Genomic DNA, 56033 nt, shown 5'->3' with positions numbered 1-56033 from the left:
TTTGCAATTCAACCCGGCACCCAAACAAAAGACCCCGCTATAAACTCTCCCGACATATCGAACTCTCGAAAAATGTTATGGAGAACACATTTGAACGCTCTGACCATGGATAAAATTATCCGCTACAGCAAAGTCATACTGATGGGCTATATCAGTTTTTTCGGCTTGCTGATGATATTCAGCAATCTCACCGACTACGGATCAAACTACCAATATGTCGCGCACGTACTCAGCATGGACACGACCGAACACAATGCCAACTTGCGCTATCGCACCATTACTTCGCCGATACTGCACCACCGCATCTACTGGCTGATCATCACACTGGAAGTCACCTTCAGCACATTTTGCCTGTTGGGCGCCTATCAACTTTTCAAGAACATCAATGCTTCCAGTGAAGAGTTTCATGAGGCCAAGAAGTTCTCCGTCATTGGCCTGCTGATTGCGATTTTTATCTATTACGTATGTTTTCAAGTTATCGGAGTCGAATGGTTCGACATGGACACTTCGGAACATTGGAACGCCAAGGACTGGGCTCGGCATATTGTCGATTTCATCTTGCCGCTGATGATTTACATCGTGATAAAAGTCGAGCGCTGAACATCAGCGCCCGAACAGTTTTGCGTTCAAGCCAACTTGCCCTGTCCCGGCAATACCGCTGCCCGAGGCTTGCGAAATACCAAGACGTTGCCGAACATCACCAGTACCAGCCCGACCAGCGCCGGCGCTGTCCACTGGTAGCCTTCAGCAAACGCCGACACGTTCAGTGCCACCACCGGGAACAGCACGGTGCAATAGGCTGCGCGCTCCGGGCCCATGCGCCCGACCAGCGTCAGGTAGGCGGTGAAGCCAATGACCGAACCGGGGATCACCAGATACAGCAACGCGCCGACATAACGTGGCGACCAGTCCATGTCGAACGGAATGCCTTTGATCAGACACCACACCGACAACATGGCCGCCCCGTAGGCCATGCCCCAGGCATTGGTGGTCAGCGGTTTCAGGCCGGCCTTCTGCTGCAGGCTCGAGAGCATGTTGCCCGCCGAGAAACACAGCGTGCCGCACAGCGCCAGACCAAGCCCGAGCAAGGTTTCCGGGCTGGCATGATGGCCGGCCAGTTCCGGCCAGAACAGCATCCCCAGACCGAACAGGCCGAGCGCCCCGCCCATCAGCACATTGCGGGCGATGCGCTGACCGAAGAACACTCGGGCATTGAGCGCGTTCCACAAGGTGGCTGTGGAAAACACCACCGCCACCAGTCCGCTGGGAATCCACTGGCTGGCGGTCAGAAAGCACATGAAGTTGACGCAAAACAGGCACAAACCCTGCGCCACGCAGATCAGGTGCCCGCGCCGATTCATCGGCTGCAACCGCCGGCTGAGCAGCAGCAAAACGAACAGCACCAGCGCGGCGAGACCGAAGCGATAGACGATCGACACCGGAATCGCCACCACACCGAGTTGCCATTTCAGGGCAATCCAGGTGGTGCCCCAGATCAGCACGGTCAGCAGATACAGCGAAAGGTTCATGACGAAACTCCTGAGAACACCGGGCACTCTGTGACGAGCGAGCTTGCTCGCGCTTGAGTGCGCAGCACTCACTGATGGGGCCGCTGCGCAGCCCGGCGGGAGCAAGCTCCCTCGCCACAGGGTTGTGTTGAATGGAGATTCAGGGTGCGGCAGCATGGATCGGCGCGCTTGCAGATTCTTGCGCTTTTGTCGCCCGACAGGCTGGCAGCGCGAAGGCTACGGAGTAGGATGCAAGGCGTTGGAGAGAACCGCACATGGCCGCTATCGATACCCTGCAAGTCTTTCAAGCCCTCAACCGCTCGCCGAACGCACGCCTGGTGCACAGCGCCGAGCTCGGTGACGGCTTGTCCGCGGCTCTGTGGACCAACCACCACGATGCCCAGGAATACGAAGCGCCGAGCCATCACACGCTGTCCTGCTACATCGCTGGCGGCACCGGCACGTTCCGTCGCGGTCAGCCGGGGCACAAGGGCGGGCCGGACAAGCTGTGCATCCTGCCGGCGGATCATGAATCGGGCTGGGTGATCAACGGTGATATTCGTCTGGCGCATTTGTATTTCAGCGCCGAACAATTTGCTCTGGGTTGCGTCACGCTGCTCGATCGCGAGCCGCGAGAGATGCAGCTGCGTGAACAGACCTTTCTGGAAGATCCGCAGCAGGCGCGACGCTTTCGCCAGTTACTGACGCTGAACTGGGACGAACCTGCCGAACGTCTGCTGACCAGCAGCATCGCCCATGAATTGATCAGCCATACCTTGCTCAGCCAGGTCGGCGCCCGTCAGGGTTTGCGCCTCAAGGGCGGACTGGCGCCGCATCAGCGGCGACAATTGGTCGAATTCATCGACAGTCAGTTGGCCGAGCCGATCAGCCTCGGGCAACTGGCCGGGTTGTGTGCGTTGTCGGAATATCACTTCGCCCGAATGTTTCGCGTGAGCTTCGGTTTGCCACCGCACCAGTACGTGCTGGCGCGCCGCTTGAGCCGGGCGCGGGAGTTGTTACGCGGGACGGGGTTGCCGCTGGGGGAGATTGCGCTGGCGTGCGGGTTTGCCAGTGCCAGTCATTTCACCAACCGGTTTCGGCAGGTGCTGGGTGGGACGCCTGGGGATTATCGGCAGGCGTTTTTGCGTTAGAGCCAGATCAAAAGATCGCAGCCTTCGGCAGCTCCTACAGTTGGAATGCGTTTCCCCTGTAGGAGCTGCCGAAGGCTGCGATCTTTTGCTGTTTTCCGATCAGAACTCCAAAGTACTGGAGAGCGAAATCTGCCGAGAATCGCCCATCGACACAAAGAACCGGCTCGCCGCCGAGGTGTAGTAGGTACGGTCGAACAGGTTCTTCACGTTGAGCTGGAACTTGACCTTCTGCCCCTCGAGTTTGGTGTCGTAAGTGGCGAATGCATCGGCCACGGTGTAGCTCGGCAGGTCGAAATCATTCACCGCATTGCCCGCGCGTTCGCCGACATACCGCGCCCCGGCACCGACCCGCAGTTGATCGCCACCGATCACGCTGCCGAAGTCATACACCGCCGACAACGAGCCGCTGTTCTTCGCCACGTTTTGCAGGCGATTGCCTTTGTAGTCCGGGTCTTCGGTGACCTCGGCATCGGTGTAAGCATAGGCGCCGATCAGGCTCCAACGGTCGGTCAACTGGCCGGTCAGGTCCAGTTCCAGACCACGGGAACGCACCTCGCCGGCGGCGCTGTAGATCGTGGTCGGGCCTTCGGCGTTGGCCACCAGCACGTTGCGCTTCTTGATGTCGAACAGCGCGATGTTGCCGGTGATGCGCCCCGGCATGTCCAGGCGCGCACCCAGCTCCCACGACTTGGCTTGTTCCGGCGCGATGCTGCCGTCGAGCACGGTGCTGCTGCCGCTGAGCGGGGCGATGGTCGAGTTGGGTTTGAACGATTCGGTGTAGCTGCCGTAGAACGACAGCTCATCGGTGTAGCGATACACCAGACCGGCGCGCGGTACGAATTTCTGCCCGTTGCTGTCGGTGTTGGCTTTGAACGGCACACCTTTGCCGGCGTACTGGTCGTACTCCTGGAAACGCCCGCCGGCGACCAGAATCCACTGCTCGTTAAGGTGGATGGAGTCCTGCATAAACACCGAATCGCTGCGCAGCAGATCGGTCTGCGCACTGTCGGCCGGGCTGACCGTGGTGCCCTCGACTTCACGGCCATACACCGGATTGACGTAGCTGAAGGTGCTCAGGCTTTTCTGGCGGATCAGGTCGGCGCGGTAGATCTTGCGGTACTCGTCGTCGACGCCGAACACCAGGTCATGTTGCATGCCCAGCAGGTTGACCTTGCCTTCGAGGCTGGCGGTGGTGAAACGGTCAGTGCTGATCGCGCCTTGCGTGCCGTCCATGCTGCGGGTCAGCGTGCCTTTTTTGGTGTCGATGGCGGTCACGCGCACTTGGCTGGCGTCGTAGGTTTCGCGGTTCCAGCTGTAACCGAAATGGGCTTTCCAGTCGTCGTTGAGTTCGTGATCGGCCTCGAAATGGTACAGGTCGGAGCGGCCTTCCATGTCGTTGAACGGCTCGTCCAGACGCTCGTTGCGCGAGATGTCCAGCGGATGGTTGGTGCGCGGGTCGATCACCGTGCCACGGTCAAACGGCGTAAGAAATTCACGATGTTCATAGCCGAACGAGAGCTTGGTGCGCTCGCCGAACCAGGCCAGCGACGGCGCGATCAGCGTCTCGCGGTGGGTGCCGTAGTTGCGCCAGTAATCTTCGTCTTCGTGGTCCAGCACCAACCGGTAGGCCAGCCCGGATTCACCCAGCGCACCGGTGCTGTCGAAGGTGCCGCCGCTGCCATTCTTGCCGTCGCCGTACGTCGAGCCGCGCAGGGTCAGCGCGTTGTATTGGGTCAGTTCCGGCTTTTTGCTGACCAGGTTGACCACGCCGCCCGGATCCTGAATGCCGTAGAGCAGCGAGGCCGGGCCCTTGAGCACTTCGACCCGATCGACCGTCGCGTTCATCCCGCGGCCCTGCACGATCGGCATGCCGTCGCGCATGATCGAGCCATTGCGGTTGTCGCCGAAACCGCGGGTCATCACCGAGTCCTGGGTGCTGCCCAAGGTGTTGCCCTGGGTGATGCCGCTGACGTTGGCCAGCGCATCGTCGAGATTGCGCGGGGCCTGATCGCGAATGACTTGAGCCGGGATCACGTTGACGGTCTGCGGGATTTCCTGCAGCGAAGCCGAGGAGCGCATCACCGAACTGGTCTGCGGCGGCTGGTAGCTCATCGACTCGTCGCGCATCGAGGTGATGGTGGTCGCGCCGAGATTGAGGGCGCCTGTGGCGGGTTGCGGTTCCAGCGCCAGGGTGTGGCTGTCGGTACGGCGGAAGGTCATGCCGGAGCCGCTGAGCAGGCGTTGCAGCGCCTGCTCAGCGCTCATCTGGCCACTGACCGCCGGGGCATTGAGGCCGTACGGCGCTTCGTCGGTGTAGACCACGCTTTGCCCGGTGACGCGGCTGAAGTCGCTCAGGGCTTGCGGCAACGGTTTGGCGCTCAGGGAAAAATTGAACTGCTTCTGCGCCGGGCTGCTGACGGTATCGGCGGCGAGCGCCACGCTCATTGGCAACAGCGCCAACGCGGAAAAACTCAATGCCGAAACACCCAACCACTGTTTGACCGAACCCGATTTTGCCCTGGACTTCATTGCTCAATGACCTGTGTAGAACCGCAACGGATGCGAATGACTCGCAGTTTCAGTCACTACACGGATGGGGCTGTGGTTTACCTCACCACAAATTTGAAAATATTTTTTGGTGTCTGAAAGAACGCTATCGCGAGCAGGCTCACTCCTACAGGGGGAACGCATTCCAAATGTAGGAGTGAGCCTGCTCGCGATGGCGCCGGCAGGCTCAGCGCAGAATTATCAGATGCCCCAACACCTGATGCTGCTCAAACCCCATCACCCCTTGCAGCGAACTCAACACAGCCTGCGGATCCCTGCTCGGAAAACTGCCGCTGACCTTGCGCGCACCCAATTCATCATTGAGCACAACAATCCGTCCCGGGTAATAGCGCCGCAAATCCTGCACCACCTCGGCCAACGACGCCTTGTAGTAATTCAGCCAGCCCTGACGCCAGGCCAGCAGCGCTTCGCTGTCCACCGCGTGCAGTTTTTCCGCAGTGCCCTGCCCGTAAGCCACTTGCTGGCCGGCCGTCAGAATCTGCTGCGGCGCGTCGCGATCCGCCGTCACGCCGACGCGCCCGGACAGCACCGTGACCTGCGCACCGTGAGGTTGCAGGCGCACTTCGAATTGCGTGCCGAGGACCCGCGCCTGACCCTGCTCGGCCTCGACCACGAACGGCTCGCCGGTGTGGGTGACAGTGAAAAACCCGGCGCCACGGCGTAGCTGCACATGCCGCTCGCCCTGGCTGAAATCCACGGCGATGGCGCTGTCAGCGTCCAGCGTGACTTGCGATTGATCGGCCAGCGTTACGGTGCGGATCTCGCCCGGCGCCGAAACGTAATCAGCACCAAGATCGTCGATCCAGCGCTGCGGTTGCCAGCCCGTGCCGAGGCTGATCATCAGCAACAGGCACGCGGCCATCGCCAGCGCGCCGGACCAGCGCACAAGTGCCGGGCGACGCGGGCGGTCCATCGCGTTGAGGTAGCCCTGCAACGCCAATGCGTCTTCAGCGGCCAAGGTACGCGCCGGGCTTTCGCTCAACTCCCACAGCACTTGCGCCTGCGCGTACGCCTCGGCGTGGGCCGGGTCGGCGCGCAGCCATTGGCTGAAGGTCAGTTGATCGCCGGTGCTTGGTCGGTCGTGCAGCAGACTCAGCCAGGCGAGCGCGGCCTGTTCCTGAGCGGGCGTTGGAGTGACGTGGTCGGTGGGCTTCACGGTGCTTTCCCTGGCAGGCGTGGCGCGGGTTCGCGCAGGCTGGCCTTGCAGGCCTCGAGGGCGCGCATCATATGTTTTTCCACGGCGCTTTGGGACAGGCCCATGGCCTTGGCGATGTCCGCGTATTTGCGGCCGTGGATGCGATTGAGCAGAAAGATCTGCCGGGTGCGCTCGGGCAGGGCGCGCAACGCTGCCTCAACATGGCGCAGATCATTGCCCGCTTCGAGCGCGGCTTGCGGTTCGCTGCCGTGGCTGTCCGGCTCATCCGGTTGCCAGCCCTCATTGACCCGCACCCGCGTGCCTTCGCTGCGCAAGTGATCAATGGCGATGTTGCCGGCGCAGCGCAAAAGATAGGTGCTGAGTTCTTCGACCTGTACCAGCGGCCGCCGCCAGAAACGCAGGAACAGATCCTGCACCAGATCCGCCGCCGTGGCCCGGCAGCCGACGCGCCGGTTCACCAGCGCTTCCATCTGCGAGCGCTGCGACAAAAACACCTGAAGAAAATGCGCACGCGCGCCATGGGGCTCGTCGTCGCGGGATTCCGGAGGATGACCGATCAGCATGTCAGCACTGCGCCCAGATGGCGACCGGGCTGGCCAACAGGCTCAGCGCGGCCAGTGCGAGGGCCAGCCGTGGGCGATACGGCAGCAACAGTACCAACGCCAAGGCGCTGAGCATGAGTACCGCGAACCAGTCGACCAGACCGAAACTCCAGCCGTTTGCAGCGACCGCCGCCCAGAGCGACAACCCGAGCAACAGCCAACCGGCGAGTTTCAGACCCCGTGCGCGTCGGGCCGAGGGTTTGTTGCCGAGCAGTTCATCGTGGTGTCGAGGCATCGACAGACACAACGCGCTGAACCCGGCGTAGCACAGCAACAACGCCAGCAGCATCAGCGGACCTCCTGCTCAAGCGCGATCGGCCGAGGCTTTTCCCGGGGTGTTTTTTTCACGCTGACGGTGCTGCCGGCATGCTGCATTTTCCATGCGGCCCAGCCGAGAAACAGGCCTGTGCCCAGGCAAGTCAGATCGAACCCCGCCAGCGTCCAGTCACCGTGCGCCAGCGTTTCGCCGAGATTCCATGGCGTGGTCAAATTGATCAGCGGCACCGCGATAAACAGCACGGCAGTCAGCCCCAGTTGTTCGACCCAGGCCTTTCGTCCTTTGCGCAGCAACGCATGCACCACGCTCAAGGCCCAGGCGATGAAAAACCCATTCACTTCTTGATCGGCGCGCCCGGCCAGGTCTGCCGGCAACAGGCGATTGGCCAAAAAGAACACCGCCACCGCCAACACCAGACCGGCCATGCTGGCGATGTTCAGCACTTCCACCAGGCGCAATTCGAACGGCATCACGCCGCTCTTGGCGTGCTTGAGCTGGCGCTTGCCGAGCCAGATCACCAGCCCGGTGCCGATCATCGCAGTACTCGCCAGACCGCAGATGAAATACAGCCAGCGCAATGTCGCCCCGGCGAAGTGGCCCATGTGCAAACCGTAGAACGTGCCGCCAACCGCCATCGCCACGGGCTGCTCCGGGGTGCCGCCGAGAAGTTCGCCGGTGACACCGTTGAACGTCACCGCGCGACCGAAATCATGGACGACGCGGTCGCCACTGCGCGACAGCACCACCGAGGCATTCGCATCCCCCGGGTTGTTCACCGTCAGCCGCGCGGTGCTGCCTCCCGCCCACTGCTCGCTGGCCTTGGCCAGCAGTGGCGCCATCGGGCTCAGCGGCGCCGCCCGATTGGCTCGCTCAGGGGTCTTCGATGCCGGGAAAACTTCGTCGTAAAAAGCGCGCACGTCGCCGTTATAGGACGCCAGAATGCTCGCCGGCATGACCATCGCCATGAAAATCACCAGGCTGCTGTAGGTGATCATCAGGTGAAACGGCAGCACCAGCACGCCGACCGCGTTATGCCCGTCGAGCCATGAACGCTGGCCCTTGCGCGGGCGAAAGGTGAAGAAGTCCTTGAAGATTTTCTTGTGAGTGATGATGCCGGTGATCAGCCCGACGAACATCACCATCGCCGCCATCGTCGCCAGCCAGCGGCCCCAGGGATAAGGCATTTGCAGCTGGAAATGGACGCGGTAGAAGAACTCGCCGCCCAGGCTTTCGCGGGCCTGGACTTCGCTGCCGGTCTGCGCATCGAGTGTTCTGGATTCGAACGTGCCACGCTCGCCCGGTGTGTTCGGCGCCTGCTGCCAGCGCACCGTCAGGCCGGGATCACGGGCGTCGGGCAAGTCGATCAGCCAGCGCGCGGCGCCGGCGGCGTGTTGTTGCAGGTAACTTTGCGCCAGGGTCAGGCTCGCTTCGGCATTGATTGGCCGCGCGGGAATTTCCGGCTGCATCCAGTGGCTGATCTCATCCTTGAAATAGGCCAGCGTCCCGGTCAGGAAAATTGCAAACAGCAGCCAGCCGAACACCAGCCCGGTCCAGGTGTGCAGCCAGGCCATCGACTGGCGAAAGCCCTCTTTCATGCGTAGCCCAAGCCCCGCGCGGCACCCGACAGCGTCGCCAGAATCACGCTCGGCACCAGCAACCCGACCCACGCCGACCATGCCGTGCGGCACGCGAAGCACCACAGCACCGCGACCAGATAGACCAGAAAGGAAATGGTCATGCCGGTCACCACCGCTTCGGCGCGGCCTAACGGCAGCCACGTCGTCAGCGCGACACTGGCCAGCGCCGCGACCAGATAGCCGCCGAACACCGCCGCCAGCACCCGCGAAGTGACAGCCAGACGATAGGACATGGGAAGTGAGGCGAGTTTGCCTTTCATGTTTCGACCCTGAAACGAAAAACGTCCGGCCGACAAGCCGAACCAACAGGCGAGCAATATTAATGATAAATATTCTCATACGCAAAAGCATCTGATTGCCGACCACCGCGCGCGCCCCTACAATGCGAACAGTTCTTGTTCTCTAACGCATCCAGCGTGCGCCCGGAGTAATACCCTTGCCGTCCGCCCATCCCGTCGAATCGCTCTACCACGACCACCACAGCTGGCTCACCGGCTGGTTGCGGCGCAGGCTCGGCTGCCCGGAGAGTGCGGCGGATCTGGCGCAAGACACGTTCATCCGCGTGCTCAGCGCCCGCGAACCCGCGGTGATCATCGAACCGCGCGCCTTCCTCACCACCCTCGCCAAACGCGTGCTGTTCAATCATTACCGTCGTCAGGACCTCGAACGCGCCTACCTCGAAACCCTGGCGCAGATGCCGGAAGTGACCGCGCCTTCGGAAGAAGACAAAGCGATCATCCTGCAAACCCTGATCGAACTGGATCAATTGCTCGATGGCTTGCCGCGACCGGTCAAACGCGCGTTTTTGCTGGCACAGGTCGATGGCCTGACTTATCCGCAGATTGCTGCCGAGCTGGGCATCTCGGTGGCCACGGTCAAGCGTCACCTGCAAAAAGCCGCCCTGCGCTGCTACTTCGCCCTATGAATCGCGCTCCGGATTTCTCTGCGCAAGTGGCCGAACAGGCCGTGCACTGGCTGATGGAAATGCAGCAAGGCACGCTCTCCCCACGCCAGCAACAGGCCTGGCAGCAATGGCTGGACGCCCACAGCGAACATCGTCGGGCGTGGGAGCACATGCAGCGGGTCAACCAGCGCTTGCGCGGCGTGGCGTCGCCATTGGCCCATGCCGCGTTGAACGGGCCGAAGTCTTCCAGCCGCCGACAGGCGCTCAAATTGCTGCTGCTTCTCGGTGCCGGTTCCGCCGTCACCTGGGGCATGCGCGAGCACAATCCACTGCCGACGCTGCTCGCCGACTACCGCAGCCCGGTGGGCCAACGTCGCAAGATTGCGTTGGGCGCCGGCAGCCAGTTGCAGCTCAACACCGCGAGTGCGGCGGATGTGGACGGTGCACAACGGCTGATCCGTTTGCTGGAAGGCGAGATCCTCCTGAGCAGCGCGCAGGCGTTCGAAGTGCGCACCGCACAGGGTGTGCTGAAAACCAGCGCGGCCCGGCTCAACGTGCGGCAATTTGCCAATCGCACGCAGGTGGCGTTGTTCGAAGGCCAGGTCGAATTGATCACCCACGGACGCGCCCCGATGTGGTTGCCGGTTGCCCGGCAGTTGAGTTTCAGCACCACCTCGATCAGCGCAGCCCAGCCACTGGATGCCAACAGCGGCGCCTGGGCCGACGGCATGCTGATCGCTGCGCACATGCGCTTGGGCGACTTTCTTGATGAGCTCGGCCGTTACCGTCGCGGGCAGTTGCATTGCGATGCGAAAGTTGCGGACTTGCTGATCTCCGGGACTTATCCACTGGACGACAGTGAGCGGATTCTTGATCTGCTGCAAATCAGTCTGCCGGTGACCGTGCGGCGCTTTACCCGCTATTGGGTCAGCGTCGAAGCGCGGGCTTAGACGCAAAATCAAAAGATCGCAGCCTGCGGCAGCTCCCACATTGGCTCGGTGTACATCCTGTAGGAGCTGCCGCAGGCTGCGATCTTTTGCTTCAGAAAATAAATGAGCCGTTTTTCAGATCTGGCGTGACAGAGAAGGAAAGCCCCCTTGATTCAACCTTCTCAGGATCAACCTTCATGCACCCCACCCGCCTCACGCCACTGGCCCGCAGCCTGCGCAACTTCGTACTGGGCGCCAGCCTGAGCTTCAGCGCCCTGCCGGCCATGGCCGCCGAAACCAAGGTTTACCATATTGCCCCGGCGTCGCTGGAAAACGCCCTCAACCAGTTTGGGCGTGAAGCCGGCGTGCTGATTTCCTTCAGCTCGCAAATCACCAGCGGCGTACAAAGCCGTGGCCTCGAAGGCAGCTACAGCGCTGCACAAGGTCTCGATGCGCTGCTCGCAGGCACTGGCCTGCAAGCTCGCGCCGAGGGCAATAATGCGTTCAGCCTGCAACCGGTCGGCGACACGGCGCTGGAGCTGGACACCTCGAAAGTCGTCGGTGACTGGCTCGGTGATGCAGCGCAGGTCAACGTCTTCGAACACCCGGGCGCCCGTGATGTGATCCGCCGCGAAGATTTCGAACGCCAAGGCGCGACTCAGGCGCGCGATGTGCTCAACCGCATTCCTGGGGTCAACGCTCCGGAAAACAACGGCACCGGCAGCCACGACATGGCGCTGAACTTCGGTATTCGCGGTCTCAATCCGCGCCTGGCTGCGCGCTCGACCGTACTGATGGACGGCATTCCCGTACCGTTCGCACCCTACGGCCAACCGCAGTTGTCGTTCGCGCCGATCAGCATGGGCAACATGGATGCCGTGGACGTGGTGCGTGGCGGCGGCGCCGTGCGTTACGGCCCGCAGAACGTCGGCGGCGTGGTCAACTTCGTGACCCGCGCCATTCCCGACGCGCCGACGGTAAAAGGTGGTTTTCAGACAGAGACCAGCCCGTCGTCAAGCCATGACGGCTTCAAGACCAGCGCCAACCTGCTGGCCGGCGGCACCAACGAAAATGGTCTGGGCGGCGCGCTGCTGTACTCCGGCACCCGTGGCGGCGACTGGCGCGAGCACAGCGACAGCGAAATCGACGACCTGATTCTCAAGGGCAAATACCAGCTCGACGAGGCCAACAGCTTCAACGCCATGGCCCAGTATTACGAGGGCAAGGCGGACATGCCCGGCGGCCTCAGCGTTGCCGATTACGATGCCGACCCGTACCAGTCGACGCGCCCCAAAGACCAGTTCTGGGGCCGTCGCACGATGTTCAACTTCGGCTATCGCTATCAGGAGGATCGCCGCGAATTCACCGCCAACACCTTCTTCACCAAAACCCTGCGCAGTGGTTATCTGGATCAGGGCAGCTTCCTCTCACTGTCACCGCGCGAATATTGGGTGCGCGGTTTCGAAACGCGTTTCGCCCAGGGCTTCGACCTCGGCCCGACCAGCCACGAAGTCGGCGTCGGCTACCGCTACATCAACGAGGCCGGCCACGAGTTGCGCTATCGCACGCCGATCAGCAGCAATCAATACCCGACCACCGACAGCCGTAACGACCGCGACACCCGCGGCGGCACCGAAGCCAATGCGTTGTTCGTCGACGACCGCATCGACATCGGCAAATGGACCATCACCCCGGGCGTGCGTTACGAGATGATCGAGTCGCAGCAGACCAACAACCTCACCGACGTCAAATACAAGGGCGACTACAACACCGCGCTGCCGGCGCTGAACGTGCTGTATCACCTGAGCGACAGCTGGAATCTGTACGCCAACACCGAAGGTTCGTTCGGCAGCGTGCAGTACAGTCAGATGCCCAATCGCGTGAGCAGCGGCGAAGTGAAACCGGAGAAAGCCCGCACCTGGGAACTCGGCACCCGTTATGACAACGGCGCCCTGCGCGCGGAGATCGGCGCATTCCTGATCAACTTCGACAACCAGTACGAAAGCAACCAGACCAACGATTCGGTGATCGCCCGTGGCGAGACCCGTCATCAGGGCATCGAGACCAGCGTCAACTACGCGCTGGATGACTTGAGCCCGGCACTGGCCGGTTTCGATGTGTACGCCACTTACGCCTATGTCGACGCGACCATCCGCGAAGACGGGCCGAACAAGGGCAATCGCGTGCCGTTCTCCTCAAAACACAAAGGCACGATTGGCGTCGGTTACACCGAAGGCCCGTGGAAACTCAACGTCGACAGCAGCTTCCAGAGCGACCAGTTCGCCGACAACGCCAACACCTCGAAAGAAAGCGCCGACGGCAGCACGGGCAAGATCCCGGGCTACATGCTGTTCAGCAGCCGCGCCGGTTACGACTTCGGCCCGCAGCTGTCGGATCTGAACGTGGCGGTGGGGGTGAAGAACATCTTCAACACCCAGTACTTCACCCGCTCGTTCGATGACAACAACAAGGGCAAGTACGTGGGTGAACCGCGCACGGTGTATGTACAAACGTCTGTGGCTTTCTAAGAAAACTGTGGCGAGGGAGCTTGCTCCCGCTCGACTGCGGCGCAGCCGTAAATCCTGCTGATGCGTTCTGGCTGTTGAACGACTTTGCAGGTTTTGGGGCCGCTTCGCAGCCCGGCGGGAGCAAGCTCCCTCGCCACAATGTTGACCACAAGACACAAAAAAAACGGGCCTGCTTGCGCAGGCCCGTTCTCATTGGGTGGTTTGAAAAATCAGCGCATCAACTGTTGATCGCTGCCTGTTCGTTCTCCAGAAACTCTTCTTCCAGCAGTGCGTCATTCGCCTTGCTGAATGGCACGATGGCGGCGCGGGGTTTGCCTCGCAGTTTGCCAAACAGGTGCTCCAGCGCGTGTTCGAGTTTTTCGGCGGCACCGTCGATCGCCTGTTCCAGCGAATCGGCCTTATGGGTGACGGAAATCGGTTGATGGCCTTTTGGCCGCGCTTCCAGTTGGCAGCGCAAGTCATGGGGACCTGGTTTGTCACCGTTCTCGTCGCTCAGGTGGACTTCGACACGGGTCAGGTCTTCTTCATAACGGTCGAGCGTGCTCTCAATGGTTGTACGTACCCACTCCTCCAGTCGTTTACTGCTTTGAATATGGTTATCGCTGTTGACTTGGATTTGCATAGTTCATCCCTTATTTCAGCTAGCTCGCGAGAGGCCTTGAATTGAATTTCCTGACCTCTTGGTTATAACAATCGGCCCGACTGACGAACATTTCAACCCCTGAAAAAAGATAAATATTCATTCGCAAAAAAAGCCGGACAACCGGGCAAGTCACTGGTAAGGTCGGGAGTTGGGTCGCCTGGCAACCCTGCAAAATCTGCTCACAATTGCCCGTCGTTCAACGGGTGCAAGCTGCGAAAAATCCCCGCCTCCTCCACCAGCCAGTCATGCACCGCGCGCACGCCCGGATGGCTCAACGCCCCCGGCGCATACAGCAGCACGTAGCGTTTGTGGTTGGGCACCGACAGGCCGAACGGCACAATCAACGTCCCGCGCTCCAGCTCATCGTTGAGCAACGTGCGCCGGGCAATCGCCACGCCCATACCGGCGATCGCCGCTTCGATGGTCAGGTGATTGCGATTGAACGTGTGCCCACGCCGTACGTCGGCACCTTCGAAACCGATCGCATTCAGATAAAACTCCCATTCCGCATATTCATAACTGCCGCGCCAGGCGGTGATGTCGTGCAACAACGGGAAATGCACCAGATCCGCCGGCCCATGCAACGGCGGGCGGCCACGCAACAGGTTCGGTGCGCAGACCGGGAAAATCTGTTCGTCGAGCAAGGCTGTGGATAACAGCCCCGGATAGCTGCCGTCATTCAGGTCAATCGCCAGATCAAAGTCGCCCTCGTGCAACGGCACGCTGCTGTCCTCGGCCACCAGGCGCAACTGGATGTCCGGATAACGCTGTTGCAGACGCGGCAACCGCGGCGTCAGCCATTTGCTGAGGAACGACGGAATCGAGCGCACTCGTAAAATCCCGCTGATCATCCCCGCATCCAGTCGACGCAATTCCGCATCAATGCTGCCGTAGGCCTCGTTGACGGTAATCGCCAACCGCTGCCCCTCCGCACTCAGCTCCACGCCCCGCGCCCGTCGGTGGAACAGGCGAAAACCCAGACGCTCTTCCAACTGACGAATCTGTTGGCTGACCGCCCCCGGGGTGATGTGCAGCTCTTCTGCGCAACGGGTGAACGACAGGTGCCGCGCGGCACAGGAAAACACCTGCAGCCAGACGTAGGTCTGGGCATGCAATTGACGACTCATCGTTTAGTCCTGCTAAAGGCTTACTTAGGAAATTTCGTTAGTCACGTAGGACCGAGGTAGGCAGTATCGCCGACATTGCGCTTGTCCTACAAAAAATGGCAGCGATTCCTACTCCATTGCTTGTAAGGGTTTAGCATGGCTATCAGTGTTTTCGATCTATTTAAAGTCGGCATCGGTCCGTCCAGTTCCCACACCGTCGGCCCGATGCGCGCCGCCGCGACCTTCGCCCAGGCGCTGATCGACCAACGGTTGCTCAACGATGTGCGTCGCGTGGAAATCCGTTTATACGGTTCGCTGTCGGCCACCGGCGTCGGCCATGCCACTGATCGCGCCACGGTCATGGGCCTGATGGGCGAATGGCCGGACAGCATCGATCCGGCGACCATCGACCCACGCATCCAGCAACTGCGCGAAAGCGGCCTGCTGCTTCTGGCCGGGCACAGAGAAATTTCCTTCAACTGGCAGCGCGACCTCCTGCTGCTGGACGAAAGCCTGCCCTACCACCCCAACGCCATGTCGCTGACAGCCTTTGGCGAAAGTGCCGAGCTGTTTACGCAGACGTACTATTCGATTGGCGGCGGTTTCATCATCGAAGCCGCGGAAGCCGAGTCCGGTGTGGCACCGGCCGGCGACGTGGTGCTGCCGTACGATTTTTCCAGCGCTGCCGAATTGCTGAGCCTGTGCAAGCAGCACAACTTGCGCGTGTCGGAACTGATGATGGCCAACGAACGGGCCTGGCGCAGCGACGCTGAAATCCGTAACGGCTTGCTGCACATCTGGTCGGTGATGCGCGAGTGCGTCGAGCAAGGCCTGCGCCACGAAGGCATCCTGCCCGGTGGGCTGAACGTGCCGCGCCGCGCGGCGAAACTGCACCGCAGCCTGCTGGAAATCGGCAAGCCGAACGTGATCAGTTCAACGCTGTCGGCGATGGAGTGGGTCAACCTGTTTGCCCTCGCCGTCAACGAAGAAAACGCTGCCGGCGGGCGAATGGTCACCGCGCCAACCAATGGCGCAGCGGGGATCATTCCGGCGGTGCTGCACTACTACATGAAATTCAATCCGGACGCGTCTGACGATGACGTGGTCGCGTTCTTCATGGGCGCCGCCGCCGTCGGCATTCTGTGTAAGAAAAATGCCTCGATCTCCGGCGCTGAAGTCGGCTGCCAGGGCGAAGTCGGTTCGGCCTGCGCCATGGCCGCAGCGGGCCTCGCCGAAGTGCTCGGCGCCACCCCGGAGCAACTGGAAAACGCTGCCGAAATCGGCCTGGAACACAACCTTGGCCTGACCTGTGATCCGGTCGGTGGCCTGGTGCAGGTGCCATGCATCGAGCGCAACGCCATCGCCGCCGTGAAGGCGATCAACGCCACGCAAATGGCCCTGCGCGGCGACGGCAAACACTTCATTTCCCTCGACCGGGTGATCCGCACCATGCGCGATACCGGCGCCGACATGCACGACAAATACAAAGAGACTTCACGGGGCGGCCTGGCCGTGAACTGGGTGGAATGCTGACGCGCATTCCCTGAGCGCCCCGGCAGGCCGCCACCCGCGGCCTGCCAAACGTGAGCCCGAGCAAAAATAATAACGAGGCAAAAACGATGACCGATGTACGTACACCTGCTGCCGAAAACCCCGCTGTAGATCGCACACGCAACACCGAAATTGCCCACAAGGGCTGGAGCAAATCCGACACCACCTGGATGCTCGGTCTGTACGGCACCGCCATCGGTGCCGGCACTTTGTTTCTGCCGATCAATGCCGGTGTCGGCGGTTTCTGGCCGTTGCTGATCCTGGCGCTGCTGGCGTTCCCCATGACCTTCTTCGCCCACCGGGGCCTGACCCGCTTCGTGTTGTCCGGGCGTTCTGGCGACATCACCGAAGTCGTCGAAGAACACTTCGGCATCGGTGCCGGCAAGCTGATCACCCTGCTGTACTTCTTCGCGATCTTCCCGATTCTGCTGGTGTACAGCGTCGCGCTGACCAACACCCTGAGCAGTTTCCTCGAACACCAATTGCACATCGCCCCGCCACCGCGGGCGATCCTGTCGCTGGCGCTGATCCTCGGCCTGATGGCGATCGTGCGTTGCGGGCAGAACGTGATCGTCAAAGCCATGAGCGTGCTGGTCTATCCGTTCGTCGCCGCGCTGCTGTTGCTCGGCCTGAGCCTGATCCCCAACTGGAACGGCGCGTTCTTCGCCAGCGCCAAGGAGGCGATGCCGCTGTCGACGTTCCTCAAGACGATGTGGCTGGCGATTCCGGTGATGGTGTTCTCGTTCAACCACTCGCCGATCATCTCTGCGTTCGCGGTTGACCAGAAACAGCGCTACGGCGCCGAAGCCGAGCGCAAGAGCAGCGGCATCCTCGCCATGGCCCACGGGATGATGGTGGTGACGGTGATGTTCTTCTGCTTCAGCTGTGTGCTGGCGCTGTCACCGGCCGATCTGGCCGCGGCCAAGGCGCAGAACATTTCGATCCTGTCGTACCTGGCCAACCACTTCCAGACCCCGGTCATCGCCTACGCCGCGCCGCTGATTGCGCTGGTGGCGATCACCAAATCCTTCCTCGGCCACTACATCGGCGCCAGCGAAGGCTTTCAGGGCATGATTGTCAAAAGCCTGCGCGGCCGTGGCAAAGTGATGTCGGCGAGCTGGCTGAACCGTGCGACCGCGCTGTTCATGATCCTCAGTTGCTGGGCCGTGGCCACCTTCAACCCGAGCATCCTCGGCATGATCGAAACCTTGGGCGGCCCGGTGATTGCCTGCCTGTTGTTCCTGATGCCGATGTACGCCATCCGCCGCGTGCCAGCCTTGCGCCAGTACTCGGGTCAGGTGTCCAACGTGTTCGTGGTGCTGATCGGTCTGATTGCACTGTCGGCGATCATCTATTCGGTTCTGCCCTGAAACGGGCCACAAATGACAAAGGCGAGCCATGGGCTCGCCTTTTTTTCGCCGTATCCATTGTCCAACAATTTTCCCGGCACAGCCCTTGCAATTCCTATGTAGGAGCTGCCGCAGGTTCGGGCCGCGTTCGGACGATCTTTTGATCTTCATGACCGAAGTCAAAACAGCGCAGATCAAAAGATCGCAGCCTTCGGCAGCTCCTACGTAAAGCAACAACACAGGCCACGGAATGGCCGATGGTCCGGTATGGCGAACCAACCCGATCACGGCCGGTCAACAACTGCACGTTCAATCAGGCGGTGACGCATCATGGACAATCCTTTTCAGATCATTACCGATGCCTTCGCGCCGGACTATCAGATCAACCTGAGCATTCAGGGGCTGGACGGCAGCATCATGCTGACCCTGTCCAACAGCGGCCGGATCGTGGCCAAACGGATGATCAGCGCCGAACAGCGCAACGATCCTGTGCGGCTCAAACGGCTGGTGCAAAGCATTCAGTTCGGCATCGCCATCGAACAGGGCCACAGCGCTATGGCGATCCTCGAAGCGATGACCAGCGGCGACGGGTTGCCCCCGCCACCGCAGCAGAGCAACGGCGAGCCTCGGCCGTCGATGGGGCTTTAAAGCTCGCCCTTCTCGATCTCGGGATGTTCACCGGAACCGGCGTCGAGTTTGCGTTGCGGTTTCTCGATCTTCACCGACGGAAACTGCGACGAGGCGTAACGCACCACCAGGATCGAGAACGCCAGCAACAGAATGCCGCCGCACAGGTAGATGATGCCCATGTCCGGCGGGTTGTGGTGCGAGACGTTGGAGATCAGCAGACGGGTCAGCGCAGTGATCGCGACGTAGATCAGGAAGCGCACCGGCATGTGGTTGGTCTTGAAGTAAATCCCGACCATCGCCCCCAGTTCCAGATAGATGAACAGCAGCAGAATGTCATCGATCTTGATGTGACCTTCTTCGAGCATGCCAAGAAATTCCATCACCGCCGCCCACGCGGTCACCGCACCAATGGCAAACAGTGCCAGATAGTGGAAGGTCTCGACGAACAGGTTGCCCAGGGACTCGGCCAGTTGATGCACGTTTTGCCGCAGTTTCTCGGCCCAGTTTATTTTCACGATGATGTTCCTTAGCCCGACTCGGGCGGATGATGCGTGTTGGACGTGACGGTTTTCTGCACGTCTTGAGTTTCATGCAGAAAAGAGGCCACGCCATCATGGCGAGCCGGCACCAAACCCGCGCCGTGGCGTTTGGTCGCAGCCCTGCGCATTTGTGGGAGCGAGCCTGCTCGCCAATAGCCGCACCGCGAGCCCACTGACAAATCCCGAATCCGGTCTACATTGAAAAGCCACTACCCAAAGCGCAGGGATTCGCTTATCCTTTCGCTGTATATAAATACAGTAGTCGCTAAGACAACTAAATGTGAAGGCATGTGAGGTGGTGAATGGCCGTCGAAGTGGTATACCGCAGCAGCCGAGATCTGGAGCGCTTGTTCATGGATAAAGCCGAAGCTGACCGTCATGACAAAATGCTCGAACTGGCCGAGATGCTGTCCGAAGTGTTGCAAAAAGCCGTGCCGTCACTGAACGAGCAGCAGGTTGAAGAAGTCGGGATCTACATGGCGAAAAACCGCGATGTGTTCGCCAAGGCGTTCAAGAGCCAGCCTGATGCATTGGCGGAGTTGATCAACGCACCGGCCGAGCCAGTGGCTGAAGAGGCGGAGTCGGCAGAATCCGATGAAGCACCGGTCAAACCGGCAAAAGCGGCGAAAGCTGCCAAGTAACAAAGTTTGAATCGAAAAGATCGCAGCCTGCGGCAGCTCCTACAGGGAATACGCATTCCATATGTAGGAGCTGCCGCAGGCTGCGATCTTTTGCTTTTCAACGATACAAAACCTTCTCCGCCAACTCATCCGCCACCCGCGCCGGCGAACGCTTCTCGGCCTGCGCATGGGCAAACACTTCAGTCAGCCGCGAACTGATCTTCGACAGGTGCGCAGTAATCGTCCCCAGCTCTTCGCCGCGATGCTTGAGCGAAACGTAGATCAGCCCACCGGCGTTGATCACGTAATCCGGCGCATACAGAATCCCGCGTCGCTCCAGCTGATCCGCCACGTCCAGATGCGTCAGTTGATTATTGGCCGACCCCGCCACCGCCGAGCAGCGTAATTGCGTGACCGTGTGGCTGTTGAGCACACCACCCAGCCCGCACGGCGCGAGAATGTCGCACGGCGTGCTGAGCAAGGCGTCGTTGGCAATCGGATGCGCGTTGAGCTGTTCCATCGCCAGTTGCACCTTGCCGTGGTCGATGTCGCTGACCAGCAGTTCGGCGCCCGCCGCGTGCAACTGCTCGGCCAGTGCATAACCGACGTTACCCAGCCCCTGAATCGCCACGCGCAGGCCTTCCAGATTGTCGCTGCCCAGCCGTGCCATGGCGGTGGCGCGAATCCCGGTGAACACGCCCATCGCCGCATGCGGTGCCGGGTCGCCGGCCGAGGTGGTGCTGGTGACATGCTGGGTCTGCTGGGCGATGCAATCCATGTCCGCCACCGAAGTGCCGCTGTCGATGGCGGTGATGTAGCGACCGTCGAGTTGTTCGATGCAACGGCCAAACGCTTCGAACAGCGCGGCGCGGTTTTCCACATGCGCCGGGCGCACGATCACCGCCACCCCGCCGCCCTGGTCGAGACCGGCCAGGGCCGCCTTGTAGCTCATGCCCTGCGCGAGGCGAATGGCGTCCTCGACCGCGGATTCGTCGGTGGGATAGGCAAGATAACGGCAACCGCCCAAGGCAGGCCCGAGGCGACTGTTATGAATGGCAATGACCGCCTTCAACCCGGTGACCGGGTCAACGCTGAGGTGCAGCGATTCCAGGCGAGTGCTTTGCATGAGAGCGAACATCGGCAGGCTCCCGAATCACTTCTGGTAGACGCCAGTATAGGCTTGCGCGCAAAAATTGCTGAAGCGCACCGGAATAAGCGCCCGCGTCGACGGCGACATTGCGGCATAACCTGGTCGGTACTGGACGAATGGCGCGGACGGGGCTAAAACGAGGCATTCCCCGGAGATTTCGATGACCCCGCGCCAATGTTTTTTCGAGTGTCTGCACCGTTCACCGCCCGCGCTGTTCGAAGCGGCGCTGTGGATGGCAGCCGAGCACGAAAAAGCCCTGGATATCAAAGCGCTTCTGCAAGACTTCAAGGAGCTGCAGCAGCGCGTCAGCTACGGCTTGCCGATGCTGCCGGTCAGCGAACTGGCGCAGCCGTTGCTGCGGCGGATGAATGATCTGGGGTTCGCCCAGGATGATTTTCTGCCGCTGCGCCCGCAGGTCGCGTTGTTGCACAAAGTGCTGCAGACCCGTCGCGGCCAGCCACTGACCCTGTCCTTGATTGCTCTGGAACTGGCGCGCGGTCTGGAGATTCCGCTGGTCGGGGTAAACTTCCCCGGGCATTTCCTGCTGCGGGTACCCGGGGCTGATCACTTGCTGGATCCCTGCGGTGGCCGGCGCCTGTACCCGAATGATTGTCGCGACTTGTTACAACGCCAGTACGGTGCGCACCTCAAACTCAGCGCCGATCATCTGGCCACCGCCAGTCCGCAGCAGATGCTTCAGCGCCTGTCACGCAACCTGCGTCAGTTGCACCTGAGTCACGAGGATTACATTGCTGCGCTGATCGACGCTGAACGGGTGCTCGAACTGGGCAGCGCCAGCGCCGCCGATTATCTGGCCCGCGCCAGCCTGTACCAGCGGCTCGACTGCCCGAACGCCGAGCGTTTTGATCTGGAACATGCGCTGCTGCTCAGCGATGATCCGATCCAGCGCCTGCGCCTGACTGAACGGCTTGGGCACCTGCCACCCAACTCCGTCGTTCATTAAAAGCAAAGATTGCAGCCTGCGGCAGCTCCTACATTTTGAAATGCGATCCTGTGTAGGAGCTGCCGCAGGCTGCGATCTTTTGCTCGTCAGGTTTTTACAGCCCCAGCACTTCCAACTACCGGAACAAAATCGGAAGGCGAGCGCACCTGGATGATCAACAGCGCCGCAATCACCGCCGGAATCGCGCAGAAGAAGAAAATCTGCGCCACCGGAATGTGCATCGCCAGCAGCATGCTGCCGAGCAGCGGCCCGAGGATCGAACCGAAACGCCCTACCCCCAACGCCCAGCCCGTGCCCGTGGCCCGCACATGCGCCGGATAGAAATTACTGGCGAAGGCGTTCAGCGTCAGTTGCCCACCGATGATGCAGAACCCGGCAGCAAACACGCAGGCCACCAGATAGCGCGGGTTGTCGTGGTTCAGCCCCAGCAGAATCGTGCACAGCGCCGCCCCGGCCAGCACCGCGCAGAGCAGGCGCACCTTGCGTTTCAAGCGATCGGCGAACCAGGCCATGCACACCGCGCCCAAGGTGCCGGCGAACAGGAACATCGAGGTCACCAGATTGGCTTCATTGAGTTTCAGACCGCTTTCCAGCAACAGCGTCGGCAGCCAGCTGATCATGAAATACAACAGAATCAGACTGACAAAAAACGTCGCCCAGATCAGCAGGGTCGGTCGCGCATAACCGTGGCGGAACAGCTCGACCACCGTCAGTTTGCTGCCCTGCTCGCGCTCGTTCTGCTCGACGGACGCGGCCGGCGGCTGCCAGTCCGGCAGCATTCGCGCGGTGACTTTGCGCAGCCGCGCATAGGGCGGTGCATCGCGCAGCAGACGCGGCAGCGACTCCGGCAACATCCACCACAGGAACGGGAATAGCAGCAACGGCGTGACACCACCGGCAAGGAACACCGCTTGCCAGCCAAAGCGATCAATGAATCCCGCCGCGACAAAACCACCCGCTGCACCACCAAACGAAAACCCACAGGCCGCCAGCGTCACCATCAACGTGCGCAAACGCGGCGGCGAGTATTCCGACATCAAGGCCATGGCACTGGGCATCGCCCCGCCCATGCCAATGCCGCAGATGAAGCGCGCGATCATCAGGGTATTCAGCGAGTCGGCGAACACCATCAGCACCGTGAGGCTGGCGTAGATCAGCACGCACGCGAGCAGGATTCGCCGTACGCCAAAGCGGTCGGCCAGTGGCGTCACCGCGAGCGAACCCAGCGTGAGGCCCAACAGGTTGGCGCTGAAAACCGGCCCGAACGCGGCTTTTTCCAGGCCCCAGTCCTGGGCCAGGGCCGGCACCACATAACCGAGCACCTGAGCGTCATAGCCGTCGGTGACCAGCAGCAAGGCGAGCAGAATCAAGAGCAACCACTGATAACGGGACACAGGACGGGCATCGAGTGCCGCGCGGAAGCTGGCAATCTGGTTGTGCATCGCAAGGTACCTGTTTTGTTTTTATGATTTTAGTGTACGGCGCTGATCCCTTGTAGGAGTGAGCCTGCTCGCGATAGCGGTGTGTCAGTCAACATCCCCGTCTCTGACACTCCGCTATCGCGAGCAGGCTCACTCCTACATTGGGGCAGTGTGAAGCTTTAAGGGGTATCCGGCTGATTGGCCGGATGTGCCTTGATAAACGCCGGATGCTCGGCAGCCAGCGTCGCCACCCGACGAATCCGCGGGTAAGCCTCCAGCGAAACATTGAAGCGCTCGGCCGCATACAACTGCGGGATCAGATAGACATCTGCCACACACGGCCACTCACCAAAACAGAAACCGCTGTCACCGATCAATTGCTCGACGGTCGCCAGCCCCTGACTGATCCAGTGCGCGATCCACTCCACCACCTGCGGCTCTTCGTGGCCCAACTGGCGCAGGCGATTGAGTACGCTGACGTTGTGCAGCGGATGCACATCGCAGCCGATCACCGCCGCCACGCCGCGCACATGGGCACGGGCGGCGAGGTCTTCAGGCAACAATGGCCGCTGTGGATAGCGCTCTTCCAGGTACTCGATGATCGCCGGCGATTGAATCAGCAACTCGCCGTCATCGGTGCGCAAGGCCGGCACTCGTCCTTGTGGATTGATCGCCAGATACGCCGCCTGCCGATGCTCGCCCCCGGACGGCGCGATCAGGTTGACCGGCAGCGCAGTGTAGTCGAGCCCTTTCAGCGCCAGGGCGATGCGCACCCGGTACGACGAGGTCGAGCGGTAATAGGTGTAGAGATCCATGATCCGCTCCTGTCAGCGCGCCGCCAGCACTTTGCCGCGGCACTCGCCGAAGCCGATCGAGGCGATACCGTCACGGGCGCAGCGCGCACGCAGAATGATTTCGTCGCCGTCCTCAAGGAATTTGCGCACTTCGCCGGAGGCCAGTTCGATCGGTTTTTTGCCGCCCTCGGTGATTTCCAGCAGGCTGCCGAACTGACCGCTTTGCGGGCCGGACAATGTCCCCGAACCGAACAGGTCGCCGGCCTGCAACTGGCAACCGTTGACGCTGTGGTGCGCGACCATTTGCGCGACGGTCCAGTACATGTAGCGGGTGTTGCTCAGGGTCAGGCGATGGGCCGGCAGATTCTGCTCGCGCATGGCCTCGGTGAGCAGCAGCACTTCCAGTTCAATATCGAAGGCGCCAGCGTCCTGATCGCGTTTGTCGAACAGGTATGGCAGCGGCTGCGGATCACCTTCCGGGCGCGCAGGTTGTGGGGTGCGGAATGGCTCCAGCGCTTCAGCCGTCACCACCCACGGCGACACACTGGTGATGAAGCTCTTGGAGAGGAACGGGCCCAGCGGTTGATATTCCCAGGCCTGGATATCGCGGGCCGACCAGTCGTTGAGCAGGCAGAAACCGGCGATGTGTTCGGCGGCATCACCGATGGCAATCGGCTCGCCCATTTCGTTGCCCTGACCGATCCAGATGCCCAGTTCCAGTTCGTAGTCCAGACGTGCGCAAGGGCCGAAGGTTGGCTCGCTCGCACCGGCCGGCAGGGTCTGGCCTTTCGGACGACGCACGTCGGTACCGGAGGCACGCACCGTCGAGGCACGACCGTGGTAACCGATCGGTACGTGCTTGTAGTTCGGCAGCAACGGGTTGTCCGGGCGGAACAGTTTGCCGACGTTCTGCGCGTGTTCGATACCCACGTAGAAGTCGGTGTAATCGCTGATGCGCGCCGGCAGGTGCATCTGGCAATCGACAGCCATTGGCAACAATTTTGCGCCTTGGGCTTCGATGGCGCCGCGATGGCTGCTGCCCTCGCTGAACAATTCCAACAAGCGCGTACGCAAGGCTACTCGGGCTTCGCGACCAAGGTCGAAGAACGCGTTCAACAGACCGCCGTGCATGGCTTCAACCGCGCTGCGCGCCGCGCCGTCGAACAGACCGGCTTCAAGCGCCACTTGCAGATCGAAGATCTGTTCACCAATCGCTACGCCCGCACGCGGCGCCAAGCCATTGAGGCTGAACACACCCAGCGGCAGGTTCTGCAACGGAAAATCCGCGTGGCCGTTGGCCGAAGCAACCCAGCTGCGGGTGATGGAAGTCTGAGTCATGGGTTATCTCCGGGTCGGGTCGAACGTGGCGGGCAGCGTGGCCCAGCAGGCGTCGTAAGTGGATTGCAGTTGCGGGCAGTCGAGGGCGAAACGGCTGGGGCGCAGCACCTGACTGGTCTCGAACATGAAGGCCATGGTGTTGTCGATCTTCGCTGGTTTGAGGTCGGCGTTGATCGCTTTGGTGCAGGTCTCGCCATCCGGGCCGTGGGCGCTCATGCAGCTGTGCAGCGACGCACCACCGGGCACGAAGCCTTCTGCCTTGGCGTCGTATTCGCCCTGGATCAGGCCCATGAACTCGTTCATCAGGTTGCGATGAAACCACGGTGGACGGAAGGTGTTCTCGGCGACCATCCAGCGTGGCGGGAAGATCACGAAATCGAGGTTGGCCAGACCGTGCACACTGGTCGGCGAAGTCAGCACGGTGAAGATCGACGGATCCGGGTGATCGAAACTCACCGTGCCGATGGTGTTAAAACGGCGCAGATCGTATTTGTAAGGCACGTTGTTCCCGTGCCAGGCGACCACGTTCAGCGGCGAGTGATTGAGTTCGGTGGCCCACAACTGGCCGAGGAATTTCTGCACCAGCGTCGTCGGCTGCTGCAGGTTTTCGTAAGCGGCGACCGGCGCGAGGAAGTCCCGTGGATTGGCCAGACCGTTGCTGCCGATCGGCCCCAGGTCCGGCAGGCGCAGAGGCGCGCCGTGGTTCTCGGCGACGTAACCGCGAGCCTGCGGATCAAGCAGCTCGACGCGGAATTTCAGACCGCGCGGCAGCACGGCGATTTCCAGCGGCGCGACTTCGAGCACACCGAGTTCGGTGGCAATCCGCAGCCGCCCCAGTTGCGGCACCAGCAGCAGTTCGCCGTCGGCGTTGTAGAACACCCGCTCCATCGAGCGGTTGGCGGCATAGTTATAAATGCTGATGCCGGCCGGTTTTTCCGCTGCCGAGTTGGCCACCATGCCGACCAGACCGTCGATGAAATCGGTCGCCTCGACGGGAATCTGCAGCGGGTTCCAGCGCAGGCGATTGGGCGTCACTTCACCCAACGGGCCGCCGGCCAGTTGCCGCTCCAGTTTGACGAACGCCGGGTGATTGGCCGACGGCTGGATCCGGTACATCCAGGTGCGCCGGGCTTCACTGCGGGTCATGGTAAACGCAGTGCCGGAGAGCAATTCGGTATAGAGGCCGTAAGGGGCTTTCTGCGGGGAGTTCTGGCCGATGGGCAAGGCGCCGGGCAACGCTTCACTGCTGAATTCGTTGCCGAAACCGGACTGGTACGCCAGCTCCGACGCGTTTGAATCGAGGTTCATGGAGCCTCCTGAACAGGGAGTCGGCGGTGGCCCATCGCTCTGGCTCAGAGGTTTGCGCACGCCGGGGTTGTTATTATCGTAATTCGATTACGCATAACGTAATTTGCTCGCGATACAGCGTCAAGCTATAAAGACGCCCATTCGTTTCGGAACCCGGCCGCATCATGGAAAAAACCAGCGACAGTAACGGCAAACAGAAAGTCCGCTCCGCCGAGGTTGGTACCGACATCCTCAAGGCGCTGGCCGAGTTGTCGCCCTCCACCTCATTGTCGCGTCTGGCCGAACATGTGCAGATGCCGGCCAGCAAGGTGCACCGCTATCTCCAGGCCCTGATCGCCAGCGGCTTCGCCGAGCAGAATGCCGCCACCAACCACTACGGTTTGGGGCGGGAAGCGTTGCGCGTGGGCCTCGCGGCCCTGAACAGTATGGACGTGCTGAAAGTCGCCGCCGTGCCGCTGTCCGAGTTACGCGACGAACTGAATGAAACCTGTTTTCTGGCGGTATGGGGCAATCAGGGCGCGACCGTGGTGCACATCGAGCCGGCAGTGCGCGCGGTGACGGTGGTGACGCAGTTGGGTTCGGTATTGCCACTGCTCAGCTCGTCCACCGGGCTGGTGTTCAGCGCCTATCTGCCGCATCGCGAAACCGATGAATTGCGCGAGCGGGAAATCGCCGTCGCCGGCCATCCGCTGGCCGACGAAAAAACCTATGCGGACCTGTGCGAACAGATCCGCGCACGCAGCCTGCATCATGTGCATGGCTTGCTGATGCCCGGTGTGGACGCGCTGTCGGCGCCGGTGTTCAACGCGGTCGGGCAGATTGCTGCCGTCCTGACTATCGTTGGCCCGACTTCGCTGTTCCACGCCGATGAAAACGGCCCGGCTGCCCAGCGTTTGCTGGCGGCAGCGCGAGCCGTCAGTTGGCGCATGGGCTATCAGGCCGACGACCCTCGTCCCTGAAGGGCCGCCAACCATGGGGCGCAATCAGACCAGAGTGGTTTTACTGGAAGTGCTTTGCGGGTCGTCCAGGATCTCCTGAATCACTTCCAGCGCCCGCCCATGCAATCGAGGCTGACCGGACGCCTCGGCGACCAGTTTCTCGATAAGGTAAGTATCACCCAGCAGACCGATCAGGTTTTTCTGTACCTGAGTGACCGACGACTTGGCAAACCCGGCCTTGCCCAGCGATGCCAGCTCGATCAGCGCGTCTTTGAGATGACTCAACGCCTTGGCCCGATCACCTAGTCCATTCGCTTCGAAACCTTGCACCATCGCTTTGGTGAACAACACGGCGCTGAGAGCAATACCGACCGGCGCGAACACAATACTGATGGCGCCCGCCGCCGCGACGGCCGCATCGAAAAACAGACCGTTGATGATTTCTTTCAAGCTTCGGGTCTTTTCATCCACATCAGAAATCACTTTATACAAAAGGCTTCTGTAACAGTCATTGAAGTCGGTGACGTGCGTCCTGCCGTTCAGCGTTGGGGCAGTCGTGGCGCGCGACAACTCTTGCAGGTCGCGCAGATAAGCCCCCACCTGAGGCTGATGTTTTACGTAGAGCCGGGCAAAAAGATAGTCGCCCAGACCTCGAGTCTTGACCGCACTGACGAACTCGCTGAACGGGCGCAACTCGCGTCCATCCGGAGCATCAGGGGTGAACAGGTATTCAGCGGCGCGCCCTTCCAGATTCAAGCGGAACACATAAACGCCCTCCACCGGCCGCATCAACAGAAACAGCTGATGCAGGACACTGTGATCGACGTTGCCGAAGGCATCGGCATTCTTGTTGATTTGCCCAGAATTGTTTTCCGCGTATAGGTTGACCACGCCCAACAACGCGGCAAAGTCCGCCTGAGGCAGTTGCCCATTGAACTTCGCCTGCATGATTGCCACCTGCATCCGCCGTTGCAGGATGGCCAACGCCAGACCTCGCTTGAACAAGCCTTCAGGATGGGCCGCGTTGAGATCAACCGAACGTAACCGATCAATGTACTGTTCCCCCGGCCGCAATGTTCTGGACCAACTGGCGATGTCACGGATGTCCAATCCGGTGAACGGCGGGTGTCCTTCGAGCAACACGAAGCGCGGGTAAAGCGGCTGACCCGTTTGCTCGGCGTAAAAGGTGACCTCACCGACAATCAACTCATGCAGGGTCATCCTCTGTCGCTCGTCGATCTGTACTTCGATCAACTCAGGGATGATGACCACTTTATGGCCCCGTTGCTGCAAGACTTCTTCGACTCGCGTCTTGATCAGATCACGGCAAAATATTTCATAGGATGCGAATCCTCCTTTGCGCACGTGGACGGTCTGTAGCGCTTTGAGCTCGACATTGATCCGGGTGAACCGCTGGCGCAGCTCTTCATCAGCAGTGCGGTATCCGTAAGGCGTCTGACTCTCTTCCTGCGACACTCGCCACGCCCGTTCATTGTTGACCAAGGGAACGAGGACTTCATCACCTTGAAAGGGGGTCGGCGCCAACGCCACACTCACCCAAGCGTCGGCACGCTGAGACGCCTGCTTGAGGTAAGCGGTGATGCGCTCGCGATCCAGTGCATGGGACTGCCAGGCCAGATAGTCACGCCCGCGCGCCGAGGAGGTCCAGGCCCCGATTTCCAGACTCAGAACCCGCAAGGTCGGTTTCTCGTACCAGTCCCGACCGTCGGGCGAACCCGGGGCATACAGCAACCAGCTCTCCTGGTTTTCACCACGACTGCCAACTGCCACCAGATCCTTAAGCGCACGAGCATCAGGTTGCAGCAATAATGGCGCAACGATCAGGGTCGGGTCGCCGTCGATGGCGCGTTGAATCCGCTGCCAGTTGTGGTCGCTCAGATGGCCCTGGCACTTGGCGGCAAAAGCGCTCAGCAGCAGTTGATAACGTATGAGGTTATTCATGGCCGCCAATACGCCTTTGCGCTCGTAGGCTTTGCGCAAGTTGGCCGCGAAGGACGCTCGAACATTGCCGGTAAAGACTTCCTCCAGCCATGGCTGGTTCAGATTGGAGGGCATCTCGTTCCCGGAGAAAGTCATTTTCCCACGCATGCCTGGCTCATGCAGACCATGTAGTAGAAGGTCCACCAATGAACGCCTGTCTTCCTGAATAAACGTGCGTCCTGCCGCTTGAAACACATAGCGGTCGTGAGCGGTGATCAAATCGGGATCCGCCGAATAGCCAAAATCCTGCTGCAACGCATGGCTCATCAGTGAACGCGCATAAGTACGCAGGCTCACGAAGTTTTCCAGCTGCCGGTCCAACTCGGCCTGACTGTTGAAGCACTCCCGCTCCAGCTCGGAATACTGGTGCTGTTCACCCGCACCGAAACCGTCCAGCCATTTGGGCGACGTGTTCCGAGTGAAAAAGTTTACATTCATGACGTTCATTCAATACCCACTTATTAAGATTGATCAGCCAATTCAAAAATTGAACAAGCAATCTAATTCGAAAAAAACAAACACCAAACACCACAACCAATACTAAAAAAACCGAAACTTAACCGCATATGACACATCAATCACACCGCAACAAAAAAATCGGCCGACCCAGAATCAGCTTAACTAACTTTCCTTGCCAATATCCTGCCTCGCTCATTCAACACATTAACTTCGTACCTGCACAGGATCGGCAGTTTCACATCGAGCAAAGATTTCAGATGAATTCAGCAATATATTGATTGGAAAGTTCGTCAGTCCTTCAGCGTTGCAGCCACTACCGTTAGCCCCGACTGTTGCACGCCCCGTAACAGTGCATATCCGGAATCGCTATTTTTCCCTCGGGCTCAAGTGCTTATTCTGAGCGGGCTTTCACGGCACACGCCGCAAAGCACCAAGCCTTGGCTGCTGAGCAACTCGCGCCATCGCTGACCGATTTCAGATGAGTCGATGCTTCGATTGATCGCCCCGGTGTTCACTGACGTTGATTTGTAGCTCCTTGATCCAACGTCTTACCTTGGCCGCTGCGTTTGCAGCGGCCTTTTTTATGCCTGACAAAAAGCAAGCGTCCTCTTTTGCAGGAAAACTCCGAAAGCCCCATCGGAAACTTCTTATTGCATAGAAGTACGTAACTGCGTGCATCAAGATCCCTTCGAAAGTTCACTCAACACGACAAGCATTAACTCACGCAGTTCTCAGACTTTTTACCTCAGACTTTGTTGTAACTTAAAACGACTCAAGCATTGCCTGGCGACAAGGATCGTATTGCCGGCAGCGATGACTTTCGCATAAGCCAATAACGTCATCACGCACATTCAAAAGGATATGAATATGCAAAACCCACCGAAGCCACCCAACAGGCCAGGCTTTCTTCAGATCGATACTCCGCTCGAAATAAAAGGCATTGCACCGGACCACATGCGGCCCGGCCCACGCACTTCGAATGACAATCGCGCGGGCCCCTTCGGTCGCGGCGTAAGTGTTTATTACCAGAATCTGCAAACAATCCGCACCACGACTCAAGCGCTGGATCAGGACTATCAAAACCGACTGGGCCAACTACCGCAGGCCATCGAAGTTGACCTTGCAAACGTCAGAGCCGAGGGCGCCACTCATCCAGTCCCACCCGTGCAATCGATCGTCCGGGAACTTGGAGTGCTGCACACCCTGAGCCAACGCAAGGCGAACGAGTTTCACAGCAAGACGCTGACAGCCAATGAGTTCTATGGCGGCGATCCATTCAATCGGCATGTCAACGCATTCATGACCAAGGCCACGACCATGGAGAAATGGCCGGGACCCAATGGCATCGCCATGCAAGCACTGCAAAGGTCGCTGCATGCCGCCAACGATGCCCGGGTGGCAGCCCGGTTTCTGCAATCGCTCCAACAGCGCACGGCCGATCTGCAATCTATTTTGGCGGTGTTGCAAGCCGCGGAACAGTCGCGTTTGGCGGCCGAACGTATCGCCGCCGAACAAGCGAAAATTCAGGCACAAGCCAAAGCGCAGGCTGAGGCCCTCGCTCAGTTGCAGGCTCGCGAAACCGCTCGACTGGCATCACTGGCACAAGCCCAGCGCCAAGCTGCCGAACAAGCTCGAGTCGTTGCCGAAACAACCGCCCGGCAACTGGCTGAAGAACAGACTCGGCTTGCAAGCCTGGCCGAAGCCAAGCGTCAGGCGGAACTTCTCAGAGCAGAAGCCGAACGGCAGGAAAACGAGAATCGACTGGCAGCGCCTGAGGTACACAGCGTTTTCCCCGCGTCAGGCATGGCAGCGTCTAGCCCGGCCATTGCTGTCGCCTCAACAGCCATTGCGCTCTCACCTGAGAAAGTCCAAGCGATACAAACGGCGCTGCGCTCAGCAGTGCAAGTCGTAACGGCAGCAGGTGCAGCGGCGCTGGGCTCGGCTCTCGTCGGTTTCGCCGCACTGCTGCTGCCGTCACGACTGGGTAATGGCGAACGTATTGTGATGAGCGTACCGCTGGCGGAGTTGACGACGGAAAACGCTACCTATCTGAGAGAAACCGCAGACCGCAAGGGCTCCGTTGATCTCCCCGTAGGTTTGGGCTTCAGATCCATCAGCAGCGGCACCGAAATGTTCGCTGTCACCACCGACGGCTTCGATCTTCGGACAGAGGTTCCGGTATTGAACGCCGACTACAACGAGCAAACCGGTCTTTACCAAATCGCCGTGCCAGATTCGCCGAGCGGCTTCCTGACCTGGACACCGGCAGTTACACCGGGTGACAGTACCACTGCCCTGCCGGCCGCTGAAACGCAAACCGCGCCTTACACCGGTGCATCGATCGTAATGATCGAGGGACGCCTGGACCTGCACCCCATTGTGGTGGAGGGCTGGGAAAGTTTCATTATCGTCTTTCCGGATGACTCGGGGATTGCACCACTATATGTGGTGTTCAGCAGTCCATATGAGGGTGCCACTGTCCGAGGCAAATACAGTGGCCGCCTATTCAATCCGGAGCAGGCGGGGGGACCGATACTGGATCTGGACTGGCGTAAAGTCGTCATCACCCACGCGGGTATCGATGCGGTGAAGATGCATACCTTCCGTTTGAACCAATCGGACGCAAACGACTTCATGATTCAACGTCTGGAAAAAATACTGGGTGGGCACATGGAGGTTACTGATACCGATTTGCGCTACTACACTCACGAAATACGAGAGTTGGAGCGTTATAGGGCATTCGGCTATGGCGATAACATATCACCTCCCGAAGATACCCCAATCTGGAACAACGCTCATACGGCAACACTTGAAGACTACAAACTCGGTAACGAACTGACACTTCTGTATACCGAGGAAGCAATTAACGCAATGAATGCACAAGACCAGAGAGATTACGAAATAGACATGCGGAGTTTTGACCAGTGAATACTGTCGAAAAGATCATCAAAAACGAACCTGTTGTCGATGTTGTATCCCTCTTCGCCCTGAGGTGGCCGGCAATGCGCATTGACAATATGTATGGACGATATCGCCACGAAGTAATATCGGAGGGCGTCTTGATGGACGCTTACACTTCATTATTCAAAAACGGGATATTGTCCAGCGACGAAAACGGCAAAACCGTTAAAGGTCCAAATTGGACTGCACCGCCGTTCATGATAGAAAAACGCTACGAGTAATCATCAGGAAGCCACCCGGCGGTGATCTGGACGTCGGGTGGCCATCATCTTAAAGCGAATACTTCTGCAAATTCCCCATCATTTCCTTCAACGCCTCGATATTGTCCTTCGGATGCGCTGCGCCTTCGAAGTCGCAGATCTGCTGCCAGTGCGCCGCGACATCTTCCGGGGAGAAGCCGCTGCGGGGATCGAACCCGGCGCCGAGGCTGCGTTCCCAGCGCACCTTGCCCATCCAGCCGCCACCGACTTCGAACAAGCCGGAGGTCTCCTGGCACTGCTCGCTGGCCAGGTACACCACCAACGGGCTGACCAGTTCCGGTTTGAGCTGTTCGAACACTTGCGGCGGGATCAGGCCTTCGGTCATGCGCGTGCCACCGGTGGGGGCGATGGCGTTGACCAGGATGTTGTTCTTGCGACCCTCGATGGCCAGAGTGCGGGTCAGGCCATAGAGGCCGAGTTTGGCCATGCCGTAGTTGGACTGGCCGAAGTTGCCGTAGATGCCCGAGGTCGAGGCGGTGAAGATCACCCGTCCGTAGTTTTGCTCGCGCAGGTGTGGCCAAGCGGCGCGGGTCACTTTGTAGGCGCCTTCGACGTGAACGCGATAGACCAGATCCCAGTCCGCGTCGTCCATTTTGTGGAAGGTCTTGTCGCGCAGGATCCCAGCGTTGTTCACCACCACGTCGACGCGGCCAAAGGCGTCGAGGGCGTTTTGTACCAGTTTGTCGCCGTCGGTGACCGAGTCGTGGTTGGCCTCGGCGATACCGCCGGCTTCGCGAATTTCCGCCACCACCCGGTCGGCGGCGGAGGCGTTGGCGCCTTCGCCCTGGGTTGAACCGCCGAGATCGTTGACCAACACTCTGGCGCCGTGTCGGGCGAACAGCAGCGCGTGCGCTCGGCCCAGGCCACCACCGGCGCCGGTGACGATCACGACTTTATCTTCGAAACGAACGGAATCATTCATCGCAGGAACTCCAGCAGGCCTGAGGGACAATGATCCCGAGTGTCAGGCACGGGGCTTTTGCTCACAACGAACAGGGCTGGGGCTGAATGGTGAACGATAAGGCTGGGGGATGATGAACAGCAAAATCAAAAGATCGCAGCCCGCGGCAGCTCCTACAGGGAAACGCATATCCCCGTGTAGGAGCTGCCGCAGGCTGCGATCTTTTGATCTTTCAGGAACACGCGACCTTGCGCGGCGGCAACTCCAGGCGCTCACGAAACGCCAGGTAGTATTTGAGCACCTGCACCGGCGCTTCAATCTGTGGGTAATGGCCGATGCCCGGCAACAGCACGGTGTCGGCGCCGGCAATCAACTCGCGATAACGCTGGACCATGTGCGCACCGGAAATCGGATCGACTTCGCCATCGATCACCCGCAGCGGCACTTCATTGCGCTGCATCGCCGCCACCCAGCGATCACGCTGCACCCGCCGCTCAGGGATATAGCCGATCAATTTGTGCAGGATGCGCGGCCCGCGATGGGTCTCGATCAGGCTCCAGAAATCATCCAGTTCGCTTTCGCTGGGCCGGGTCTGCGGGCCGAAAATGTGGCGGAAACTTTTCACCAGGGCGTCGCGGGTGAACGCCCGGCCAATCATCCAGCCCAAGGGGCTGAGCAGCAGCTTTTGCATCAGCACCGGGCGATGGGTTTCCGGGAACAGGCCGCCATTGAGAAAGACACAACTGGCAACCTCGATACGGTTTTCGTAATGCCGGGCGAGCAGTTCCTGAGCCACGCTGTCGCCGTAATCGTGGGCCAGCAGATGCACCGCTTGCTCGACCTGAAGATGCGCCAACAGCGCCTGTTGCAGGTCGGCCTGTTCCAGCAGGCTGTAGCTGTGATTCAGCGGTTTGGCCGAATCACCGAAACCGAGCATGTCACAGGCGATCACCCGATAACGCTGCGCCAGCGGCTGCCACAGGTAGTGCCAGTCCCAACTGGCCGTCGGGAAGCCATGGATCAGCAACAGTGGCTCACCCTGCCCCGCCGTCCAGTAACGGATCGACTGGCCGCGAAAGACAAACGTCCGGCTGCGTTTGCGCCAGACACACAGAGGAATCTCGGCAAGAGGCATTAGAGTTTATATCCGGGGTCTTGTTTATCGAGTTTGCGCAGCAGTGCCGGCCAGGCCAGCGCGCCGCCCATGCCTTGAGCACTTTTGGTCACGCCGGCGATCATCGCCTTGGCACCGGCGAGAATCTGCGGTTCGATGGCGATCAGTTCGGCACCGCCGGTTTGCGCCATGACTTGAATGTCGCAGGCGCGCTGAAAGGTGAACATCATCAGAAAAGTGTCGGCGATGGTGCTGCCGCAGGTCAGCAGACCGTGGTTGTGCAGCATCAGGAAATTGTTCTCGCCCAGGTCGGCCTGCAGCCGGGCCTTCTCTTCGTGATTCAGCGCCACGCCTTCATAGGCGTGATAAGCCAGGCTCGACAGCACGAACAGCGACTGCTGGCTGATCGGCAACACGCCCTGTTTCTGCGCCGACACCGCCACACCCGAGGCGGTGTGGGTGTGCAGCACACAGACCACGTCGTGCCGCACTTCGTGCACAGCGCTGTGGATGGTGTAACCGGCGGGATTGATCTCGTACGGGCTGTCCATGAGCTTGTTGCCGGCCTGATCGACTTTGACCAGGCTCGAGGCGCTGATCTCATGGAACATCAGGCCGAACGGGTTGATCAGGAAGTCTTCGGTGCCCGGAACCTTGGCAGAGATATGGGTGAAGATCAGGTCGTCCCAGCCGTGCAGCGCCACCAGTCGATAGCAGGCAGCCAGATCGACCCGGGTCTGCCATTCCGCGGCACTGACCTGGTCTTTGACATTAAGGGACGATTGGACGGGGGCTACGCTCACTGTATGCACCTCTGCGTTCTTATTGTTTTGCACGTGTCAGCAGTCTAGTCAGCTCCCACATTCCACGTAGTTGCATTGCCAGCCAGCTTGATGACTGAGCGGGTCAGCAATGCAAACAGCTTGGATCCATGTCAAAGCAACGACGCCAACAAAGGCGCGGCGAACAGATTGAGCAGCCCGGTCAGCACCATTACCAGCCCCGCCACCGAGCCTTCCTCACCGCCCACTTCATGTGCCCGACTGACGCCTGCGCCGTGCGCACCAACCCCAAACAACGCACCACGCGCCAGCGCACTGCGCAGTGGCAACCACTTGAGCAACACGCCGCCGAGCATCGCGCCGAACACGCCGGTAAACATCACGAACACCGCAGTCAGTTCCGGCACGCCGCCGAGATCCTGTGCCAGCGGCATGGCGAATGGCGTGGTGATCGAACGCGGCACCAGCGACATCGTCACCGAGCTGTCGAGCGCCAGCGCCTTGGCCAGGCCGAACGACGTGGCGATCGACGCCGCGCTGCCGGCGAGCATGCCCAAAAACAGCGCTGACCAGTGCCGCACCAGCAGACGCCGCTGCTGCCAGATCGGCACGGCGAAGGCGACCGTCACCGGCCCGAGCACCAGCATCAACCAATGGGTGTTGCTCGAGTATTCGGCATACGCGGTGTGCAGCGGCACGGCGAGCGCCAGCAGCAGCGCCGGCACCAGAATCAGCGGCGACAGCAGATAGCGCCCGGTGCGCCGGTAAATCCAGCGACTGAACAGGTACGCCAACAGGGTGAAGGCGAGCCAGAACATCGGCATCAGCTCAAGCTTCATGGGACCGCCTCAGGCGCACAGCCAGCTCTACGGTGAACGCGGTCACCAGCATCACCATCAGGGTACTGGCGCCGATCACCAGCAGAATCCGCCAGCCGTCATTGCGCAACAGGCCGCCGTAGTCGAGCAGGCTCATCAGTGCCGGAATAAAGAACAACAGCATCTCGGCCATCAGCAATCCGGCACCCAGTTGCAGCGCCGCCGGTTTGACCCAGCCAAACGCGAACGCCAGCAGCAACAGGGCCATGCCGATGACTCCGCCAGGAATCGGCCAGGCCAGCCACGCGGCGACTTGGCAGCCGAGCAGGTAGAGACCGAGCAACACGGCCAGTTCGACGAATAGACGGGAAAGATACTTGAGGGATGCGGCGTTCATGGTGGGCTCCTTACAGGGGCCTATTTTACGAAGCGGCCTGTCATCCCAGAAGCGAATTGTTAGACTCACAACTATTCCAAACCGGAATCCGATCATGGAATTTAAACAGCTGCGCAGTTTTGTCGAAGTCATGCGCCAGGGCGGGTTCACCCAGGCGGCGAAAACCCTGCACATCAGCCAGTCGGCGGTGAGCAAACAAGTCGCGCAACTGGAGCAGAGCCTCGGCACGCCGTTGCTCGAACGGCTCGGCTCGCAACTGCGCCTGACCGCCGCCGGCAGCGTGGTGCTGCAACGCGCCGAAGGCATGTTGCGTTTGCGCAGCGAATTGCTCAGCGAGCTGGACGACTTGAGCCAGCTCGCCCGCGGCGAGTTGCGCCTCGGCCTGCCGCTGCTGGGCAGTGATGCACTGTTCGCCGGACTGTTCGCCGAGTATCGGCGGCGCTATCCGAACATCAGCATCCAATTGCTTGAAGGCGGCAGCCGCAACGTCGAGCAGGCGGTGCTCAGTGGCGAACTGGAGTTGGGCGGCAGCCTGTTGCCGAAAGATCCGCAGTTCGACTTCCAGCCGTTCTGCGACGAAAAACTCGATGCGCTGCTGCCGGTGGATCATCCCTTGGCGGGGCGCGGCGAGATTGGCCTGGAGGAGTTGGCCGAGACCCCGTTTCTGCTGTATCAGCGCAGCTTCGTGCTCAATGACCGCTTATTGCAGGCCTGCCAGCAACTGGGTTTCACCCCCAAAGAAGGCGGGCGCAGTGGCCAGGCGGATTTTCTGGTGGCGCTGGTGGCCGCCGGGCAAGGCGTGGTGTTGCTGCCCAGCGTGGTCGCCCGGGCACTGCAGCGCCCGGGCGTGGTGCGCCTGACCCTGCGTGCGCCGGACTATCTGCGCTGGGACATCGCGTTCATCTGGCGTCAGGGCGCCTACTTGTCGAAAGCCGCCCAGGCCTGGCTGGCCTTACTGCGCGAGCGCGCGATCAGCCCTTGAGCGTAGCGATCAGTTGCGCCAGCCATGGCTCGGCGTCGGTTTCCGGGGTCACGCTTTCGCTGGCGTCCAGGCGCAGCATCTCCTGCACTTCACGCACGCCCAGTTCGGCGAACAACTCACGCATCAGTTCGCCGCCGCCGCAGAAGGTATCGCCGTAACTGGCATCGCCCAAACCGATCACCGCCCCGGGCAAGCCGCGCCAGGCCATTGGCAACTGATCGCGAAGGCTGAAATACAGCGGCTGCAGGTTATCCGGCAATTCGCCCATGCCGGTTGTCGAAGTCACGGCGAGGAACGCTTCGGGACCGAATGCCTGAATGTCCGCCAGACTGGCGCGCGGGTTGTAGAAGGTTTCAAAACCGGCGTCTTTCAGCAGATTCTGCGCGTGACGGGCGACTTCTTCGGCGGTGCCATAAACCGAGCCGGAGAGGATGGCGACTTTCATCAATCTGATCCTGAAGCTGAAAAAAGAGCGGCGATAATACCAGTGCGGACAGAGAAGTTGCGACTGGCTCTCAATAGGCGCTGATGGCCTATAGACAGCGCCGATTGATCTTCTAGAATGCGTGGCGTCGACCGTGCTGAAAGGTTTCTCGAATGATCAATGCCAGTCTGTTGCAAATGGTGATTAATGCATCGAACGAAGGCATTGTCGTGGCGGAAAAGGAAGGCGAACAGGAAAACATCCTGATTTACGTCAACCCGGCCTTCGAACGCCTGACCGGCTACACCAGCGAAGAGATTCTTTATCAGGACTGCCGCTTTCTGCAGGCCGGAGACCGCGATCAGGCAAGCCTGGAAAGGATTCGCGAAATTCTGCGCAACGGTGGCGCATGTCGCGAAACATTGCGCAACTACCGCAAGGACGGCACGCCGTTCTGGAATGAGCTGTCGTTGTCGACGGTGAAAAACGCGGAGGACGGGATGACTTATTTCATTGGCGTTCAGAAGGATGTGACGGTTCAGGTCAAGGCACAGCAACGTGTTGTGCAACTGGAAGCCGAGGTTGCAGCACTGCAAGCGGATCTGGCAGCTTTGAAAGCGACGAACGGCGCAAACAAAACTGCGAACTAAGTGTCATTAACTACAATCACCAATGACTTTGTAACTATTTCTTTCGAGCCAGGCCATGCAACGCGACGCACTCCTGACCCAGGATGAGCTGGATTTCATCCAGACCATGCAGCACAACCCGCAGCTTAATGTGCGGGATGCGACGTCGAGCCTGCTGGTCAATGGTGGTTCGCAGATCCGTGATTTGCTCACGCGCCTGGCCGCTCATGAACAAGTGACCATCCAGGCCAACTTCGAAAATCAGCAGATGACTTTCCCGCTGCATCTGGTCGAAGACGAATTCCACGCCCTGCACCTGCGTCTGGGTGTGCCGAGCATTTTCGAAGACGGGCCGATGGTTCGCCCATGGCGCCTGACTCTCGAAGAGCCGGTGGCACTGGAAAACGCCAAGGGCCAACCGGGCATGATGTGGGTGCACGAGGTGTCGCACAAAGGCGTGCTGCTGGAGATGCGCAACAAGACCAAACCACCCAAGCATTTCGCCTTGTGGTTCAGCCCTTCAGGCTATGAGCGGATTTCCCTGCGCGGCAATTTCGAGCGAGAGACCGAACAGGGTTTCTTTGCCTATGAACTCAGCCAGACCGATGCCGACGAAACCGAACGCCTGCGCCAGTTCATCCTGCAGCAACATCGCCTGACCCACCCTGCCCTGCACACCTGAAATTCACGTATCCAGTTTGCCCGCGAGAAACTGCGTCATGCGCTGACGCATTGTCGCCCCTTCGTTGCCCAGACAGCCAATTGAAGAACCCGCCAGGCTGTCCTGCGCCAGATCAGCAGCGTCCCCCGCCAGCATCACCTGACAATCGAGGCTCAAGGCCAGACGGTTCAACCGTCGCGGCAAATCGGCTGTCGGAGCGTGATTGGAAAACAGCACCAGCGCCTGCGGCTTGACCCGCTCGCACACCAGCGCCAGTTCGTCGAATGGCTGGCCGGTGGTCAGCACCCGCACCCCGGCATCATTGCCACTGAGAAACAACGCTGCGACCAATAACTCCAGCTCTCGGCACTGACCGGCCAGCGCGCTGACGACCACCTTGCGCGGTTGCGTGCCGCGCATCACGATGATGCGTTGCAGGACCCGCGCCCGCAGGAAACCGTCGAAAAACAACCATTCGCTGGTCTGGCCAAAGGTGTCCTGGCGCTGCAGCATCTGCAGCCACAACGGCATGAGGATGTCCTGAAATACCACCGGCAGCGAGTACGACGAAAAAATCTGGTTGTAAGCCTGATCCAGCGCGCGATCGTCGAACGCACTGACGGCGACCTGTACCTGCTGCTGCCACTGCACGTAATCAGCCTGCACCAGATCATCGGAAATGATGTGAGCCAGCACTTTCAGCGGTTCGGTCTTGGCGAGGATCTTGCCGACCTTGCTTACGGCCACGCCGCGATCGATCCAGTCGACGATGCTGCGCACGCGCTCGATTTCGGTCATCGAATACAACCGATGCCCACTTTCGGTGCGCGTCGGTTGTATCAAACCGTAGCGGCGCTCCCAGGCACGCAAGGTCACGGGGTTGACGCCCGTCAATCGAGACACTTCACGAATGGGAAACAGCTCTTCACGCTCGAGCGCGACAGCGACCTGCGAGGCAGGGGAGGTGTCCGTCATGACAGGCATTGGGCGTTGAACGTCCTTTTTGGTTTTGGATCCCATTCTAACCCTGAAGCGCTGTCGGCGTTCAAGCGATGATCTGCGACGAAAGTCTCTGGTTTAAACATGAAAATCAGGAATAATCCTTGCTTGTTGAAAAGCGCAGGTCACTACCCCGACCTGCGTCTGGCGAAGTTCCTACCCGGAGCGACGCATTAGAAATGTGGAGATACACAATGTCTACTTCCCCCGTCACGCTGATGGTTGCCCGTCGCGTCGCCGATGGCCGTTATCAAGACCTGATCGCCTGGCTGCGCGAAGGTGAACAACTGGCTACCGACTTTCCCGGTTACCTGGGTTCCGGCGTGCTCGCTCCGCCGCCCGGTGACAACGAATTCCAGATCATTTTCCGCTTCGTCGACGAACAGACCCTGCACGCCTGGGAACATTCGGCCTCGCGCACCGCGTGGCTGGCCCGTGGCAGCGATCTGTTTGCGCACCCCAAAGAACACCGCGTCAGTGGCATCGAAGGCTGGTTCGGCGCCGTCGGCCAGCGGCCACCGCGCTGGAAACAGGCTGTGGCGATCTGGCTGGCATTCTTCCCGGTGTCGCTGCTGTTCAACTTTGCCCTCGGGCCGTTGCTCGGCGAGATGAGCCTGCTGCCACGGGTGTTGATCAGCACGGCGTGTCTGACGCCATTGATGGTGTATTTCTTTATTCCGTTGTCAACGCGGTTGCTGGGCAACTGGTTGAACAGTGTTCCAGCACCTCGACTGCCTGTTGAACCAGTGTCTCAAAACCGCTGAGAGTCCATGTGGGAGCGGGCTTGCTCGCGAAAGCGTCGTGTCAGTTGATGTATCCGTGCCTGGCACACCGCCTTCGCGAGCAAGCCCGGCTCCCACAAAAGCACAGCACCCGTCTTGCGATAGGTGGGCACCCCGCGTCACTGTTATAGTTTTTACTCTAACCGCGACGCGAGCCGTTCATGACCACTTCTTCCGCCCCGATCCTCATCACCGGTGCCGGCCAGCGTGTCGGTCTGCACTGCGCGCAGCGTTTGCTTGAGGACGGCCATCGAGTCATCTTCACCTACCGCAGCGAACGTCCCGGCGTGCAAGCCCTGCGGGATCTCGGCGCTATCGGAGTGTTTGCGGACTTTTCCAGCGAAGGCGCCATCCTCGCCTTCATCGACGAACTGAAAACTCATACCGACAGCCTGCGCGCCATCGTGCACAACGCCTCCGAGTGGCTGGCGGAAACCCCGGGCAGTGAAGGCGAAGCCTTCTCGCGCATGCTCAATGTGCACATGCTCGCGCCGTACCTGATCAATCTGCACTGCGCCGACCTGCTCAAGCGCTCGACCCCGGCCGACATCATCCACATCAGCGACGATGTCACGCGCAAGGGCAGCAGCAAACACATCGGTTATTGCGCCAGCAAGGCCGGGCTCGACAGCCTGACCCTGTCCTTCGCCGCGCGTTATGCACCGGCCATCAAGGTCAACGGCATCGCGCCGGCCCTGCTATTGTTCAATCCCGACGACGACGCGGCTTACCGTGCCAAGGCGCTGGCCAAATCCGCGCTGGGCATCGAACCCGGCAGCGAGGTGATCTACCAGAGCCTGCGCTATCTGCTCGACAATCCCTATGTCACCGGCACCACCCTGACCGTCAACGGCGGACGGCACGTCAAATAAGCTGCTGCGCGAGGCTCTCCCATGACCCGTTCCCTGCCCGAGAATTTCCGCGAGATCCTCATCGGCCTCGGCGAAGACCCCGACCGCGAAGGCCTGCTCGACACGCCGCTGCGCGCGGCCAAGGCCATGCAATACCTGTGTCACGGCTACCAGCAGAGTGTGGATGAGATCGTCAATGGCGCGCTGTTTGCCTCCGACAGCGACGAGATGATCATCGTCGCCGACATCGAGCTCTACTCGTTGTGCGAACATCACCTGCTGCCCTTCATCGGCAAGGCCCATGTGGCTTATATTCCGACAGGCAAGGTGCTGGGACTGTCGAAGATTGCGCGGCTGGTGGACATGTTCGCCCGGCGCCTGCAGATTCAGGAAAACCTCACCCGGCAGATTGCCGAAGCGGTGCAACAGGTCACCGATGCCGCCGGCGTCGCGGTGGTCATCGAGGCCCGGCACATGTGCATGATGATGCGCGGTGTCGAAAAACAGAATTCAACCATGAACACCTCGGTCATGCTCGGCGCCTTTCGCGACTCGAGCAACACCCGCCAGGAGTTCCTGCAATTGATTGGACGGAGCAAGTAAATGTCACAACTTCAACCGGGAATGGCGCGCATCCGGGTCAAGGATCTGCGCTTGCGCACCTTTATCGGGATCAACGAGGACGAGATCCTCAACAAGCAGGATGTGCTGATCAACCTCACCATCCTGTACGCGGCGCAGGAAGCAGTGCGCGACAACGACATCGATCACGCGCTGAACTACCGCACCATCACCAAGGCGATCATCGCCCATGTCGAGGGCAATCGGTTCGCGCTGCTCGAACGCCTGACCCAGGAACTGCTGGATCTGGTGATGACCCATGCTGCGGTGCTGTACGCCGAAGTCGAAGTCGACAAGCCGCACGCATTGCGTTTTGCCGAGTCGGTGTCGATTACGCTTGCAGCGAGCCGCTAGCTTCAAGCTTCAAGCGGCAAGCTGTAGACTTCGTATCAACGCCACCCATCTTGCAGCTTGAAGCTCGTCGCTTGAAGCTGTCTCGCAGAGACTCCCATGAACGAGCAACAACGCCTCGAACTCGAAGCCGCCGCCTTCCGCCGGCTGGTCGCCCATCTGGACAGCCGCAAGGATGTACAGAACATCGACCTGATGAACCTCGCCGGGTTCTGCCGCAACTGCCTGTCCAAGTGGTACAAAGCCGAAGCCGATGAGCGCCAGATCGAGGTCAGCCTCGATGACGCGCGCGAAGTGGTTTACGGCATGCCGTACGCCGAGTGGAAAGCCCAATACCAGCAAGAAGCCAGCGCCGAACAACAAGCGGCGTTCGTCAAAGGAAAAACCCATGAGTGATCTGAACACCCTGCGCGCCAGCCTCAAGAGCGGCGAACACGCTTTCGCCGACACCCTGGCCTTCATCGCCGCCGGTTACGACTACCAGCCTCAGGCGTTCACCAACGGCGGCGTGGAAAACGCCGCCGGGCAGAATGAAGGTTCGTGCAAGACCCTGGGTCTGGCACTGCTGGAAGGCCTGAGCGATGAAGAAGCGCTGCTGGCATTCGGCGAACATTACCGCTCGGTGGTAGCGACGCCTGAGGGCAGCGACCACGGCAATATCCGTGCGCTGATCAAGCACGGTCTGGCCGGCGTGAAATTCACCGCTCAGCCCCTGACACGTCGCTGATATCAGATCTAACACCATTCCCTGTGGGAGCGGGCTTGCTCGCGAAGGCGCCGTGCCAAGCGACTTTTCTTTGTCTGGCACAACGCTTTCGCGAGCAAGCCCGCTCCCACAGGGTTATGCGATGTAGCGGAAATACGGGCACAAAAAAACCGGCCGAAGCCGGTTTTTTTGTGCCTGCGATTTAGAACGAAGCGTTCTGCAGACCGTCCAGGTAACGCTCGGTGTCCAGTGCCGCCATGCAGCCGGCGCCGGCCGAGGTGATGGCCTGACGGTAAACGTGGTCAGCCACGTCACCGGCAGCAAAGATCCCTTCAACGCTGGTGGCAGTGGCGTTGCCGTCACGCCCGCCCTGCACCACCAGATAACCGTCTTTGAGGGTCAACTGGCCTTCGAACAGCGACGTGTTCGGGGTGTGGCCGATCGCGATGAACACGCCGTCGACCTTGATTTCGTCGAAGCTGCCATCGTTGTTCTTCAGGCGCGCACCGGTCACGCCCATGTTGTCGCCCAGCACTTCGTCGAGGTTGGCGTTCAACTTGAGGATAATCTTGCCTTCGGCCACACGGGCGTTGAGCTTGTCGATCAGGATCTTCTCGGCGCGGAAGGTTTCGCGACGGTGGATCAGGGTCACGGTGCTGGCGATGTTGGCCAGGTACAGTGCCTCTTCAACAGCGGTGTTGCCGCCGCCGACCACAGCAACCGGCTTGTTACGGTAGAAGAAACCGTCGCAGGTCGCACAGGCCGAAACGCCTTTGCCCATGAACGCTTCTTCCGATGGCAGACCCAGGTAGCGAGCGCTGGCACCGGTGGCGATGATCAGGGCGTCGCAGGTGTAGGTCGCGCTGTCGCCGGTCAGGGTGTATGGCTTGGCAGCGAAGTCCACGGCGTTGATGTGATCGAAAACGATCTCGGTTTCAAAACGCTCGGCGTGCTCGCGCATCCGCTCCATCAGCACCGGGCCGGTCAGGCCGTGTACATCGCCCGGCCAGTTGTCGACTTCGGTGGTGGTGGTCAGTTGACCGCCAGCCTGCATGCCGGTGATCAGCAGTGGCTTGAGGTTGGCGCGGGCGGCGTAGACCGCAGCGCTGTAACCGGCAGGGCCGGAACCGAGAATAATCACTCGCGAATGACGGACTTCAGACATGACCTGCTCCTGTTGACCGGGCCGAAAGACTGGCGCGGAACGCCGGACTGCCGGCGGGAATAAAAAAGGACTGTGGATAACCTTGGGGAAGGCATGAGCTCGACAGTCCTGTAAAAAGTTGGGTGCAGCGTATCGAGGGGGGCAAGATTAAGGAAATACGGTTTAACAATCCAGCTCATAGGTGGTCTCTATGCGCAGACTCCGACCCAACGGGCGTCTTTGTTACAGTGAATGTCGATCGCTCTGCCGCGCTTTCGCACGTAGTGCAAAGCCGGTAAGGTCGGCGCGTTTTCCCTTGCTCGGAGCACCTTATGCCCGCCCCTGTTCTGTCCGGCCCGCAATACCTGCGCGAAGGCCTCAAACTGGTTCTCAGCCCGGGCCTGCGCCTGTTCGTGTTGTTGCCGTTGGCGATCAACCTGGTGCTGTTCGTCGGATTGATCTATCTGGCCGGCCATCAGTTCAGCCTGTGGGTCGACAGCCTTATGCCATCGCTGCCCGACTGGCTGAGTTTCCTCAGTTATATCCTGTGGCCGCTGTTCGTGGTGCTGGTGGCGTTGATGGTGTTCTTCACCTTTACCATGCTCGCCAACGTCATTGCCGCACCGTTCAACGGCTTCCTCGCGGAAAAAGTCGAAGTGGTGGTACGCGGCACCGATGATTTCCCGGCCTTCAGCTGGGGTGAACTGATCGCGATGATCCCGCGCACCCTCGCCCGGGAAATGCGCAAACTCGGCTACTTCCTCCCCCGGGCAATCGGCCTGTTCATCCTCTCGTTCATCCCGGTAGTGAACATCGTCGCCGCGCCGCTGTGGCTGTTGTTCGGCGTGTGGATGATGGCGATCCAGTACATCGACTACCCGGCGGACAACCACAAACTGGGCTGGAACGAAATGCTCGCCTGGCTGCGGCAGAAGCGCTGGCAAAGTATGAGTTTTGGCGGGATCGTCTATCTGGCGCTGCTGATTCCGGTGGTCAACATCCTGATGATGCCGGCCGCCGTTGCGGGCGCGACGTTGTTCTGGGTGCGTGAGCGCGGAGCGGAGAATCTGGTTACACAGCACTAAGCCGGTAACAGACAGCCCGGTCACAAATCCATCATCCGAACGTCACAGGCACGACATGGCCTCAGCCGACACTGAGGTCATGACGACAGCTCTGCATATCACCCTGATCAGCGAAACCTTCCCACCGGAAATCAACGGCGTGGCCAATACCCTTGGCCGCTTGTGCGATGGCTTGCGCGCGCGCGGGCATCAGGTGGAACTGGTGCGGCCGCGCCAGGCAGGCGATCCGCAGCGTATCGAGGACGATGCCTTGCTGTTGTGTCGGGGCTGGCCGTTGCCGGGTTATCCCGGTCTGCAATGGGGCCAGTCGTCGATGCACAAGCTGCTGCGGCGCTGGAAGCGTCATCGTCCGGACGTTTTGTACATCGCCACCGAAGGCCCGCTCGGCTTGTCGGCATTGCGCGCGGCGCGGCGATTGGGGATCTCGGTGGTCAGCGGCTTTCACACCAATTTTCAGCAATACACCAACCAATACGGGCTGAGTTTGCTGACGCGCTTGCTCACCCATTATCTGCGCTGGTTTCACAACCGCTCGGCGATGACCCTGGTGCCCAGTTTCAGTCAGCGCCTGGAACTGGAGCGTCGGCATTTCGACCGTCTCGCCCTGCTCTCTCGAGGCGTGGACAGCCAGTTGTTTCACCCGGCCAAGCGCCTCAACGGCTTGCGCGAGCAATGGGGTTTGTCCGAGCAGGACATCGCGGTGATTCACGTTGGACGTCTGGCCCCGGAGAAGAACCTCGGCCTGCTCAAGCGCTGCTTCGACACCCTGTGCAGCACTTATCCACAGCGCAATCTGAAGCTGATTGTGGTCGGCGACGGACCGCAACGAATGGCGCTGGAAAAGGACATTCCGCAAGCGATCTTTTGTGGCTCACAACGCGGCGAAGCGCTGGCTGCACACTATGCGTCCGGCGATATCTTTCTGTTCCCGAGCATGACCGAAACCTTCGGCAACGTGGTGCTTGAAGCACTGGCCTCAGGGCTGGGGGTGGTGGCTTACGATCAGGCTGCGGCGGCGCAGCACATTCGTCACGGCTACAACGGCGTGTTGGCGATGCCGGGGGATGAGGAGGCGTTTTGCGATGCGGCGGCGTGGTTATTGGAAGAGGATGAGCGCTTGCGTTGCGTGCGGCTGAATGCGCGGCAGCATGCCAGTCGCCAGGGGTGGGCGGCGATCATCGAGCAGTTTGAAATGCATTTGCGTGGGGCGTGTGTAGGGGAGCAGGTGTTGCCGAATGCGCAGACATTGCCCTGAATCCTGGCTGACTTTGAAGCCGCCATCGCTGGCTTGCCAGCGATGCCGTCAGTGAGAGCGACGCTTAAACCAGCGTCATCAACGCCTCACGGCTGAACGGCAGAATGTCCTGCTCACGCCCTTCACGGACTTTCAGCGCCCAATCCGGATCAACCAGCAGCGCACGGCCTACCGCCACCAGATCGAACTCGTCGTTGTTCAGACGCTCCAGCAGTTTCTCCAGGCTCGCCGGTTGCGCGACCTTGTCGGTGTTGACCATGAACTGCAGGAACTCGCCGTCCAGGCCGACACTGCCCACGGTGATGGTCGGTTTGCCGGTCAGCTTGCGCGTCCAGCCCGCCAGGTTCAGTTCGGAACCGTCGAACTCAGGTTCCCAGAAACGTCGCGTCGAGCAGTGGAAAATGTCCACGCCGGCGTCGGACAGCGGTTTGAGGAATTCGCCCAGCGCCTCCGGAGTCTGCACCAGACGCGCGGTGTAATCCTGCTGCTTCCACTGCGAGAAACGGAAGATGATCGGGAAGCCTTCACCGACTGCCGCGCGCACCGCTTGAATCAATTCGATGGCGAAACGCGAGCGGTTGGCCAGGCTGCCGCCGTATTCGTCGGTGCGCTGGTTGCTGCCTTCCCAGAAGAACTGGTCGACCAGATAACCGTGGGCGCCGTGGATTTCCACGCCGTCCATGCCGATGCTTTTGGCATCTTTGGCGGCCTGGGCGAACGCGGCGATCACCTCCTGAATGTCCTGTTTGGTCATGCCGTGCACCACGACCTGACCCTCCTTGAGTTTTTCCGTCGGGCCGTAAGCCGGCACGCTGGCGTCCGGCTCGGTGCCGATGCGGCGCACGCTGCCGACATGCCACAGTTGCGGAACAATCTTGCCACCCTCGGCGTGCACCGCGTCGACGACTTTTTTCCAGCCGGCCAGTGGCGCTTCACCGAAGAACTGCGGCACGTTCGGATAACCGTTGGAAGCCTTGTGACCGACGGTGGTGCCTTCGGTGATGATCAGACCGACACCGGCCGCGGCGCGGCGACGGTAGTACTCGATGACTTTGGAATTGGGTACGCCACCCGGGGAAAACGAGCGGGTCATCGGCGCCATGACCACACGGGTCGGCAGTTCGAGGGCACCTAGGTGGAACGGTTTGAACAGGGCTTGCACCGGCATTGGAAGGCTCCACAGGGAATGACTTTATGACGGCGATAATATGGAGGGTTACAAGGCTTGAACAGCATTATTGATTTGGGTGATCAAGGATCAAAAGACACAAAGCAAAAGATCGCAGCCTTCGGCAGCTCCTACAGTCATTCGATTACTCGATTACGTGTAGGAGCTGCCGAAGACTGCGATCTTTTGATCTTGCTGTTTCAGCCCAGCGCTTTTTCAATCGCGTGCACGATCGTCGGATCATCCGGCGCCGTGCGCGGCGAGAATCGTGCCAGTACCCGGCCGTCCTTGCCGAGCAGAAACTTCTCGAAGTTCCAGGTGATATCCCCGGGAAACTCCGCGCCCTCGCCCGCCAGCAAGCGGTAGAGCTGATGACGATCGTGGCCGTTGACTTCAAGCTTGCTCGACAACGGAAACGTCACGCCATAGTTCAGGCTGCAGAAGTCCTGGATTTCCTGTTCGGTGCCTGGCTCCTGACCGGCAAACTGATTGCACGGCAGGCCCAGCACACTGAAGCCTTTGTCTTTGAATTGCTGATAGAGGTTTTCCAGTGCCGCGTACTGTGGGGTCAAGCCGCATTTGGAGGCGACGTTGACCACCAGCACGACTCGGCCCTTGAAAGGCGCCAGCGGTAGCTCCTGACCATCCAGGGCTGTCAACTTAAGGTCGTGAAAAGCACTCATGACGTACTCCAGGATTCCCGTGTTCTACTCGAAACAGCCACTTGGCGAGGCCACCAAGGACAGCCGCGGACTAAAAAGGCGCCCGCAGGCGCCTCTCCAGTACTCGAAGCTTAGCGCAGAAAATCAGTGGTGATGGCCACCTTCGCCATGGACGTGGCCATGAGCGACTTCTTCCTGGCTGGCGTCACGGATGGCAACGACCTTCACTTTGAAGTTCAGGCGCTGACCGGCCAACGGGTGGTTACCGTCAACGGTGACGTCGTCGCCGTCCAGGTCACGGATGGTCACGATCTGCATCTGGCCGTCCGGCGCCGAAGCGTGGAACTGCATACCGACTTCCAGCTCGTCAACGCCTTCGAACATGCTGCGGCTCAGGGTGCTGACCAGTTCAGCGGCGTATTCGCCGTAAGCGTCTTCCGGCTCAACGGACACTTCCAGCTCGTCACCAACAGCTTTGCCTTCCAGAGCTTTTTCCAGGCCCGGGATGATGTTGCCTGCGCCTTGCAGGTAGACCAGCGGAGCGCCGCCGGCGGAGCTGTCGATGACCTCACCAGCGTCGTTGGTCAGGGTATAGTCGATGGAGACAGCCTTATTGGCGGCGATCAGCATGGGGCGAGACCTTTTGCAGAAGAATATAGAAAGGCCAAGTTTAGCGAAGCAATCGCGCGAAAGCGAACACAACCCGGACAAACGGAATTCGACGATCACCGGCTTCCATCAGGATGAACACGGTCACTGGGTGGCCGAGCTTTCCTGTGGCCACACCCAGCACCTGCGTCACCAGCCGCCATGGCAATCGCGGGCCTGGGTTCTTGACCCGGCGCAACGTATTGAAAAAATAGGCCAACCCTTTGCCTGCGGTTGGTGCGCACAAGGCTCGGTTAGCGATAACCTTGGCGACTGAATTGCGGTAGGCGGTCACGTATAGATCGCCACCATTGCCATGCACCTTTAGAGAATCCGCATGCAAACTTTTTTTATCGCGCCCACCGATTTTGGCGTGGGTCTGACCTCCATCAGCCTCGGGCTGGTGCGCACCCTGGAGCGGGCCGGACTGAAAGTCGGCTTCTTCAAACCGATTGCCCAGCCGCATCCGGGCGATACCGGCCCCGAGCGTTCCACCGAACTGGTGGCGCGCACCCACGGCCTGAAACCGCCGCAGCCACTGGGCCTGGCCCATGTCGAGCGGATGCTCGGCGACGGTCAGCTCGATGAGTTGCTTGAAGAAATCATCGCCCTCTATCAGCAAGCGGCTATCGGCAAAGACGTGCTGGTAGTCGAAGGCATGGTGCCGACCCGCAGCGCCAGCTACGCCGCGCGGGTCAATTTGCACCTGGCCAAGAGCCTGGATGCCGAGGTGATTCTGGTCTCGGCACCGGAGAACGAAGTGCTCGCGGAACTCTCCGGCCGCGTCGAATTGCAGGCGCAATTGTTCGGCGGCCCGAAAGACCCGAAAGTCCTCGGCGTGATCCTCAACAAGGTCAAGACCGACGAGAGCATGGACGCCTTCGCCACGCGCCTCAAAGAACATTCGCCGTTGTTGCGCAGCGGTGATTTCCGCCTGCTCGGCTGTATCCCTTTCCAGCCCGAACTCAACGCGCCACGCACCCGCGACGTCGCCGACCTGATGGGCGCGCAGGTGCTCAACGCCGGCGATTACGAAACCCGGCGCATGAGCAAAATCATCATCTGCGCGCGCACCATGCGCAACACCGTGGAGCTGCTCAAGCCCGGCGTGCTGGTGGTGACCCCGGGCGACCGCGACGACATCATCCTCGCGGTCAGCCTCGCGGCGTTGAACGGCGTGCCGCTGGCCGGCCTGTTGCTGACCAGCGACACCTTGCCCGACCCACGCATCATGGATTTGTGCCGTGGCGCGTTGCAGGCCGGTCTGCCGGTGTTGTCGGTGAGCACCGGCTCCTACGACACCGCCAACCTGCTCAATGGTCTGAACAAGGAAATCCCCATTGATGACCGCGAGCGCGCGGAGATCATCACTGACTTCGTCGCCAGCCATCTCGACGCCAAGTGGTTGCATCAGCGCTGTGGCACGCCGCGGGAAATGCGCCTGTCACCCGCGGTATTCCGCTATCAACTGATTCAACGGGCGCAGTCGGCGAACAAACGCATCGTCCTGCCCGAAGGCAGCGAGCCGCTGACCGTGCAAGCGGCGGCGATCTGCCAGGAGCGCGGCATCGCCCGTTGCGTGTTGCTGGCCAAACCCGAAGACGTCGAAGCCGTGGCCCGTGCACAAGGTATCGAGTTGCCGCCGGGGCTGGAAATTCTCGACCCGGACCTGATCCGCGAGCGCTACATCGAGCCGATGGTCGCCCTGCGCAAAAGCAAAAGCCTCAACGCGCCGATGGCCGAACAGCAACTGGAAGACACCGTGGTGATCGGCACCATGATGCTCGCGCTGGATGAAGTCGACGGCCTGGTCTCGGGCGTGATCAATACCACCGCCAACACCATCCGCCCGGCCCTGCAACTGATCAAGACCGCACCGGGCTGCACGCTGGTGTCGTCAGTGTTCTTCATGCTGTTCCCCGAAGAAGTGCTGGTCTATGGCGACTGCGTGATGAACCCGCACCCGAGCGCCGTCGAACTGGCGGAGATCGCCCTGCAAAGCGCCGATTCCGCAGCGGCCTTCGGCATCTCCCCGCGCGTGGCGATGATCAGCTACTCCAGCGGCGAATCGGCCAGCGGCGAAGAAGTCGAGAAAGTCCGCGAAGCCACTCTGCTCGCCCACGAGCAACAGCACTCGCTGCTGATCGACGGACCGCTGCAATACGACGCTGCCGCCAACGCAGACGTCGCCCGGCAACTGGCGCCGAACAGCCAGGTGGCCGGTCGCGCCACGGTGTTCGTGTTCCCCGACCTGAACACCGGCAACACCACCCACAAAGCCGTGCAGCGCAGCGCCGACTGCGTCAGCCTCGGTCCGATGCTGCAAGGCCTGCGCAAACCGGTGAACGACCTGCCGCGCGGTGCGCAGGTCGACGACATCGTCTACACCATCGCCCTGACCGCGATTCAAGCCGCCAACCGACCTATGGATGTGTAAATGCTGGACTTCCTGCCCGCCCCGATTCGCGGCGTAATCGCCGCGCTGCTGTTGGCGCTCAATACGATTCTGCTGTGCTCGTTCCTGTTCTGCGTGGCGCTGATCAAAGTGCTGCCCTTCGACCTCGCCCGCCGCGCCTCACTGTGGCTGATGAGCCACACCCACGAAGCGTGGATCAGCAACAACAAAGGCTGGATGAACCTGGTGCGCCGCACCCGCTGGCACATCAGCGGCCTGCAAGGTCTGGACTACCAACACTCGTACCTGATCACCAGCAACCACCAGAGCTGGGTCGACATTCTGGTGCTGCAATACGTGCTCAACCGCCGTATTCAGCCGCTGAAGTTCTTCCTTAAGCAGGAGCTGATCTGGGTCCCGGTGATCGGTCTGGCCTGGTGGGCGCTGGGCTTCCCGTTCATGAAGCGCTACTCCAAGGCATACCTGGAAAAACACCCGGAAAAGAAAGGCAAAGACCTGGAAACCACGCGCAAGACCTGCGCGAAATTCCGCAACAATCCGGTGGGGATTTTCAACTTCGTCGAAGGTACGCGCTTCACCGAAGGCAAACATGCGCAACAGCAATCGCCATTCAAATACCTGCTCAAACCCAAGGCGGGTGGCATCGCCTTCGTGCTCGATGCGATGGGCGAACAGCTGGAGTCGATCGTCAACGTGACCATTCACTACCCGGGCGGCCGTCCGGGCTTCTGGGATCTGCTGTGCGGCAACGTGCGCGACGTGGTGGTGCACTTTGAAGAACTGAAAATCCCCCCGGCATTCATCGGCAAGAACTACGACCAGGACGGCGAATATCGCCTGCAATTCCAGGGCTGGATCAACCAGCTGTGGCAGGACAAAGATGCGCTGTTGGAACAGATGCACCGCGAATTCCCGAACCGGCACTAAACCTTGTGGGGGCCAGCCTGCCGGCGATTGCGGAGGGTCAGCAAGCATCACTGGTGAATGACACACCGCCATCGCTGGCAAGCCAGCTCCCACATTGGGATTGGTGCGTTCAGTTGGAGATTGGCCGGCTGTCAGGCCGCCATCGCTGGCAAGCTAGCTCCCACAAAATCAAGATCAAAAGATCGCAGCCTGCGGCAGCTCCTACAGGGTAGATAAGTACAACCCGCACGCGGCGCATGCCGCCCCACTCCAGGATGAGCGCAAGCTCGGCTGCAGCTCTTGATCTTGATCCACGGGCGACGTCGGCAGGCTGAGTGGAGGGATTGATCCGGGGGTGGGAGCGCAGCGACCGTTTGGCGCAGCCAAACACAGCGAGAGGAGGTGCAGCGAAGCAAACCGTAGGCGCTGCGCCCGGATAAATCCCGCAGCGAAGGGACCCCGAGCCCCAGCGAGCGGGCCGCACGCAGGAGCAAGCCTTTTTGGTTACTTTTTCGGCGTCTGGAAAAAGTGACCCGCCGTAAGGGCGGAACCCTAAGCCGCCGTTACCGCAGCAACGGATATACACCCAAAACCCCAAGAGCATGGTCGGCCCAAAGGCCGCCACCGCCGAAAACCAAATGCCTCCCCAATAAAAAAGCCCGCCGATGATCACTCATCCACGGGCTCTTCATTTCCGGCTAACGCTTAAATCGCACCACGCTGACGCAGCAGATCCAACACCTGCTTGACGCTTTCATCCAGCGACAACGACTGCGTGTCGATCACCAGATCAGCATTCAGCGGCACATCATACGGGAACGACTCACCCGGAATATTATCGCCACCGGCAGCATACAGACCCTGCGGATCACGCTCGGCACACACCGCTGGCGAAGCCTGCACATACACCGTCAGCAGACGTTCCTTGCCAATCAGATCCTTGGCCTGCTCGCGACCTTCCGCACTCGGCGCAACGAACGCCGCCAGGGTCAGCAGACCCGCCTCGTTGAACTGACGCGCCACATGCGCAGCACGACGCCAGTTCTCGGTGCGGCCAGCACGATCCTGCGGCAGCCCCTTGTTCAGATCATGACGCAGATTCTGACCATCGAGCACAAACACCGCACGGCCCATGTCGAACAGTTTGCGCTCGACCGCGTAAGCCAGCGTGCTCTTGCCCGCGCCCGACAGACCGCTGAACAACACGGTGGCCGGCTGCTGACCGAAACGCTGGGCACGTTCTTCAGTGGCAACATGGGCCAGTTTGCCGTGGTGCGAGGCCGTTCCGTGAGCCACTGGCTGCGCAACGATCATGCCGGCACCGACAGTGCCATTGGTCAAACGATCAATGACGATGAACGCGCCGGTGGTGCGGTTGCTGTCGTAACCGTCGAGGGCGATCGGCGCGTCGAGCGCGATTTTCACCTTGCCGATTTCGTTGAGCTGCAACGCGCTCGCCGGACCTTCTTCAAGGGTGTTGACGTCGACCTTGTTGACGATGCTGGCAATCGAGCCCGGCACATAACTGGTGGCGCGCTTGATGTCGTATTTCTTGCCCGGCAGCATCGGCTCTTCAGCCATCCACACCAGCATCGCTTCGAAGCTGTCGGTGACCGGCGGCACGTTGTCGGCATGCACCAGCAAGTCGCCACGGGAGATGTCGATTTCGTCTTCCATGGTCAGCGTCACCGCTTGACCCGGGCCGGCCTGCTCCAGCTCACCTTCGAAGGTGACGATGGATTTGACGCGACTGCTCTTGCCCGACGGCAGCACCACGACTTCGTCGCCCTTGTGCACGATGCCGCTGGCCAGTGTGCCGGCGAAACCACGGAAGTTCAGGTTCGGACGGTTGACGTACTGCACCGGGAAACGCAGGTCGGTGAAGTTGCGGTCGCCCGCCACTTCCACAGTCTCGAGGATTTCCATCAGCGACTGGCCTTTGTACCAAGGCGAGCGCTCGGACTTGTTGACCACGTTGTCGCCCTTGAGGGCAGACATCGGCACGAAGTGCATGCTGGTCGGCTTCATCTTCAAGCCTTCGGCGAACTTCAGGTAGTCGGCCTTGATCGACTCGAACACGCCTTCATCGAAGTCTTTCAAGTCCATCTTGTTGATGGCGACGACGATGTGCTTGATGCCGAGCAGCGAGGCAATGAAGCTGTGGCGACGGGTCTGGGTCTGCACGCCATAACGGGCGTCGACCAGGATGATCGCCAGGTCACAGGTGGACGCACCGGTGGCCATGTTGCGGGTGTACTGCTCATGGCCGGGGGTGTCGGCAATGATGAATTTGCGTTTGGCGGTGGAGAAATAGCGGTAGGCGACATCAATGGTAATGCCCTGCTCACGCTCGGCCTGCAGGCCGTCGACCAGCAATGCCAGGTCGATGTCGTCACCGGTGGTGCCGACTTTCTTCGAATCGCGGGTGATGGCTTCGAG

The 56033-nt window shown here is 60.4% G+C and carries 54 protein-coding genes and 1 pseudogene; 27 read left to right on the top strand and 28 right to left on the bottom strand.

Features of this window, described 5'->3' with window-relative positions:
• Window positions 1-90: 90 nt before the first annotated feature.
• Window positions 91-600, top strand: a complete 510-nt coding sequence (locus ACIOUG_RS13560) for a DUF2165 family protein (protein ID WP_401066234.1) — start codon at window positions 91-93, stop codon at window positions 598-600.
• A 26-nt stretch (window positions 601-626) separates the two neighbouring features.
• Here the strand turns inward: ACIOUG_RS13560 and ACIOUG_RS13555 are convergent, their stop codons facing one another.
• Window positions 627-1529, bottom strand: a complete 903-nt coding sequence (locus ACIOUG_RS13555; protein WP_401066231.1) for a DMT family transporter — start codon at window positions 1527-1529, stop codon at window positions 627-629.
• A gap of 254 nt (window positions 1530-1783) precedes the next feature.
• Here ACIOUG_RS13555 and ACIOUG_RS13550 point away from each other — a divergent pair, with 254 nt between their 5' ends.
• Window positions 1784-2659, top strand: coding sequence for a helix-turn-helix domain-containing protein (locus ACIOUG_RS13550; protein ID WP_401066229.1), 876 nt, complete (start codon window positions 1784-1786; stop codon window positions 2657-2659).
• A 99-nt stretch (window positions 2660-2758) separates the two neighbouring features.
• Here the strand turns inward: ACIOUG_RS13550 and ACIOUG_RS13545 are convergent, their stop codons facing one another.
• The 6 genes from ACIOUG_RS13545 to ACIOUG_RS13520 form a co-directional block, all read right to left on the bottom strand.
• Window positions 2759-5188 (bottom strand): TonB-dependent siderophore receptor, encoded by a 2430-nt coding sequence (locus tag ACIOUG_RS13545; RefSeq protein WP_401066227.1) that lies wholly within the window; start codon window positions 5186-5188, stop codon window positions 2759-2761.
• Between the two features lie 205 nt (window positions 5189-5393).
• Window positions 5394-6383 carry a FecR family protein gene (locus tag ACIOUG_RS13540; protein WP_401066224.1) on the bottom strand — a complete coding sequence of 330 codons (990 nt, stop codon included), beginning with the start codon at window positions 6381-6383 and terminating at the stop codon, window positions 5394-5396.
• Window positions 6380-6946 carry an RNA polymerase sigma factor gene (locus tag ACIOUG_RS13535; protein ID WP_029977467.1) on the bottom strand — a complete coding sequence of 189 codons (567 nt, stop codon included), beginning with the start codon at window positions 6944-6946 and terminating at the stop codon, window positions 6380-6382. The genes ACIOUG_RS13540 and ACIOUG_RS13535 overlap by 4 nt, the downstream gene beginning before the upstream one ends.
• 1 nt (window position 6947) lies before the next feature.
• Window positions 6948-7274 (bottom strand): DUF3325 domain-containing protein, encoded by a 327-nt coding sequence (locus ACIOUG_RS13530; RefSeq protein WP_401066220.1) that lies wholly within the window; start codon window positions 7272-7274, stop codon window positions 6948-6950.
• A complete protein-coding gene (locus ACIOUG_RS13525) occupies window positions 7274-8857 on the bottom strand; it encodes a PepSY-associated TM helix domain-containing protein (RefSeq protein ID WP_401066217.1) in 1584 nt (527 codons plus the stop codon). Before ACIOUG_RS13525 ends, ACIOUG_RS13530 begins: the two co-directional genes overlap by 1 nt.
• On the bottom strand, window positions 8854-9159 hold the full coding sequence (locus ACIOUG_RS13520; RefSeq protein ID WP_401066215.1) for a DUF3649 domain-containing protein: 306 nt from the start codon (window positions 9157-9159) through the stop codon (window positions 8854-8856). The genes ACIOUG_RS13525 and ACIOUG_RS13520 overlap by 4 nt, the downstream gene beginning before the upstream one ends.
• Window positions 9160-9335: 176 nt before the next feature.
• Between ACIOUG_RS13520 and ACIOUG_RS13515 the strand changes: the two genes are divergently transcribed.
• The 3 genes from ACIOUG_RS13515 (at window position 9336) to fecA (ending at window position 13260) form a co-directional block, all read left to right on the top strand.
• Window positions 9336-9824: a sigma-70 family RNA polymerase sigma factor gene (locus ACIOUG_RS13515; protein WP_401066214.1), complete on the top strand. Its 489-nt coding sequence runs from the start codon at window positions 9336-9338 to the stop codon at window positions 9822-9824.
• Window positions 9821-10753 (top strand): DUF4880 domain-containing protein, encoded by a 933-nt coding sequence (locus ACIOUG_RS13510; protein WP_401066212.1) that lies wholly within the window; start codon window positions 9821-9823, stop codon window positions 10751-10753. Before ACIOUG_RS13515 ends, ACIOUG_RS13510 begins: the two co-directional genes overlap by 4 nt.
• A 176-nt stretch (window positions 10754-10929) precedes the next feature.
• Window positions 10930-13260: a TonB-dependent Fe(3+) dicitrate receptor FecA gene (gene fecA / locus ACIOUG_RS13505; RefSeq protein ID WP_401066209.1), complete on the top strand. Its 2331-nt coding sequence runs from the start codon at window positions 10930-10932 to the stop codon at window positions 13258-13260.
• Between the two features lie 217 nt (window positions 13261-13477).
• Here the strand turns inward: fecA and ACIOUG_RS13500 are convergent, their stop codons facing one another.
• Window positions 13478-13882: an HPF/RaiA family ribosome-associated protein gene (locus ACIOUG_RS13500; protein ID WP_007968091.1), complete on the bottom strand. Its 405-nt coding sequence runs from the start codon at window positions 13880-13882 to the stop codon at window positions 13478-13480.
• 200 nt (window positions 13883-14082) lie between these two features.
• Window positions 14083-15030 (bottom strand): LysR substrate-binding domain-containing protein, encoded by a 948-nt coding sequence (locus tag ACIOUG_RS13495; protein WP_096795391.1) that lies wholly within the window; start codon window positions 15028-15030, stop codon window positions 14083-14085.
• 135 nt (window positions 15031-15165) lie between these two features.
• Between ACIOUG_RS13495 and ACIOUG_RS13490 the strand changes: the two genes are divergently transcribed.
• The 3 genes from ACIOUG_RS13490 to ACIOUG_RS13480 all read left to right on the top strand — a co-directional run bounded on the left by ACIOUG_RS13490 (window position 15166) and on the right by ACIOUG_RS13480 (window position 18557).
• Window positions 15166-16542 (top strand): L-serine ammonia-lyase, encoded by a 1377-nt coding sequence (locus ACIOUG_RS13490; RefSeq protein ID WP_401066206.1) that lies wholly within the window; start codon window positions 15166-15168, stop codon window positions 16540-16542.
• Between the two features lie 86 nt (window positions 16543-16628).
• The gene (locus tag ACIOUG_RS13485) at window positions 16629-17930 is read left to right on the top strand and encodes an HAAAP family serine/threonine permease (RefSeq protein WP_401066204.1); all 1302 of its coding nucleotides are present in this window, start codon (window positions 16629-16631) and stop codon (window positions 17928-17930) included.
• 309 nt (window positions 17931-18239) lie between these two features.
• Window positions 18240-18557, top strand: coding sequence for a DUF3509 domain-containing protein (locus tag ACIOUG_RS13480; RefSeq protein ID WP_401066202.1), 318 nt, complete (start codon window positions 18240-18242; stop codon window positions 18555-18557).
• Here the strand turns inward: ACIOUG_RS13480 and ACIOUG_RS13475 are convergent.
• Window positions 18554-19054 (bottom strand): phosphate-starvation-inducible protein PsiE, encoded by a 501-nt coding sequence (locus tag ACIOUG_RS13475; RefSeq protein ID WP_401066200.1) that lies wholly within the window; start codon window positions 19052-19054, stop codon window positions 18554-18556. The two genes, ACIOUG_RS13480 and ACIOUG_RS13475, sit on opposite strands and share 4 nt — an antisense overlap.
• A gap of 326 nt (window positions 19055-19380) precedes the next feature.
• On the opposite strand from ACIOUG_RS13475, the pseudogene ACIOUG_RS13470 reads away from it, so the two are divergent.
• A pseudogene (locus ACIOUG_RS13470) lies at window positions 19381-19635 on the top strand (YebG family protein); the annotation flags it as partial.
• Between the two features lie 181 nt (window positions 19636-19816).
• Here the strand turns inward: ACIOUG_RS13470 and ACIOUG_RS13465 are convergent.
• A complete protein-coding gene (locus ACIOUG_RS13465; protein ID WP_401066198.1) occupies window positions 19817-20836 on the bottom strand; it encodes a Glu/Leu/Phe/Val dehydrogenase dimerization domain-containing protein in 1020 nt (339 codons plus the stop codon).
• 172 nt (window positions 20837-21008) lie between these two features.
• On the opposite strand from ACIOUG_RS13465, the gene ACIOUG_RS13460 reads away from it, so the two are divergent.
• On the top strand, window positions 21009-21812 hold the full coding sequence (locus tag ACIOUG_RS13460; protein ID WP_401066196.1) for a SirB1 family protein: 804 nt from the start codon (window positions 21009-21011) through the stop codon (window positions 21810-21812).
• 86 nt (window positions 21813-21898) lie between these two features.
• On the opposite strand, the gene ACIOUG_RS13455 is transcribed toward ACIOUG_RS13460, so the two are convergent.
• The 4 genes from ACIOUG_RS13455 to hmgA form a co-directional block, all read right to left on the bottom strand.
• On the bottom strand, window positions 21899-23254 hold the full coding sequence (locus ACIOUG_RS13455; protein WP_401066193.1) for an MFS transporter: 1356 nt from the start codon (window positions 23252-23254) through the stop codon (window positions 21899-21901).
• A gap of 158 nt (window positions 23255-23412) precedes the next feature.
• Complete coding sequence (gene maiA / locus ACIOUG_RS13450) at window positions 23413-24048, bottom strand: maleylacetoacetate isomerase (protein ID WP_401066191.1); 636 nt, start codon at window positions 24046-24048, stop codon at window positions 23413-23415.
• A 12-nt stretch (window positions 24049-24060) separates the two neighbouring features.
• Complete coding sequence (gene fahA / locus ACIOUG_RS13445; protein ID WP_401066189.1) at window positions 24061-25365, bottom strand: fumarylacetoacetase; 1305 nt, start codon at window positions 25363-25365, stop codon at window positions 24061-24063.
• A gap of 3 nt (window positions 25366-25368) precedes the next feature.
• Window positions 25369-26673: a homogentisate 1,2-dioxygenase gene (gene hmgA / locus ACIOUG_RS13440; protein ID WP_401066186.1), complete on the bottom strand. Its 1305-nt coding sequence runs from the start codon at window positions 26671-26673 to the stop codon at window positions 25369-25371.
• 164 nt (window positions 26674-26837) lie between these two features.
• On the opposite strand from hmgA, the gene ACIOUG_RS13435 reads away from it, so the two are divergent.
• Entirely contained in the window at window positions 26838-27632 is a 795-nt protein-coding gene (locus ACIOUG_RS13435) for an IclR family transcriptional regulator (RefSeq protein WP_401066183.1), read from the top strand.
• Window positions 27633-27656: 24 nt separating this feature from the next.
• On the opposite strand, the gene ACIOUG_RS13430 is transcribed toward ACIOUG_RS13435, so the two are convergent.
• Window positions 27657-30059 carry a dermonecrotic toxin domain-containing protein gene (locus ACIOUG_RS13430; RefSeq protein WP_401066180.1) on the bottom strand — a complete coding sequence of 801 codons (2403 nt, stop codon included), beginning with the start codon at window positions 30057-30059 and terminating at the stop codon, window positions 27657-27659.
• Window positions 30060-30938: 879 nt separating this feature from the next.
• Here ACIOUG_RS13430 and ACIOUG_RS13425 point away from each other — a divergent pair.
• Window positions 30939-32999 (top strand): S-type pyocin domain-containing protein, encoded by a 2061-nt coding sequence (locus ACIOUG_RS13425; RefSeq protein WP_401066178.1) that lies wholly within the window; start codon window positions 30939-30941, stop codon window positions 32997-32999.
• The gene (locus tag ACIOUG_RS13420; protein ID WP_401066176.1) at window positions 32996-33253 is read left to right on the top strand and encodes an immunity protein; all 258 of its coding nucleotides are present in this window, start codon (window positions 32996-32998) and stop codon (window positions 33251-33253) included. Before ACIOUG_RS13425 ends, ACIOUG_RS13420 begins: the two co-directional genes overlap by 4 nt.
• Before the next feature lie 49 nt (window positions 33254-33302).
• On the opposite strand, the gene ACIOUG_RS13415 is transcribed toward ACIOUG_RS13420, so the two are convergent.
• The 5 genes from ACIOUG_RS13415 to ACIOUG_RS13395 all read right to left on the bottom strand — a co-directional run bounded on the left by ACIOUG_RS13415 (window position 33303) and on the right by ACIOUG_RS13395 (window position 37304).
• The gene (locus tag ACIOUG_RS13415) at window positions 33303-34214 is read right to left on the bottom strand and encodes an SDR family oxidoreductase (protein ID WP_401066174.1); all 912 of its coding nucleotides are present in this window, start codon (window positions 34212-34214) and stop codon (window positions 33303-33305) included.
• Window positions 34215-34425: 211 nt separating this feature from the next.
• The gene (locus ACIOUG_RS13410; protein ID WP_401066171.1) at window positions 34426-35328 is read right to left on the bottom strand and encodes an alpha/beta fold hydrolase; all 903 of its coding nucleotides are present in this window, start codon (window positions 35326-35328) and stop codon (window positions 34426-34428) included.
• Entirely contained in the window at window positions 35328-36110 is a 783-nt protein-coding gene (locus ACIOUG_RS13405) for a class II aldolase/adducin family protein (RefSeq protein WP_401066169.1), read from the bottom strand. The genes ACIOUG_RS13410 and ACIOUG_RS13405 overlap by 1 nt, the downstream gene beginning before the upstream one ends.
• A gap of 131 nt (window positions 36111-36241) precedes the next feature.
• Window positions 36242-36928 (bottom strand): LrgB family protein, encoded by a 687-nt coding sequence (locus ACIOUG_RS13400; protein ID WP_401066167.1) that lies wholly within the window; start codon window positions 36926-36928, stop codon window positions 36242-36244.
• Entirely contained in the window at window positions 36918-37304 is a 387-nt protein-coding gene (locus ACIOUG_RS13395; protein ID WP_401066165.1) for a CidA/LrgA family protein, read from the bottom strand. Before ACIOUG_RS13395 ends, ACIOUG_RS13400 begins: the two co-directional genes overlap by 11 nt.
• A 94-nt stretch (window positions 37305-37398) precedes the next feature.
• Between ACIOUG_RS13395 and ACIOUG_RS13390 the strand changes: the two genes are divergently transcribed.
• Window positions 37399-38286: a LysR family transcriptional regulator gene (locus ACIOUG_RS13390; RefSeq protein ID WP_401066162.1), complete on the top strand. Its 888-nt coding sequence runs from the start codon at window positions 37399-37401 to the stop codon at window positions 38284-38286.
• Here ACIOUG_RS13390 and ACIOUG_RS13385 read toward each other — a convergent pair.
• Window positions 38276-38731 carry a flavodoxin gene (locus ACIOUG_RS13385; protein ID WP_401066159.1) on the bottom strand — a complete coding sequence of 152 codons (456 nt, stop codon included), beginning with the start codon at window positions 38729-38731 and terminating at the stop codon, window positions 38276-38278. The genes ACIOUG_RS13390 and ACIOUG_RS13385 overlap by 11 nt on opposite strands.
• A gap of 152 nt (window positions 38732-38883) precedes the next feature.
• Between ACIOUG_RS13385 and ACIOUG_RS13380 the strand changes: the two genes are divergently transcribed.
• Both ACIOUG_RS13380 and ACIOUG_RS13375 read left to right on the top strand, forming a co-directional pair.
• On the top strand, window positions 38884-39360 hold the full coding sequence (locus tag ACIOUG_RS13380) for a PAS domain-containing protein (protein WP_401066156.1): 477 nt from the start codon (window positions 38884-38886) through the stop codon (window positions 39358-39360).
• A gap of 55 nt (window positions 39361-39415) precedes the next feature.
• Window positions 39416-40021, top strand: a complete 606-nt coding sequence (locus ACIOUG_RS13375; protein ID WP_401066153.1) for a hypothetical protein — start codon at window positions 39416-39418, stop codon at window positions 40019-40021.
• Between the two features lie 3 nt (window positions 40022-40024).
• Here ACIOUG_RS13375 and ACIOUG_RS13370 read toward each other — a convergent pair whose 3' ends face one another.
• Window positions 40025-40984, bottom strand: a complete 960-nt coding sequence (locus ACIOUG_RS13370) for a MerR family transcriptional regulator (protein WP_401066151.1) — start codon at window positions 40982-40984, stop codon at window positions 40025-40027.
• A 209-nt stretch (window positions 40985-41193) separates the two neighbouring features.
• On the opposite strand from ACIOUG_RS13370, the gene ACIOUG_RS13365 reads away from it, so the two are divergent.
• From ACIOUG_RS13365 to ACIOUG_RS13340, 6 genes are all read left to right on the top strand, one after another.
• Window positions 41194-41763: an antibiotic biosynthesis monooxygenase gene (locus ACIOUG_RS13365; protein WP_401066149.1), complete on the top strand. Its 570-nt coding sequence runs from the start codon at window positions 41194-41196 to the stop codon at window positions 41761-41763.
• A gap of 179 nt (window positions 41764-41942) precedes the next feature.
• Window positions 41943-42653, top strand: a complete 711-nt coding sequence (gene folM / locus ACIOUG_RS13360) for a dihydromonapterin reductase (RefSeq protein ID WP_401066146.1) — start codon at window positions 41943-41945, stop codon at window positions 42651-42653.
• A gap of 21 nt (window positions 42654-42674) precedes the next feature.
• On the top strand, window positions 42675-43235 hold the full coding sequence (gene folE / locus ACIOUG_RS13355; RefSeq protein ID WP_401066143.1) for a GTP cyclohydrolase I FolE: 561 nt from the start codon (window positions 42675-42677) through the stop codon (window positions 43233-43235).
• Window positions 43236-43607 (top strand): dihydroneopterin triphosphate 2'-epimerase, encoded by a 372-nt coding sequence (gene folX / locus ACIOUG_RS13350; protein ID WP_007968040.1) that lies wholly within the window; start codon window positions 43236-43238, stop codon window positions 43605-43607.
• 96 nt (window positions 43608-43703) lie between these two features.
• On the top strand, window positions 43704-44000 hold the full coding sequence (locus ACIOUG_RS13345; RefSeq protein ID WP_401066140.1) for a DUF1244 domain-containing protein: 297 nt from the start codon (window positions 43704-43706) through the stop codon (window positions 43998-44000).
• Window positions 43993-44331, top strand: a complete 339-nt coding sequence (locus tag ACIOUG_RS13340; RefSeq protein WP_401066138.1) for a HopJ type III effector protein — start codon at window positions 43993-43995, stop codon at window positions 44329-44331. The genes ACIOUG_RS13345 and ACIOUG_RS13340 overlap by 8 nt, the downstream gene beginning before the upstream one ends.
• 181 nt (window positions 44332-44512) lie before the next feature.
• On the opposite strand, the gene trxB is transcribed toward ACIOUG_RS13340, so the two are convergent.
• Window positions 44513-45475 carry a thioredoxin-disulfide reductase gene (gene trxB / locus ACIOUG_RS13335; protein WP_202370158.1) on the bottom strand — a complete coding sequence of 321 codons (963 nt, stop codon included), beginning with the start codon at window positions 45473-45475 and terminating at the stop codon, window positions 44513-44515.
• Between the two features lie 311 nt (window positions 45476-45786).
• Between trxB and cysZ the strand changes: the two genes are divergently transcribed.
• Both cysZ and ACIOUG_RS13325 read left to right on the top strand, forming a co-directional pair.
• Window positions 45787-46539 (top strand): sulfate transporter CysZ, encoded by a 753-nt coding sequence (gene cysZ, locus ACIOUG_RS13330; RefSeq protein ID WP_401066135.1) that lies wholly within the window; start codon window positions 45787-45789, stop codon window positions 46537-46539.
• A 55-nt stretch (window positions 46540-46594) separates the two neighbouring features.
• Window positions 46595-47794, top strand: coding sequence for a glycosyltransferase family 4 protein (locus ACIOUG_RS13325; RefSeq protein ID WP_401066133.1), 1200 nt, complete (start codon window positions 46595-46597; stop codon window positions 47792-47794).
• Window positions 47795-47858: 64 nt separating this feature from the next.
• Here the strand turns inward: ACIOUG_RS13325 and ACIOUG_RS13320 are convergent, their stop codons facing one another.
• From ACIOUG_RS13320 to ACIOUG_RS13310, 3 genes are all read right to left on the bottom strand, one after another.
• On the bottom strand, window positions 47859-48962 hold the full coding sequence (locus ACIOUG_RS13320; protein ID WP_401066130.1) for an NADH:flavin oxidoreductase: 1104 nt from the start codon (window positions 48960-48962) through the stop codon (window positions 47859-47861).
• 200 nt (window positions 48963-49162) lie between these two features.
• A complete protein-coding gene (locus ACIOUG_RS13315; protein WP_401066127.1) occupies window positions 49163-49645 on the bottom strand; it encodes a glutathione peroxidase in 483 nt (160 codons plus the stop codon).
• Between the two features lie 123 nt (window positions 49646-49768).
• A complete protein-coding gene (locus ACIOUG_RS13310) occupies window positions 49769-50254 on the bottom strand; it encodes a peptidylprolyl isomerase (RefSeq protein ID WP_007968032.1) in 486 nt (161 codons plus the stop codon).
• Between ACIOUG_RS13310 and ACIOUG_RS13305 the strand changes: the two genes are divergently transcribed.
• Genes ACIOUG_RS13305 through ACIOUG_RS13295 form a run of 3 tightly spaced genes read left to right on the top strand, consistent with a single transcriptional unit; the run spans window position 50223 to window position 53615 of the window.
• A complete protein-coding gene (locus tag ACIOUG_RS13305) occupies window positions 50223-50549 on the top strand; it encodes a DUF3565 domain-containing protein (RefSeq protein WP_401066124.1) in 327 nt (108 codons plus the stop codon). The two genes, ACIOUG_RS13310 and ACIOUG_RS13305, sit on opposite strands and share 32 nt — an antisense overlap.
• A gap of 60 nt (window positions 50550-50609) precedes the next feature.
• A complete protein-coding gene (gene pta / locus ACIOUG_RS13300; RefSeq protein ID WP_401066121.1) occupies window positions 50610-52709 on the top strand; it encodes a phosphate acetyltransferase in 2100 nt (699 codons plus the stop codon).
• Window positions 52710-53615, top strand: a complete 906-nt coding sequence (locus ACIOUG_RS13295; RefSeq protein WP_401066119.1) for an acyltransferase — start codon at window positions 52710-52712, stop codon at window positions 53613-53615.
• 684 nt (window positions 53616-54299) lie between these two features.
• Here the strand turns inward: ACIOUG_RS13295 and cysN are convergent.
• On the bottom strand, window positions 54300-56033 hold a 1734-nt coding region (cysN, locus tag ACIOUG_RS13290), incomplete at its 5' end, for a sulfate adenylyltransferase subunit CysN (protein ID WP_401066116.1).

This window comes from Pseudomonas sp. NPDC087803, from assembly GCF_044742995.1.
Taxonomy (GTDB): Bacteria; Pseudomonadota; Gammaproteobacteria; order Pseudomonadales; family Pseudomonadaceae; genus Aquipseudomonas.
The sequence above is the reverse complement of the archived record's forward strand: the minus strand, read 5'-3'. Positions and strand labels throughout refer to the sequence as shown.

Excerpts from the sequence above, each read along its gene's own strand:
- ACIOUG_RS13555 (WP_401066231.1), bottom strand. The coding sequence starts at position 1,529 with ATGAACCTTTCGCTGTATCTGCTGACCGTGCTGATCTGGGGCACCACC.
- ACIOUG_RS13550 (WP_401066229.1), top strand. The coding sequence starts at position 1,784 with ATGGCCGCTATCGATACCCTGCAAGTCTTTCAAGCCCTCAACCGCTCG.
- ACIOUG_RS13545 (WP_401066227.1), bottom strand. The coding sequence starts at position 5,188 with ATGAAGTCCAGGGCAAAATCGGGTTCGGTCAAACAGTGGTTGGGTGTT.
- ACIOUG_RS13535 (WP_029977467.1), bottom strand. The coding sequence starts at position 6,946 with ATGCTGATCGGTCATCCTCCGGAATCCCGCGACGACGAGCCCCATGGC.
- ACIOUG_RS13530 (WP_401066220.1), bottom strand. The coding sequence starts at position 7,274 with ATGCTGCTGGCGTTGTTGCTGTGCTACGCCGGGTTCAGCGCGTTGTGT.
- ACIOUG_RS13525 (WP_401066217.1), bottom strand. The coding sequence starts at position 8,857 with ATGAAAGAGGGCTTTCGCCAGTCGATGGCCTGGCTGCACACCTGGACC.
- ACIOUG_RS13520 (WP_401066215.1), bottom strand. The coding sequence starts at position 9,159 with ATGAAAGGCAAACTCGCCTCACTTCCCATGTCCTATCGTCTGGCTGTC.
- ACIOUG_RS13510 (WP_401066212.1), top strand. The coding sequence starts at position 9,821 with ATGAATCGCGCTCCGGATTTCTCTGCGCAAGTGGCCGAACAGGCCGTG.
- fecA (WP_401066209.1), top strand. The coding sequence starts at position 10,930 with ATGCACCCCACCCGCCTCACGCCACTGGCCCGCAGCCTGCGCAACTTC.
- ACIOUG_RS13500 (WP_007968091.1), bottom strand. The coding sequence starts at position 13,882 with ATGCAAATCCAAGTCAACAGCGATAACCATATTCAAAGCAGTAAACGA.
- ACIOUG_RS13495 (WP_096795391.1), bottom strand. The coding sequence starts at position 15,030 with ATGAGTCGTCAATTGCATGCCCAGACCTACGTCTGGCTGCAGGTGTTT.
- ACIOUG_RS13490 (WP_401066206.1), top strand. The coding sequence starts at position 15,166 with ATGGCTATCAGTGTTTTCGATCTATTTAAAGTCGGCATCGGTCCGTCC.
- ACIOUG_RS13485 (WP_401066204.1), top strand. The coding sequence starts at position 16,629 with ATGACCGATGTACGTACACCTGCTGCCGAAAACCCCGCTGTAGATCGC.
- ACIOUG_RS13480 (WP_401066202.1), top strand. The coding sequence starts at position 18,240 with ATGGACAATCCTTTTCAGATCATTACCGATGCCTTCGCGCCGGACTAT.
- ACIOUG_RS13465 (WP_401066198.1), bottom strand. The coding sequence starts at position 20,836 with ATGTTCGCTCTCATGCAAAGCACTCGCCTGGAATCGCTGCACCTCAGC.
- ACIOUG_RS13460 (WP_401066196.1), top strand. The coding sequence starts at position 21,009 with ATGACCCCGCGCCAATGTTTTTTCGAGTGTCTGCACCGTTCACCGCCC.
- ACIOUG_RS13455 (WP_401066193.1), bottom strand. The coding sequence starts at position 23,254 with ATGCACAACCAGATTGCCAGCTTCCGCGCGGCACTCGATGCCCGTCCT.
- maiA (WP_401066191.1), bottom strand. The coding sequence starts at position 24,048 with ATGGATCTCTACACCTATTACCGCTCGACCTCGTCGTACCGGGTGCGC.
- fahA (WP_401066189.1), bottom strand. The coding sequence starts at position 25,365 with ATGACTCAGACTTCCATCACCCGCAGCTGGGTTGCTTCGGCCAACGGC.
- hmgA (WP_401066186.1), bottom strand. The coding sequence starts at position 26,673 with ATGAACCTCGATTCAAACGCGTCGGAGCTGGCGTACCAGTCCGGTTTC.
- ACIOUG_RS13435 (WP_401066183.1), top strand. The coding sequence starts at position 26,838 with ATGGAAAAAACCAGCGACAGTAACGGCAAACAGAAAGTCCGCTCCGCC.
- ACIOUG_RS13430 (WP_401066180.1), bottom strand. The coding sequence starts at position 30,059 with ATGAACGTCATGAATGTAAACTTTTTCACTCGGAACACGTCGCCCAAA.
- ACIOUG_RS13425 (WP_401066178.1), top strand. The coding sequence starts at position 30,939 with ATGCAAAACCCACCGAAGCCACCCAACAGGCCAGGCTTTCTTCAGATC.
- ACIOUG_RS13415 (WP_401066174.1), bottom strand. The coding sequence starts at position 34,214 with ATGAATGATTCCGTTCGTTTCGAAGATAAAGTCGTGATCGTCACCGGC.
- ACIOUG_RS13410 (WP_401066171.1), bottom strand. The coding sequence starts at position 35,328 with ATGCCTCTTGCCGAGATTCCTCTGTGTGTCTGGCGCAAACGCAGCCGG.
- ACIOUG_RS13400 (WP_401066167.1), bottom strand. The coding sequence starts at position 36,928 with ATGAAGCTTGAGCTGATGCCGATGTTCTGGCTCGCCTTCACCCTGTTG.
- ACIOUG_RS13395 (WP_401066165.1), bottom strand. The coding sequence starts at position 37,304 with ATGAACGCCGCATCCCTCAAGTATCTTTCCCGTCTATTCGTCGAACTG.
- ACIOUG_RS13390 (WP_401066162.1), top strand. The coding sequence starts at position 37,399 with ATGGAATTTAAACAGCTGCGCAGTTTTGTCGAAGTCATGCGCCAGGGC.
- ACIOUG_RS13385 (WP_401066159.1), bottom strand. The coding sequence starts at position 38,731 with ATGAAAGTCGCCATCCTCTCCGGCTCGGTTTATGGCACCGCCGAAGAA.
- ACIOUG_RS13380 (WP_401066156.1), top strand. The coding sequence starts at position 38,884 with ATGATCAATGCCAGTCTGTTGCAAATGGTGATTAATGCATCGAACGAA.
- ACIOUG_RS13375 (WP_401066153.1), top strand. The coding sequence starts at position 39,416 with ATGCAACGCGACGCACTCCTGACCCAGGATGAGCTGGATTTCATCCAG.
- ACIOUG_RS13370 (WP_401066151.1), bottom strand. The coding sequence starts at position 40,984 with ATGCCTGTCATGACGGACACCTCCCCTGCCTCGCAGGTCGCTGTCGCG.
- ACIOUG_RS13365 (WP_401066149.1), top strand. The coding sequence starts at position 41,194 with ATGTCTACTTCCCCCGTCACGCTGATGGTTGCCCGTCGCGTCGCCGAT.
- folM (WP_401066146.1), top strand. The coding sequence starts at position 41,943 with ATGACCACTTCTTCCGCCCCGATCCTCATCACCGGTGCCGGCCAGCGT.
- folE (WP_401066143.1), top strand. The coding sequence starts at position 42,675 with ATGACCCGTTCCCTGCCCGAGAATTTCCGCGAGATCCTCATCGGCCTC.
- folX (WP_007968040.1), top strand. The coding sequence starts at position 43,236 with ATGTCACAACTTCAACCGGGAATGGCGCGCATCCGGGTCAAGGATCTG.
- ACIOUG_RS13345 (WP_401066140.1), top strand. The coding sequence starts at position 43,704 with ATGAACGAGCAACAACGCCTCGAACTCGAAGCCGCCGCCTTCCGCCGG.
- ACIOUG_RS13340 (WP_401066138.1), top strand. The coding sequence starts at position 43,993 with ATGAGTGATCTGAACACCCTGCGCGCCAGCCTCAAGAGCGGCGAACAC.
- trxB (WP_202370158.1), bottom strand. The coding sequence starts at position 45,475 with ATGTCTGAAGTCCGTCATTCGCGAGTGATTATTCTCGGTTCCGGCCCT.
- cysZ (WP_401066135.1), top strand. The coding sequence starts at position 45,787 with ATGCCCGCCCCTGTTCTGTCCGGCCCGCAATACCTGCGCGAAGGCCTC.
- ACIOUG_RS13325 (WP_401066133.1), top strand. The coding sequence starts at position 46,595 with ATGGCCTCAGCCGACACTGAGGTCATGACGACAGCTCTGCATATCACC.
- ACIOUG_RS13320 (WP_401066130.1), bottom strand. The coding sequence starts at position 48,962 with ATGCCGGTGCAAGCCCTGTTCAAACCGTTCCACCTAGGTGCCCTCGAA.
- ACIOUG_RS13315 (WP_401066127.1), bottom strand. The coding sequence starts at position 49,645 with ATGAGTGCTTTTCACGACCTTAAGTTGACAGCCCTGGATGGTCAGGAG.
- ACIOUG_RS13305 (WP_401066124.1), top strand. The coding sequence starts at position 50,223 with ATGGAGACAGCCTTATTGGCGGCGATCAGCATGGGGCGAGACCTTTTG.
- ACIOUG_RS13310 (WP_007968032.1), bottom strand. The coding sequence starts at position 50,254 with ATGCTGATCGCCGCCAATAAGGCTGTCTCCATCGACTATACCCTGACC.
- pta (WP_401066121.1), top strand. The coding sequence starts at position 50,610 with ATGCAAACTTTTTTTATCGCGCCCACCGATTTTGGCGTGGGTCTGACC.
- ACIOUG_RS13295 (WP_401066119.1), top strand. The coding sequence starts at position 52,710 with ATGCTGGACTTCCTGCCCGCCCCGATTCGCGGCGTAATCGCCGCGCTG.